30 protein-coding genes, 1 tRNA gene and 1 pseudogene are annotated in these 41,424 nt (G+C 61.4%); 12 read left to right on the plus strand and 20 right to left on the minus strand.

Annotated elements, in window-relative coordinates:
- Together ACNPAA_RS06780 and ACNPAA_RS06785 are read left to right on the plus strand one after the other, a co-directional pair.
- A partial coding sequence (locus ACNPAA_RS06780) for an IS66 family transposase (RefSeq protein ID WP_417891657.1) occupies positions 1–425 on the plus strand: 425 nt, incomplete at its 5' end.
- Positions 422–1,423: a type I secretion C-terminal target domain-containing protein gene (locus tag ACNPAA_RS06785; RefSeq protein WP_417891658.1), complete on the plus strand. Its 1,002-nt coding sequence runs from the start codon at positions 422–424 to the stop codon at positions 1,421–1,423. The genes ACNPAA_RS06780 and ACNPAA_RS06785, both read left to right, overlap by 4 nt.
- 317 nt (positions 1,424–1,740) lie before the next feature.
- Here the strand turns inward: ACNPAA_RS06785 and glpC are convergent, their stop codons facing one another.
- From glpC to ACNPAA_RS06810, 5 genes are all read right to left on the minus strand, one after another.
- Positions 1,741–2,943 (minus strand): anaerobic glycerol-3-phosphate dehydrogenase subunit GlpC, encoded by a 1,203-nt coding sequence (gene glpC / locus ACNPAA_RS06790; protein WP_161469888.1) that lies wholly within the window; start codon positions 2,941–2,943, stop codon positions 1,741–1,743.
- A gap of 51 nt (positions 2,944–2,994) precedes the next feature.
- Entirely contained in the window at positions 2,995–3,132 is a 138-nt protein-coding gene (locus tag ACNPAA_RS06795) for a hypothetical protein (RefSeq protein WP_171865753.1), read from the minus strand.
- A gap of 1 nt (position 3,133) precedes the next feature.
- Complete coding sequence (gene glpB, locus ACNPAA_RS06800; RefSeq protein WP_043155899.1) at positions 3,134–4,411, minus strand: glycerol-3-phosphate dehydrogenase subunit GlpB; 1,278 nt, start codon at positions 4,409–4,411, stop codon at positions 3,134–3,136.
- Positions 4,401–6,080: an anaerobic glycerol-3-phosphate dehydrogenase subunit A gene (glpA, locus tag ACNPAA_RS06805; RefSeq protein ID WP_043155898.1), complete on the minus strand. Its 1,680-nt coding sequence runs from the start codon at positions 6,078–6,080 to the stop codon at positions 4,401–4,403. Before glpA ends, glpB begins: the two co-directional genes overlap by 11 nt.
- Before the next feature lie 221 nt (positions 6,081–6,301).
- Entirely contained in the window at positions 6,302–6,757 is a 456-nt protein-coding gene (locus ACNPAA_RS06810; RefSeq protein ID WP_201871527.1) for a YchJ family protein, read from the minus strand.
- 128 nt (positions 6,758–6,885) lie between these two features.
- Between ACNPAA_RS06810 and ACNPAA_RS06815 the strand changes: the two genes are divergently transcribed.
- The 4 genes from ACNPAA_RS06815 to ACNPAA_RS06830 all read left to right on the plus strand — a co-directional run bounded on the left by ACNPAA_RS06815 (position 6,886) and on the right by ACNPAA_RS06830 (position 12,115).
- Positions 6,886–8,553, plus strand: coding sequence for a methyl-accepting chemotaxis protein (locus ACNPAA_RS06815; protein ID WP_010674921.1), 1,668 nt, complete (start codon positions 6,886–6,888; stop codon positions 8,551–8,553).
- A 104-nt stretch (positions 8,554–8,657) separates the two neighbouring features.
- Positions 8,658–9,869, plus strand: coding sequence for an ROK family transcriptional regulator (locus tag ACNPAA_RS06820; RefSeq protein ID WP_029314606.1), 1,212 nt, complete (start codon positions 8,658–8,660; stop codon positions 9,867–9,869).
- Positions 9,866–11,449 carry an ATP-binding protein gene (locus ACNPAA_RS06825; protein WP_417891659.1) on the plus strand — a complete coding sequence of 528 codons (1,584 nt, stop codon included), beginning with the start codon at positions 9,866–9,868 and terminating at the stop codon, positions 11,447–11,449. The genes ACNPAA_RS06820 and ACNPAA_RS06825 overlap by 4 nt, the downstream gene beginning before the upstream one ends.
- On the plus strand, positions 11,450–12,115 hold the full coding sequence (locus ACNPAA_RS06830; RefSeq protein WP_201871522.1) for a response regulator: 666 nt from the start codon (positions 11,450–11,452) through the stop codon (positions 12,113–12,115). It abuts the gene before it with no gap.
- A gap of 61 nt (positions 12,116–12,176) precedes the next feature.
- On the opposite strand, the gene ACNPAA_RS06835 is transcribed toward ACNPAA_RS06830, so the two are convergent.
- The 6 genes from ACNPAA_RS06835 to ACNPAA_RS06860 all read right to left on the minus strand — a co-directional run bounded on the left by ACNPAA_RS06835 (position 12,177) and on the right by ACNPAA_RS06860 (position 19,631).
- Positions 12,177–13,709, minus strand: coding sequence for a tripartite tricarboxylate transporter permease (locus ACNPAA_RS06835; protein ID WP_039041029.1), 1,533 nt, complete (start codon positions 13,707–13,709; stop codon positions 12,177–12,179).
- Between the two features lie 9 nt (positions 13,710–13,718).
- A complete protein-coding gene (locus ACNPAA_RS06840) occupies positions 13,719–14,180 on the minus strand; it encodes a tripartite tricarboxylate transporter TctB family protein (protein WP_417891660.1) in 462 nt (153 codons plus the stop codon).
- Positions 14,181–14,222: 42 nt separating this feature from the next.
- Positions 14,223–15,188, minus strand: a complete 966-nt coding sequence (locus ACNPAA_RS06845; RefSeq protein ID WP_417891661.1) for a tripartite tricarboxylate transporter substrate binding protein — start codon at positions 15,186–15,188, stop codon at positions 14,223–14,225.
- 205 nt (positions 15,189–15,393) lie between these two features.
- Positions 15,394–16,875 (minus strand): transglycosylase SLT domain-containing protein, encoded by a 1,482-nt coding sequence (locus tag ACNPAA_RS06850; RefSeq protein WP_417891666.1) that lies wholly within the window; start codon positions 16,873–16,875, stop codon positions 15,394–15,396.
- A 222-nt stretch (positions 16,876–17,097) separates the two neighbouring features.
- Positions 17,098–18,783: an aspartate:alanine antiporter gene (locus ACNPAA_RS06855; protein ID WP_029314601.1), complete on the minus strand. Its 1,686-nt coding sequence runs from the start codon at positions 18,781–18,783 to the stop codon at positions 17,098–17,100.
- Positions 18,784–19,555: 772 nt separating this feature from the next.
- Positions 19,556–19,631 (minus strand) — tRNA-Asn (locus tag ACNPAA_RS06860).
- Positions 19,632–19,763: 132 nt separating this feature from the next.
- Between ACNPAA_RS06860 and uvrB the strand changes: the two genes are divergently transcribed.
- The 3 genes from uvrB (at position 19,764) to ACNPAA_RS06875 (ending at position 22,845) form a co-directional block, all read left to right on the plus strand.
- The gene (uvrB, locus tag ACNPAA_RS06865) at positions 19,764–21,776 is read left to right on the plus strand and encodes an excinuclease ABC subunit UvrB (protein WP_201871514.1); all 2,013 of its coding nucleotides are present in this window, start codon (positions 19,764–19,766) and stop codon (positions 21,774–21,776) included.
- Positions 21,773–22,030, plus strand: coding sequence for a DUF1232 domain-containing protein (locus tag ACNPAA_RS06870; RefSeq protein ID WP_010674910.1), 258 nt, complete (start codon positions 21,773–21,775; stop codon positions 22,028–22,030). The genes uvrB and ACNPAA_RS06870 overlap by 4 nt, the downstream gene beginning before the upstream one ends.
- A 152-nt stretch (positions 22,031–22,182) precedes the next feature.
- On the plus strand, positions 22,183–22,845 hold the full coding sequence (locus tag ACNPAA_RS06875) for a DedA family protein (RefSeq protein ID WP_010674909.1): 663 nt from the start codon (positions 22,183–22,185) through the stop codon (positions 22,843–22,845).
- 246 nt (positions 22,846–23,091) lie between these two features.
- Here the strand turns inward: ACNPAA_RS06875 and dsbB are convergent, their stop codons facing one another.
- Together dsbB and nhaB are read right to left on the minus strand one after the other, a co-directional pair.
- On the minus strand, positions 23,092–23,613 hold the full coding sequence (dsbB, locus tag ACNPAA_RS06880; protein ID WP_010674908.1) for a disulfide bond formation protein DsbB: 522 nt from the start codon (positions 23,611–23,613) through the stop codon (positions 23,092–23,094).
- Between the two features lie 86 nt (positions 23,614–23,699).
- On the minus strand, positions 23,700–25,274 hold the full coding sequence (gene nhaB / locus ACNPAA_RS06885) for a Na(+)/H(+) antiporter NhaB (RefSeq protein WP_128342393.1): 1,575 nt from the start codon (positions 25,272–25,274) through the stop codon (positions 23,700–23,702).
- Positions 25,275–25,607: 333 nt separating this feature from the next.
- Between nhaB and fadR the strand changes: the two genes are divergently transcribed.
- On the plus strand, positions 25,608–26,321 hold the full coding sequence (gene fadR / locus ACNPAA_RS06890; RefSeq protein WP_010674906.1) for a fatty acid metabolism transcriptional regulator FadR: 714 nt from the start codon (positions 25,608–25,610) through the stop codon (positions 26,319–26,321).
- Positions 26,322–26,380: 59 nt separating this feature from the next.
- Here the strand turns inward: fadR and ACNPAA_RS06895 are convergent, their stop codons facing one another.
- The 4 genes and pseudogenes from ACNPAA_RS06895 to ACNPAA_RS06910 all read right to left on the minus strand — a co-directional run bounded on the left by ACNPAA_RS06895 (position 26,381) and on the right by ACNPAA_RS06910 (position 33,625).
- Positions 26,381–27,901, minus strand: a complete 1,521-nt coding sequence (locus ACNPAA_RS06895) for a SpoVR family protein (protein ID WP_042016549.1) — start codon at positions 27,899–27,901, stop codon at positions 26,381–26,383.
- A gap of 10 nt (positions 27,902–27,911) precedes the next feature.
- The gene (locus ACNPAA_RS06900; protein ID WP_010674904.1) at positions 27,912–29,183 is read right to left on the minus strand and encodes a YeaH/YhbH family protein; all 1,272 of its coding nucleotides are present in this window, start codon (positions 29,181–29,183) and stop codon (positions 27,912–27,914) included.
- A 24-nt stretch (positions 29,184–29,207) separates the two neighbouring features.
- On the minus strand, positions 29,208–31,130 hold the full coding sequence (locus ACNPAA_RS06905; protein WP_323897470.1) for a PrkA family serine protein kinase: 1,923 nt from the start codon (positions 31,128–31,130) through the stop codon (positions 29,208–29,210).
- Positions 31,131–31,702: 572 nt separating this feature from the next.
- Positions 31,703–33,625 (minus strand): annotated as a pseudogene (locus ACNPAA_RS06910) (RecQ family ATP-dependent DNA helicase).
- A 332-nt stretch (positions 33,626–33,957) separates the two neighbouring features.
- Between ACNPAA_RS06910 and sstT the strand changes: the two are divergent.
- A complete protein-coding gene (gene sstT, locus ACNPAA_RS06915; RefSeq protein WP_319855412.1) occupies positions 33,958–35,208 on the plus strand; it encodes a serine/threonine transporter SstT in 1,251 nt (416 codons plus the stop codon).
- A gap of 740 nt (positions 35,209–35,948) precedes the next feature.
- Here sstT and ACNPAA_RS06920 read toward each other — a convergent pair.
- From ACNPAA_RS06920 to pabB, 3 genes are all read right to left on the minus strand, one after another.
- Positions 35,949–37,247 carry a serine/threonine transporter gene (locus tag ACNPAA_RS06920; protein WP_417891662.1) on the minus strand — a complete coding sequence of 433 codons (1,299 nt, stop codon included), beginning with the start codon at positions 37,245–37,247 and terminating at the stop codon, positions 35,949–35,951.
- A 215-nt stretch (positions 37,248–37,462) separates the two neighbouring features.
- Positions 37,463–38,029: a CoA pyrophosphatase gene (locus ACNPAA_RS06925; protein WP_417891667.1), complete on the minus strand. Its 567-nt coding sequence runs from the start codon at positions 38,027–38,029 to the stop codon at positions 37,463–37,465.
- Positions 38,030–38,068: 39 nt separating this feature from the next.
- Positions 38,069–39,439, minus strand: a complete 1,371-nt coding sequence (pabB, locus tag ACNPAA_RS06930) for an aminodeoxychorismate synthase component I (protein ID WP_417891663.1) — start codon at positions 39,437–39,439, stop codon at positions 38,069–38,071.
- Between the two features lie 210 nt (positions 39,440–39,649).
- Here pabB and ACNPAA_RS06935 point away from each other — a divergent pair, with 210 nt between their 5' ends.
- Complete coding sequence (locus ACNPAA_RS06935) at positions 39,650–41,173, plus strand: fumarate hydratase (protein ID WP_201956507.1); 1,524 nt, start codon at positions 39,650–39,652, stop codon at positions 41,171–41,173.
- Positions 41,174–41,424: the final 251 nt, after the last annotated feature.

The following is a 41,424-nucleotide window of genomic DNA, read 5'->3' on the forward strand; positions in this document are numbered from 1 at the left end:
GTTGGGAAAGCGGTGCGTTGAGCAAGCAGAAATACCTGCGCAGGCTCGCGCGTTACCGGCAAAGCTGGCGAAGCCAGTTGGAGCGCGGCGCCCTGTTGTGCAGCAAACGCTACCGTGGACGATGCCAGTTGCTGCTGCGGGATGACGAGATGCTGTGGCGGTTTATGACTGACGACGAAATAGCGCTGACCAACAACGAGGCGGAGCGGGCGCTGCGTGGCTATGTGCTCTGGCGCAAGGGTAGCTACGGCGTGTGGTCTCACCGGGGCGAGCTGTTTCGCCAGCGCATCCTGTCGTTGGTGGAGACCGGCAAGCGATTGGGCCGCTGCCCACAGGAGTGGTTGAGGGCCGTGGTCAGGGCGTGCATCGAGAAGACAGATTATCCCATCCCGGCAGAACTGATGCCGTCAACCCCGTCCTGGTGAATAGATACCTCAACGGTCTGTTGGCAGGCAACCTGCACTACGAGCCAGCCAGGGACTTCTGGGGTCAGGACAACCTGAGCATCACCACCTCGGATCAGGGCAATACCGGTGCCGGTGGCGTCCTGACCGACAGCGCCCAGATTGCCATCCAGGTGACGGCCGAGCCGGACGATCCCCAATTGGGGGTCGGCACCCACGATATCCTTGCGTTGCAAGGGGCCTGGGTGCCGCTCAACCTCAGCGCCAGCGTGGTCAATCCGGCCCCGGGTGAGCTGTCGGTGCGGATCCAGAACCTCGGCAGCGCCCAGGTGGTGGACGAGCACGGCCAGAGCGTCGGCCACGCGGATGGCAACGACTGGTTGCTGCCGATGGACCAGTCCGTGCCCATCTACCTCAAGGATCTGCCGGCGGGGGATCATGCCCTCACCCTGAGTGCCGAATCCAGCCTGGGTGGCGGCACCCTGAGCTCGGCCACGGAGACCATCACCATCCACAGCCAGAGCGGTCACGATCTGCTGGGCTCGGATCAGGGGGACTGGCTGTTCGGCTCCTCCGGCAATGATCGCCTCCTGGGCGGCATGGGAGATGATGTGCTGCGGGGCGGTCAGGGCAATGACATCCTGACCGGTGGCGCCGGCAGCGATCTCTTCGTGTGGGGCAGTGGTGACGAGGGGACGACGGCCTCTCCGGCGATAGACACCATCACCGACTTCCGTCCTCAGGAGGGGGACAGGATCGATCTGGCGGACCTGCTCAAGGGGGTGACCGACAGCAGCGTGGATGGCCTGCTGGGTCATCTCCAGGCATCGGTGACCAGCACCGGCAACGGCCTGAGTGACGTGAGCCTGTCGGTCTCCCCGGCGGGGGATGGCAATGTCACCCAGCAGATCACCCTGAAGGACGTGGATCTGAGTGGCTGGAACCTGAGCGGCTCCTCCTCTCACGACATCCTGCAATCCATGCTGGATCAGCACAGCCTGATCATCCAGCACCCCTGATGGGGTGAGATGATGCAAAGAGCCGGCGAATGCCGGCTCTTTTTTTGGCTGAATATGCTGGCTTGATATTTCCTGGTGGTGGTAATGGGAGATGGTTTTTAACAGAGTGGGTGTTGTTGCTGCTTTTTACTGTGTGGGTGGTTCAAACAACCAAAGGAATTCGCCGCCCGGGCCTCCCATCGGGCTGCCCGGGCGGCGTCAGGGCCTTGCCGCGCCGATCCCGGTCAATGCCGGGCCAGAGGGGGCGCAGGCATTGACCGGGGAGTGTCGCTTCCAAGCCGGTGCCCGGGATGATGGGCGGACCGGGGGGATGGCGGTCAGGCCAGCGCCCGTGCCAGCAGGTGCACCGGGTGTTCGCAGCGAAACGGCGTGCTCATCTCGATCTGCCACTTGCAGGTCTCGCAGTCGGTGATGACCAGATCGGGCTTGAGCCGGTTTATCTGATCAAACAGCCCCTGGCCGATGGCCTGGCTGGTGTCGTAGTTCTCGGACTTGAAGCCGTAGGTGCCGGCGATGCCGCAGCACTGGGAGTCCAGCACCGTCACCTTGACGCCGGGGATGGCCCGCAGCAGCTCGAGGGTGTAGATGACGCCCCCCATCTTCTCCAGGTGGCAGGGGGTGTGGTAGGCGATGTGCAGATTGAGGGGCTTCATGGCCGGTTTGTTGCCCCGATCGAACTCGTTCCACAGGAAGCGGGTCACCAGGGAGATGCGATCCCGCACCTTGTGGTTGTCCTGCTCCAGCAGGTGGGGATATTCGTCGCGCAGGGTGAAGCCGCAGGTGGAGGAGGTGGCCAAGAGCGGCATCTCGTTGCCGAGCAGGGTGTTCTCCAGCTGCTGGATATTGAAGGCCGCCTGCCGCCTGGCCTTGTCCATGAAGCCGTTGGCAATCAGCGGCACGCCGCAGCACTTCTCCCGCGCAAGCAGCTGGACACCGATGTTCATGGCGTTGAGCACCTGCACCAGCTCCTTGCCGAGCTGGGGGTGGTTGTAGTTCACATAACAGCCGTGGAAGTAGGCGATCTGGCGCGCAAAGCGGGCCTGAGTCGTTTTCTGCTTCTTGTACCAGCCGCGGAAGGTGCCTTGTGAGTATTTGGGCAAGTCCCGGTGGGAGGAGACTCCCAGCGCCTTGTCCAGCACCTGCTTCATCGGCTTGAGGCCGGTGGTGAAGTTGACCACCGGGGCCATCAGGGTGGACATGCTGCCCATCAGATCCGTGTGGGAGAGCACGAACTCGCGGATCCCCGGTTTGAAGCCGCTGTACTGGTGCTTGGCCTTGGCGATGATGTCGCCGATGCGCACCCCGCTCGGGCAGGCCACTTCGCAGCGCTTGCAGTTGGTGCAGTACTTGAGGGCGCTGTCAAAGAGCTCGGGACTCTTGATGCGCAGCCGCTCCCCATCCGGGCCCGCCTGCTTGGGGCCGGGGTAGGCCGGGTTGGCCTTGGCCACCGGGCAGTAGGCGGTACAGACGGTGCATTTGATGCACTGATCGAAAGTCTGGTTGGCATGATCCAGTAGCATGTCAGTTCTCCTCCCGTTGGGTGTGAAGGCACGGGATATGGGGCGAAATCATCATCGGGCTGAACTCAAAATGTGACCGGCGGCCTGCCAGCCGGTGGCGACCGCGACACCTGAGCCAGAGCCCTCCATGGATTGGGCATCGTCGTGGGCCAGCACGCCGTGTCGTTGGAGTGATAATATGTGATTCATCTCAGCCCTCCGCCAGAATATGGCCAGCGGCTTGCCAGCCGGTGGCAACGGCCACGCCGGAGCCGGAACCTTCTTTAATGGGGTCATAGTGCGCGAGCACGCTGCCGGCGCCGTAAAGGTTGGTGAGGGGCCTGCCGCCGCGCAGCACCCGCAGCCGCTCGTCGGTCTTGACCCCGAAGCCCATGAAGGGATGGTGGTCGAACAGGCGGCGGCCGGCCCAGGTGTCGCGCTCGGCAAGGCTCAGTACGTCGGCATCGAAGATGGGTTCACGAATGCCCCCGAGGCGCGACTCCAGCCCGCGGCTGAAGAAGCTGCCGGAGGCGAGCACGAAGTGGTCCGCCTCGAACAGCTGATCCTCCCCGTGCTGGCTGTGCACCCCGATCACCTTGTCGCCGTCATAGCGGGCGCCCAGCACCCGCTCGCTGGTGAGGAAGGTGCCGCCAAGGGTCATGAAGCGGCGCTTGAGGGCCTCCTGCATCCGCATGCCGATGAGGGACGGCGGCATGGTGGCCACCTCCTTGATGGTGCAGCCGGTGCGCCGTTCCAGCTCGCTCAGACGCGGGCCGACCAGCCCCAGCGACAGGCAGGCGGGCAGCACGATATGGCGACAGCCGGGCACGCCGCATCCCTGCACCATGCGGCTGATCTCGCGGGCCAGATCCGCCAGCAGGTCCTGCTGGCCAGGCCCCTGCTTGTCGAACAGGCGGGCGATGTCGGCGGAGCGAAACTCGTGGGGATTGCGGCTGAACTGGGCGAGCTGGGGCAGGCGAATTTCCCCGGTCAGGATGCGGCTGTGGGCAAAACGGGCGTGGGTCGCGAGATTCGCCGCCGCGAGCGCCGGGTGAAAATCGCGAAACCCTTCCAGGGTGGCGAGCAGGATGGCGTCCGGGGCGGGGGCATCGGTCATGCAGGCGCAAGTGTCTGGGGAGAGCCAGGTGGATTTCAGGGTGCCGATGGGGGTCAGCCGCTGGTGGTTGTGCTCCTGGCGCATCAAGGGTAGCCCCTCTTCTGCGCAGTGGCGTTGCAGGTCGGCCAGACTCCCCTCGATATTCTGCATCCCCACCTTGCTGTAAGGGTGATCCGGATGGGCCGCCATGAAGGCGGGCAGGGCGGCGCGGGGATCCCCGTCGCTCTCCAGCAGATCCACCGAGCCGGAGGAGAAGTGCAGGGCGCTTTGGCCGGAAGCCATCAGCAGGGTCTTCTGGCCGGCCTCGGCGAGGCGCAGGGCTGCCGAGAGGCCCGCCATGCCGCCGCCGATCACGATGCTGTCAAATTTCATGGCTGCGCTCCTTGGTGGAATTGGCGGTGCTGGCATCGAGCGGGAAGGGGGGCTCGCTCACCAGGTGGGGGGCCGTCCACTCGCCAAGGCCGAACAGCCCTTCGTAGATCCAGTAGGTAAATTCCGCTTCCCGCAGGGCATCGCCCCAGAGCACGGGCCGGGTGCCCTTGTAGCGCTCCTCCAGGAACTGGCGCAGCATGACGCAGGCCTGACGACCGTCCGCCTTGCCGTACTCCTGCATCAGGCCGGCGGCGCGGTAGGCGCACAGCTCCCCCTGACAGGGGCCCATACCCAGGCGGGTGCGGCGGCGCAAGTCCACCAGGTTGTCCACGTCGAGCTCCCGCAGGGCGTATTCAATCTCGCCCGCGGTCACCATCTCGCACTCGCAGATGAGGGCGTTGGCCTTGGGGTTGTCGCGGAAAAAGGCGATGACCCGCTCGCCGTGGCGGTACTGGGCCGAGCCTTCGGCGGGTACCGAGAGGCCGGGGGCGGAGACCTTCTCCGGATCCCGCGAGCCGGGCAGGCTCAGCTCGGCGGTGCGGCAGGGCTTGCTGTTGCCAAGCTTTTTGGCAAGCAAGTCGGTGGCCCATTCGGCCATCAGCCGGTAGGTCATCAGCTTGCCGCCGGTGATGGTGTTGAAACCCTGGAGGCCATCTCGCTCGGCGTGATCCAGCAGCACGATGCCACGGCTGATGTTGCGGCCGGACTCGTCGCCATCCACTGCCACCAGAGGGCGAACGCCGGCGTAGGCCCGCAGCAATCGGGTGCGGGCCATGATGGGGGCCAGTTTTATCCCCTCGCGCAGCAGCACCTCCACCTCTTCGGGCTCGACGCTGAGCTGGTCAATCTTGTGGTAATCGATACGACTCGACGTGGTGCCGATGAGGGAGATGGTATCGCCCGGCACCAGAATGTCCGCGTCCGCCGGTTTGCGGCAGCGGTTGAGCACCAGCTGGTTGAGGCGGTAATCCATGATGAGCAATGAGCCCTTGGCCGGGAACATGCGGATGCCGAGGTCGGCATACTCGCAGATCTGCTGGCCCCAGATGCCGGCGGCGTTGATCACCTCCTGGCACTCCACCTCGAACGCTTCGCCGGTGCGGGTGTTGATGGCCTTGACCCCGTGCACCCTATCCTGGGTGCGCAAAAGCCCCAGCACCTTGCTGTGGGTGAAGATGCGGGCGCCGTGCTCCTTGGCGTCCAGCACGTTGGCAGCGGCCAGGCGGAAGGGGTCGACCGTGCCGTCCGGCACCTGGATGGCACCGATCAGCGCCGGGTTGACGTTGGGTTCAAGGCGCAGCGCCTCGGCGGGATCCAGCTGGCGGGCGTCGATGCCTGCCAGGGCGCAGGCGTCCATGAAGGTATTTTGAAAATGGATGTCATCTTCCGGCAGGGTGATGAAGAGGCCGCCGGTGTCCTCGACGCAGTGGCTGGCGATCCGCTTGAGGATGCGGTTCTCCTGAATGCATTCGCGGGCGGACTCCTGATCCGTCACCGCGTAGCGGGCGCCGGAGTGGAGCAGGCCATGGTTGCGGCCCGTGGTGCCGGCGGCGATGTCGTCCCGCTCAAGCAGGATGCAGTCGATGCCGCGCAGTGCGCAATCGCGCATGATGCCGGCGCCGGTGGCGCCCCCCCCTATGATGACGACTTGTGTGGTGATTCTTTTCATTCTTGCCCGTCTCATCTCTTCCAGATGAGGCCAGTGTGGCGCCTTCACGACGTAAAATGTTTGATATGGGCCAAATTAATGTTCGTAAACGCTCACTGAGTGTGAGGCGATGAGCGAAATGTGATGAACCTCACGTCACCGTCGAGGCGGGCAGGGGAAAGCATGACGGGAGGGGAGAAGGCCAGCCCGGGGGCTGGCCAGAGGGCGGCGTGGGGGAAACCTCAGCCGCAGCACTTCTTGAACTTCTTGCCGCTGCCACAGGGGCAGGGGTCGTTTCGCCCCACCCGCAGCGGCGCCGGATCCTGCTCGCCGTCGGTGTAGACCCAGCGCCCCTGATGGCGCACGAAGCGGGAGCGCTCATGAAGGCAGTGACGTTCGTCCCCCTCCAGGAACCAGGCTTTGAATTCCACCATGCCGAGGGTGTCATCGGGGCCGCCCTGGCTGGCGAGGATCTCGAGGCCATCCCAGCGGGTGTCGGTCGATGAGAGGTCGGCCGCGGTCAACCCGTTCAGATAGTCCGGGTGCCAGCTGTGTACCAGATATTCTCCCAATCCCAGCACGAAGGCGCTGTAGCGGGATCGCATCAGCTGCTCCGGGGTGGCGGCGGGCTGACCTGCGTGGAGTACACCGCAGCACTTGGCAAGAAAAAGAGAGGAACCGCAAGGACATAGGCTCATGAGTCAGCTCATCTGGTCGATAATTAAAGGTGGCGGGATTGTAGCGAACGTACTTCCCTTTCGGCCAGCTTCCCATGCCGTTTAGGCAGACATCATGCAGCAATGAACACAGCACAAAGGGTGACACAATGACACTTAAGCAGAAGATCCTGTTACTGGGGGCCATCCCCGTGCTGCTGATGGCCCTGGTGGTCAATCTCAGCAACTACCTGGTGGCCAGGAGCGATCTGGAATCGGATCTGGTGGTGGCGCGGGAGAGGGCAATCAAGGAGCGCAAGGCGCTGCTCAGCAGTTATCTGATGCTGGCCAAGACGGCCATCGAGGGCAGCTACGGCAAGCCTGACAGCCCCGAAGTGCGCCAGCAGGTGAAGGAGATATTGCGGCCGCTGCGCTATGGCAGCGACGGCTACTTCTTCGTCTACGACTATCAGGGCAATACCGTGCTGCTGCCGACCCGGCCCGAGATGGAGGGGAAGAACCGCTGGCAGGACAAGGATACCAAGGGGGCCTTCCTCATTCAGGGGATCATCAAGTCGGCGCGGGAAGGAGATGGCTTCTCGGAGTACTGGACCAACAAGCCCTCTATCGGGCGGGATGCCCCCAAGCTCTCCTTCAACCTGGTGCTCGACAAATATCAGTGGGTCGTGGGCACGGGCTTCTACATCGACGACATCGACAATGAGCTGGCCACCCTGCGCAGCGAGCGGGAGGAGACCATGTATGGCTCCCTGAAAACCGGAGTGCTGTTCATCCTGGTGATCCTGGGGGTGACCCTGGCGGCCACCGTGGTGATCGGCAACCGGGTCACCCGCCCGCTGGCGGATGCGGTTGCCGCACTCAACGACATCGCCGACGGGGACGGGGATCTGACCCAGCGCCTCAAGGTGCAGAGCAAGGACGAGGTGGGGCAGCTGGCTGCCGCCTTCAACCGCTTCGTCGAGCGGATCCAGTCGGTGGTGAGCCAGGTGGGGGAGACCAGTCACCAGTTGCTGGGGGCCGTGGATCGGCTGCATAGCCTGAGCGAGCATGCGGACAGGCAGATGCAGGGCCACGGCAAGGAGACGGATCAGGTGGTGACCGCGGTGACCGAGATGAGCTCCACCGCCCAGGAGGTGGCGGCGAGCGCCTCCAACGCCGCCAGCGCCACCAGCGATGCGGCCCGCGAGTCCGATGCGGCCCGGGGGGTGGTGAACAGCGCCATCGGCAGCATCAACCGGCTGGTGGACGAAGTGCATGTGGCAGCCGGGGTCATCGAGCAGCTCGCCCATGAGACCGGCAAGATAGGCTCCGTGGTGGAGGTCATTCGCGGCATCGCCGATCAGACCAACCTGCTGGCCCTCAACGCCGCCATCGAGGCGGCCCGGGCGGGCGAGCAGGGGCGCGGCTTTGCGGTGGTGGCGGACGAGGTGCGATCCCTCGCGGGCCGTACCCAGCAGAGCACCAAGGAGATCAACGAGATGCTCCAGCGCCTGCAGGGCGGGGTGAAACAGGCGGTGGAGGTGATGCAGGCCAGCGAGGCACGCAGCCAGGAGACGGTGCAGGAGGCGAGCCACATCGCCAGCTCCCTGGACAGCATGGTGGCGGCGGTCGGCACCATCAACGACATGAACATCCAGATCGCCACGGCCGCCGAGGAGCAGCACGCGGTCTCCGAGGAGATCAACAAGAACCTGGTGGCCATCCAGCAGATCGTCAGCGAGCTGACCGAGGCGTCCGGGGAGTCCAGCACCACCACCCGCGCCCTGGCAGGCACGGGTGACAAATTGCGCCAACTCGTCTCCCGCTTCCGTTACTAATCACATTTTTGCCGTCTGGACAGGATTTCCAGACGGCAAATTTGGGGATCGGCGCAGAATGTGTGAAAATCGCGCCATTCGTTCCTTTCGTTAGCCCCAACCCTATGAATGAGATCGTGAAAGGCAGTATCGATTTGATCCGTCAGCTCAACTACGGCCTGGTCTATGCCAGCCTGGAGGAGCACAAGGAGCTGTCCCGTACCGATCTGTCCCGTCTGACCGGCCTGTCGCCGGCCAGCATCACCAAGATCACCCGCGAGCTGCTGGACGGCGGCCTGGTGGTCACCTGCGGCGAGAGCTCGGTGGGGCGTGGCCGTCGCCAGACCCTGCTGCGCATCAACGAGCGCCGCTTCCAGTTTCTCTCCATGCGTCTGGGGCGCGGCTATGTGGACATGGCCCTGTTTGACCTAGCTGGTCACTCCCTGGCGCGCCATCGCCATGTCTTCAACGAGGCGGAGCGTGCCGAGCTGCTGGCCAGCCTGGTGCGGGCCATCGAGGGCTTTTTGCCCAAGAAGGCGCTGCGTCTGGCCTGCATCGCCCTCTGCCTGCCCGGCCAGGTGGAGCGCCACTCCGGCATGGTCAAGCATTTTCCCTATTACGATCTGCGCAACTGGCCCCTCGGTCCCACCCTGCAGGAGGCCTTCTCGGTACCCGTGCTGGTGAGCGGCGACGTGCGCACCTGGATCCAGGCCGAGCGGGAGTGGGGGGCCGCCAGGAACTGCTCGGATGCGGTGCTGGTGTTCGTGCACAACGACATCGGGGTCGGCATGGTGGTCAATGGCCAGCTCATCGAGAGCGAGTCGGCTCTGCTCGGGGATCTCAGCCACCTGCAGCTCGAACCTTATGGCCAGCGCTGCTACTGCGGTGGCTTCGGTTGCGCCTGCACGCTCGTGACCAATCAGGCGCTGGAGGCGCAATATCGGGAGCTGCGCGAACGGATGCAGGAGTTCGATCTGCCCGAAAGCGTCACCATCCGCGAGCTGTGCGAGCTGGCGCTGGCGGGCAACAGCCTGTGTCAGGACATCCTGCACCAGGCGGCGGGCCGCCTCTCCCGGGTGCTGGCGAACCTCATCTGCTTGCTCAACCCGGGCAAGCTGCTGCTCGGGGGGGAGATCACCCGGGCCGATCGACTGCTCTTCCCCATGCTGCACCAGTCCCTGGCAAGCCAGTTGCCCGCCGAGTACCTGGTACGCCTGCAGATCGAATCCACCCACTTCTACGAAGATCCCACCAAACCCACCTCGGTGCAGGTGCACAAGGCCCTGCGCGATGGCAGTCTGCTGCTCGACTTGTTGCGAGGCGACAAGGAGGCATGAGGCTCGGGTTGCAAGGACGCTTCCTGCTCATTCTCTGTCTGGTCAGTCTGTTGCAACTGGTGTTGCTGAGCGGGGCCAGTTACTACTATGTCGCCGAGCAGCGCTACCGGGAGGTGGGGGATCAGGCCCTGGATGTGGCACGGCTGGTAGCGCGGGAGTCCGGCGTCATCGCCGGGGTGAAGCGGGCGGATACGGTCCGCCTCAATGCCCTGGTGGAGCGGATGCGGGCCGAGGTCGGTGCCAGCTACATCGTCATCGGCGATAAGGAGGCGCGCCGCCTGGTGCACCCCAATGCGGACAGGATAGGCAAACCCATGATGGGGGACGATCCCGGACGCGCCCTGCGGGGGGAGTTCTACATCTCCCGCGCTCAAGGGTCCCTCGGGGTCTCGGTGCGCGGCAAGGGGCCCATCCGGGATGAGATGGGCAGGGTCATCGGCGTGGTCTCGTTCGGTTATCTGGTGCGGGACATAGAGGCGGATTTGCAGGGCTTCCTGCGCTTTGGCCTCGCAATGACACTGCTCATAGTGCTGCTCAACAGTGTCGCCGCGGCCTGGCTGGCCAAACGCTACAAGCGGGCCCTGCTGGGGTTTGAGCCCGAGCAGATCGGCCGCCTCTATGCGGAGCTCGACTGCACCCTGCGCACGGTGCGCGAGGGAATACTCACCATAGACGAGCAAGGCAGGCTCACCTCCCTCAACCCCAACGGCATTCGGCTGCTGCGCCTCGATGAGCGGGCTGCGCAGGCCGCCATAGGCCAGCCCGTCACCCGCTTGCTGCCCGGCAGCCGCATGCTCTCCCTCATTCAGGATCCCCGGCCCCAGTATGACGAGGAGATAGTGCTCAACGGCCAGTCTCTCATCGTCAACCGGTTGCCCCTGGTGCAGGAGGGCAGGCTGATTGGCGCCGTGTCGAGCTTTCGGCGCAAGGACGAGTTGGCCGAGCTCAGTGCCCAGCTCTCCCAGGTGCAGGCCTACAGCGATCTGCTGCGGGTGCAGACCCACGAACACAACAACCAGCTCGGCACCATCGCCGGTCTCATTGAGCTGGGCGCCACCCGGGAGGCGCTCGCCTTCATCGGCCGGGAGGCGGCCACCGAGCAGGCCCTCTTGAGCTTTTTGATGGGGGCCATCGCCAAGCCCAAGGTGGCGGGCCTGCTGCTTGGCAAGTACCACAGAGCCCATGAGCTGGGACTGGTGCTGGAGGTGGACCCGGATTCCCGCCTGCACGACATTCCCGCCCGGGTCAGCGGCTCCCAGCTGGTGACGGTACTGGGCAACCTCATCGACAACGCCTTCGAGGCGACCCGCGGCCACGGTGCGCCCTATCAGCCCATCCGGGTTTCCCTGAGCGATCTGGGGCAGGATCTGGTGCTGGAGGTGGAGGACGGGGCTGGCGGCATCGACCCGCAGTTGGCGGACAGGTTGTTCGAACAGGGGGTCAGCAGCAAGCCCGAGCCAGGACACGGTATCGGGCTCTCCCTGGTGCGCAAGACCCTCGATGCCCTGCAGGGGGAGATCACCATCGAAGCCACGGCGCAGGGAAGTTGCGTCGTCTGTTACATTCCCAAGGAGGTATGAGTGATCAAGATCCTGATCGTCGAGGATGATCCGGCCATTGCCGAGATCCACCGTCGCTTCGTGCAGCGCCTCGCCGGTTTCGAGGTGCTGGGGGTGGCGCTCACCCTGTTCGATGCCAGAGAGCAGATAGAGATCCTCAAACCCGATCTGGTGTTGCTGGATGTCTGGCTGCCGGACGGGGAGGGCTTCTCCCTGCTGCGGGAGTTGCGCCAGCGCGGGGCCCACCTCGACGTCATCCTGCTCACCGCCGCCCGTGAGGCCACGGCACTGCAGGAGGCGATGCGCCTCGGGGTGGTGGATTTCATCTTGAAACCCGTGGTGTTCGAGCGACTGCGCGATACGCTCGACAAATATTGCCAGAGCCGCGCCGCGCTTGCGGCGCTGGCGGACATCGATCAGCAGGCGGTGGATGCGCTCCTTGGCTCCCCGTTGCAACAGGTGGCGGCGGGCGGCCTGCCCAAGGGGATAGACGCCCTCACCCTGCAAAGGGTGCTGGCGGCCCTCCATCAGGAGGGGGCCAGCGCCGAGGAGATAGGCAGCCGGGTCGGGGTGAGCCGCACCACGGCGCGCCGCTATCTGGAGTTTCTGGTGGGTCAGCAGCTGGCGAGCCCGGAGCTGGAGTACGGCACAGTGGGGCGGCCGGAGCGGCGCTACCGTCAGCGCTGAGTGGCCGGTTCCAACTCAAGAAAAAGAGCGCCTTTTGGCGCTCTTTTTGTGATGGCTGGGATCAGGTCGGGTCGGATTGCAGGGTCGCTACCGGCGTGCGACGGGCCTGCCACCACTGCCAGAGCGGCAGCAGCAGCATCACCAGGGTGACCAGGGTGAAGCCCAGGGTGATGGGGCGCTCCCACAGGAAACTCAGGGAGCCGTCGTTGATCACCAGGGCCCGGCGCAGGTTGTCCTCCAGCATGCCCCCCAGGATGAAGCCGAGCAGCATGGGGGCCATGGGGAAGTCAAGCAGGCGCAGCCCGATGGCCACCAGGGCCACCAGCACCATCACATAGATGTCCATGGTGTTGAAGGAGACCAGATAGACCCCGATCAGCGAGAACAGCAGCACCATGGGGATGAGCACGGGGCGCGGCACTTGCAGGATCTTGGCCAGGTAGGGAATGAGCGGCAGGTTGAGGATCAGCAGCACCACGTTGCCCAGATACATGGAGATGATCACCGACCAGAAGACGTCAGGGTGCTCCATGAACAGACGCGGGCCCGGCTGGATGCCGTAGGCGATGAGGGCCCCCAGCATCAGGGCCGTGGTGCCGGAGCCCGGGATCCCCAGAGTCAGCAGGGGCACGAAGGCCCCGCTGGAGGCGGCGTTGTTGGCCGCTTCCGGCGCGGCTATGCCGGTCAGACTGCCCTTGCCAAACTCGTCCCGTTTGCCCTTGCGGGCGAAGTTGCGCTCGGCCCCATAGGCCATGAAGGAGGCGATGGTGGCACCGGCCCCCGGCAGCACGCCGATGAGGAACCCCAGCACAGAGGAGCGGGCTATGGGGGGCGCTATCTCCTTTACCTCGTCCCGGCTCAGCTTGAGGGAGCCGAGCTGCTGCATCTTGCTCGCCTCCTCCTGGCTGGTGTCCTTGCCCGGGCGCAGCACCGTCATCAGGATCTCCGCGAGGGCAAAGGTGGCCATGGCCAGCAGCAGGAAGGAGAAACCATCACGCAGATCCGGCAACCCGAAGGTGAATCTGTCCACCCCGACGCTGCGGTCGATGCCGACGGTGGAGATCATGATGCCAAACAGCGCCATGATCAGCGCCTTGAGCACCTGCCCCTTGCCGGCGAAAGCCGCCACCGCGGAGAGCCCGAGCACCATGAGGGCGAAGTAGTCCGCCGACTGGAAGGCGAGGGAGACCTTGGCGAGCAGGGGCGCCGCCACCATCAGGAAGATGGCCGACAGGGTGCCGCCGACGAAGGAGGCGTAGGCGGCGATGGCCAGCGCCTTGCCCGCCTGCCCCTTGCAGGCCAGGGGATAGCCGTCGATGGCGGTGATCATGCTGGCGGAGCAGCCCGGGGTGTTGATCAGGATGGAGGCGGTGGAGCCGCCGAACATGGAGCCGTAATAGACCCCGGCCATCAGGATGATGCCGGAAGCCGGATCCAGCCCGTAGGTGATGGGGATCATCAGGGCGATGGCGGTGACCGGGCCCAGCCCCGGCAGCATGCCGATAAAGGTGCCGACGAAGCAGCCGACCACCACCATGAAGAGGTTGATGGGCATCATGGCGGTGCCGAGCCCTTGCAGGATTCCGTCTAACATGGGTTCTCCTTATCCCAGCAACTGGGTGAACAGCCGACCCGGCTCGAGATAGACATTGAGCCCCTTGGTCAGCAGGGCCCAGAACATGAGGGTGAAAGGTATGCTCACCTTGCAGGCGAAGGCGAGGCTTTGCTCGCCCATCAGCCGGATGCCGCCGATGAGGAACAAGATGGTGGCGACGAGGAAGCCGAGCCAGCCAAGGGCCAGGCCATAGGCCAGCATCAGTCCCAGCAGGGCGAACACCAGCCGCCAGTTGCCGGACTCCTTGCCCAGTCGCTCTCCTCCCGGGGAACAGATCAGGATCAGGGAGAGCAGGACCCCGACACCTGCCAGGGCATAGGGCAGGGTGCTGGCGGTAAAGGGTTCATATTCGTCCCCCGGGTAGCCGGGGATCTGGGTGGCGTGATAGCCGTAGGCGAGGGAGAGCAGCAAAAACAGCAGCCCCCCGAACCTTTCCTTGGTCAGTGGCATGATGACTCCGATGGGCGGGCCTGGCCCGCCACAGGCTGAGGGTTATTTGATGAAGCCGAGCTCGCGCATCAGGCCGCCGATCTGCTGCTCCTGGCTGTTGAGGAAGGCAGTGAACTCGGGACCGGCCTGATACTGGTTGATCCAGCTGTTGCGCGCGCGCACCGCTTCCCACTCCGGCTTGTCGTACATCTGCTTGAGCAGAGCGGCGAACTCGGCGGACTGCTCGGGGCTGACGTCGGGGGAGGCGAAGTAGCCGCGCCAGTTCGCAAACACGGTGGGGTTGCCCTGCTCGGAGAAGGTGGGCACCTGGCTGGCGTCCGGCATCCGCTCGGGGGCGGTGACGCCGAGGATCCGCATCTGGCCGGACTTGACCGCCTCCATCGCCTCGCCAAAGCCGGTGGAGAGCACCTGGGTTTCCCCCGCCAGCACCGCCGCCATGGCGCTGCCGCCGGCGTCATAGGCCACGTAGCGCAGCTTGCCGGCATCGGCCCCCGCATTCTTGAAGGTCATGGCGGCCACCAGGTGATCCAGACTGCCGCGGGCGGAGCCGCCGGCAATCTTCACCTTGGCGGGATTGGCTTCATAGGCGGCCAGCAACTGGGCCCAGTTCTGATAGGGGGAGTCCAGGGGGACCGCCAGCGCCTGATAGTCGGCGATGATGGCGGCGACCGGGGTGAGATCCCGGAAGGATTGCGGCAGCTCCTTGGAGAGGGACTTGACGATGATGGGGGTGGAGTTGACCAGCAGCGTCTTGTCGGACTGTGCCGAGGTCTCGATGAGGTGGGCGATGGCCTTGGCGCCGCCGCCGGCCGAGATGTTCTGGTAGGAAGCGGTGTTGATGAGGCCGGACTTGGTCAGAGCCTCGCCGGTGCCACGGGCCGTGTTGTCCCAGCCGCCGCCGGCGCCGCCCGGGATCAGAAAGTGGACTTCGTCTATCTTGGCCTGGGCGCCGAGGCTGGCCCCCAGCAGGCAGCAGAGCAGGGTGCGCTTGAAGGTTCCTTGCAACATGGTGTTCTCCTTGTGATTGTTGCGAGGAGGTTAATTAATCATGTCTGATTGGAAAACAATCTGGCCGTAATGGCTATTAAGGCTGTTCTGCCCATTCTGTTCATTCTGGTCATGGGGCAAGGAGGGGCAGACGTGGAAATAAGAAGCGGGGCTCGCCTCTGGTAAAGAGGGAGCCCCGCCTGCAATCGGCATGGGTTTGAGGTGCCTATGATTTCTCTGCTGCCGAGACCTTCTCGACCATCTTCTCCTGCTTCAGGGCCTCGCTGGCCTTCTCCCTCAGTTGCATCTGCTCCATCACCAGCTTGTAGGCGATGTAGTACTTGTAGATGTTGCCCACATAGGTGACCGTCTCGGGGCCGATTTTCTCCGCTGCCACGTACTCGACGTTGTGAAACCAGACGTTGGGATCCAGCCCCCGTTTTCTGGCCTCGGCGCGGAGCCGCGCCACTCGGGCGGGACCGGCATTGTAGGAGGCGAACGAGAAGAGGGCCTTGTCGAGTGCGGTCATGGGCTCGTCCGCATAGTAGTGATCGATCATCCAGCGCATGTATTTGACGCCGCCGTGAATATTGGGCTCGAGCTTGCGGATGTCGCCGACCTTCAGCCCCTTGCCGGTGGCGGGCATGATCTGCATGATGCCGATGGCGCCCACATGGCTGCGGGCCTGGTGGTTGAGGGCGGACTCCTGGTAGCCCTGGGCCGCCATCAGCAGCCAGTCCATGTCATAGCGTTCGCCATATTCACGGAACAGCTCGACCACCTGCAGGAATTTCTTGCGCTCCGCCTCGGCGGCGGCGCTTTTGACGAACTTGTTCTGCTTGAGATAACGGGCCAGGATCTCGTCCCCCGTCGCCTTGCCACGCAGCGCCTTGATCTGCTCGTTGAGCATGGCGAGCAACTGGGGGCTCTCCTCGCGCACTGCCCAGGCGATGACGCCCCCTTCCCGGAACACGGGGGTGTCGTGAATGGTGATCCCGGGGAAAATCTTTTGCCAGAAGCGGGCCTTGTGCTCGTCCATGACGATGAAGGGGAGCAGGCCTGCGTTCACCATCTCCACCAGGTCTTCATCTTCGAGCACCTCCGAGGCGGGTTGGAGGTCGATGAGGGGCTCTCCCGCCGACTTGCGAGCCTGGTTGTAGGCGAGCAGGCTCTCGTAGTAGCTGGAGGAGGGGCGTACGAAGACGCGCTGGCCCCCAAGATCGGCGGCGCTTTCCACCTTGGGGGAGAGGGGTCCGGAGACGAGCAGCTCCCGCACGTTTTCAAGCAGGGGATCGGTGAAGGCGATACCCTGTTGCCTGCGTTTGTCCGTGATGGTGAGGTTGGCGGCGGCGATGTCGCCTTTGCCTTCGATGAGGGAGCTCAGCAGGGCTTCTCGGGCCACGGGAATGAAGACGAAGTGCACCTTGAGGTGGCGTTTGATCGCCTTTTTCTTGCGCAACTGTTCGTTGAGGCGCTTTTCCACCTGCATGAAGGCATCGTAGGTGGCCCCCCGTTGCACGCCCTTGGTGATGAAAAATCCTGTCTTGTTGTAGGTGGTGAGCACCCTGATGGTGCGCTGTTCCAGCATGACGTCGAGATCTCCCAGCCTGGGTTTGGCAAGCTCGTCGTTTGCAAAGCTCAGGGCGCTTTTCTCCGTCCCTGCTTCGGGGGCCACCTGCTTGCCGGATTCGGCCCCCCAGGTTGGCATCAGGGAGCAGAACCACCAGATCACAATCATCCATGCGCGTTTCATCACTTACACCTCGCTCGTTTTATTGAGTGTAAGTGGCGCCTTGTAGAGGATTTAGCTTATTGAGTTTGATAGACCCGTCCCCATAGCACGATTTCCACTATTCCATCCAGGAGTGCCTGCCCATGAAAAAAGGAGCCCCGAGGCTCCTCTTTTTCTGCGTGTTGCGGGCCCGTTTGGCTAGAACCAGAAGCCGATGATGAAGGAGCCCGCCAGGGTCAGCATGACGTTGGCCACCGCATAGGTGCCGGCGTAGCCGAGCGCCGGGATGGAGCTGTTGGCCGCCTCGTTCACCACGTCCATGGCCGGGGCGCAGGTACGTGCCCCGGTGATGGCACCGAGCAGCAGGGCCGGGTTCATTTTCAGCACCCAGACGCCGAACAGGTAGCCTACCAGCACTGGCAAGGTGGTCACCAGCATGCCGGAGAAGAGCACCACCATCCCCACTTCGCTCAGGTGATCAAGGATGCCGCCCCCCGCCTTGAGGCCGGTACTCACCATGAAGACAGCGAGCCCGAGATCCTTGGCAAGGCGCAGGGCCCCCGGCGGCACATAGCCCACCGTGGGGTGGTTGGCCCGCAGGTAGCCCATCAGGATCCCCGCCAGCAGCAGGCCGACGGCATTGCCGAGGCCGAACTCTATCTGGCCGAACACCAGGGAGACGGAGCCGATGAGCAGCCCCAGCACGAAGAAGGTGGCAAAGGCCACCAGATCCGTGGTCTGGCTGTGGATGCTGATGAAGCCGATCTTGTTGGCCAGCAGCTTGACCCGCTGCTTCTCGCCGCTGATCTGCAGCACGTCACCCTTTTGCAGCATGATATTGCGATCGAACGGCATCTCGATCTGGGAGCGCACCACCCGGTTCAGGAAGCACCCCTTCTCGGTGAGGTTGAGCTCCACCAGGTGGCGACCCACCACGGCATCGTTCTTCACCACGATCTCTTCGGTGACGATCTGGAGGTCAAGCAGGTTGCGATCGAACACCTCTTTGCCGTTGCGGTAGTTGACGTCGAGCTTCTCGTGGCTCTCGGGGTAGCCCACCAGGGCGATCTCGTCCCCTTCCTGAATGACGGCATCACCGTCGGGGCTCGCCAGGATGCCGTTGCGGCGAATGCGCTCCACATAGCAGCCGGTGTGGGGATAGATGCCGGTCTCCCGCAGGGTACGCCCCCCGATCCAGGCGGCGAGCTCTGGGCCGACCCGATAGGCGCGGATGATGGGCAGATAGGTCTTGCGGCTCTCGCTGTCGGACAGCCCCCGCTCGCGCGCAATCTTCTGCGCTTCGGTATTGAGATCCAGCCTGGCCAGGGAGGGGAGGTAGCGCACCACCAGCATCAGCCCCACCAGCCCCACCAGGTAGGTCAGGGCGTAGCCGATGCCCATGTTGTCCAGCACCGACTGCATGTCGGTCTGGTGGGGCAGGTTGAGCAATCCGCTTCGCAGGGCGTCCTGCGCCCCCACCAGGGCCGGCGTGGAGGTGAGGGAACCTGCCAGAATGCCGGCGGCCATGCCGGGCCCCAGATTAAAGAACTTGGCGAGCCCCACGGTCAGCAGCAGGGCCGACAGCAGGATCACCAGGGTCAGGGTGATGTAGTGGATGCCGTCGCGAAGGAAGACGCTGAAAAAGTGCGGCCCCGCTTCAATTCCCACACAGAAGATGAACAGCATGAAGCCGACGTTTTCAGTGGAGGTGGAAAACTGGAATCCCATCTGGCCAAACAGCAGGGCGGTGAAGAGCACGCCTATGGTGTTGCCTATCTGGAAGTTGCCGATGCGTACCTTGCCCAGCAGCAGCCCGAAGGCCAGTACCACGAACAGCAGCAGGGAGTCGCTTTGATGTAGCAGTGTCACGAAATCTATGGTCATGCCCGGAAAAACCGAGGATAAAAGTGAGGCCGATATTGTGCCGGATCCTGTATCAAGAAAGAAGCGCCAAAGCGGATTAACAGCCAGTTAAGTGCTGGTCTCTTCGATGAAGATAGGGATGCGAGGGGGGGGCTGGGGAAAACACCTCTATTTTACGCTGCAAGGCCCGCTGTCAATGAGTGAAATATGCTGTTGAGCAGAGAGGGGATGACGCTCCTGTGGACAATTTATTACCTGCTGCATGGGGAGCAAACGGGCATGTTTTTCAGCATTTTCCACTGAGGAAATTGAAGGGTAACAAAAGAGACTCATGACTCATCCGGCGAGGGCTGACCCGCAGGACGCGGCATAGCGAAAAAAAATCCCCCACAGGCAGCACCGCGAGTCGATTCATCCCATTTAGGGGGGAAGGGAAAAACAGCAGAAAATGGGGAAGAGCGGGGGCAGCCATCGCAAACCGGGGACAATGGCTGCCAGCCCAGATGAACCGTGGCTTTGGTCAAGTTACCCACAGAAACTGTGGATAACCCTGTTTATGAAACTTGGCGATCAGGCTGAAAGCCGCGCCAATACTGGGCTGCAAGGACTGTTCAAAAAATACCTGCAATAAATTGTTTCTATAAAAATCAAATAGTTATACGCAGCAGAACAAAACGCTGCTGGTCAGTAACGGGAGATCAAAAGGGAGTCAGGCCGCAGGGGAGGGCTTGTGCATTAAAATTGGAAGAGGAAAGCACTAAAGTGGATAACTTGCACCGAGATGGTGAGGAATTGGCTCCCCCGACTGGACTTGAACCAGTGACATACGGATTAACAGTCCGCCGTTCTACCGACTGAACTACGGGGGAACATCAGGCAAGGAGGTGCATCATACAGAGGTCGTATTTCAGGGTCAATAGCCATCAGGGAGGGTGAGCGGATACCCAGCTCCTTCAACTCGGGGTACACTGCTCCCTTGCCGTTTTTTGCCGGGAGTCGTCATGAGCAAGTTATTCCAGTTGGCCAGCCAGTTTCAACCCGCCGGGGATCAGCCGAGGGCCATCGCCCAGCTGCTCGATGGCATCGAGTCGGGACTGGCCCACCAGACCCTGCTCGGGGTGACCGGTTCGGGCAAGACCTTTACCATGGCCAACGTCATCGCGACTCTTAATCGTCCCACCATGATCCTGGCCCCCAACAAGACCCTGGCGGCCCAGCTCTATGGGGAGATGAAGGAGTTCTTCCCCGACAACGCGGTGGAGTATTTCGTCTCTTATTACGATTACTACCAGCCCGAAGCCTATGTGCCGACCACGGACACCTTCATCGAGAAGGATGCCTCCATCAACGATCACATCGAGCAGATGCGGCTGTCAGCCACCAAGGCGCTGCTGGAGCGGCGCGACGTGGTGATCGTCGCCTCGGTATCGGCCATCTATGGTCTGGGGGATCCCCAGGCCTACCTCAGCATGATGCTGCACCTCAAAGTGGGGGACGTGATCAATCAGCGGGATATCCTGCGCCGCCTCGCCGAACTGCAGTACACCCGCAACGACATGGCCTTCCAGCGCGGCACCTTCCGGGTGCGGGGGGAGGTGATCGACATCTACCCCGCCGAATCGGACAAGCTGGCCCTGCGGGTGGAGCTGTTTGATGAAGAGGTAGAACGCCTCTCCCTGTTCGATCCCTTGACCGGCGCCATCGAGCAGACGGTGGTGCGTTACACCATCTACCCCAAGACCCACTACGCCACCCCGCGGGAGACCATTCTGGGTGCCATCGAGCACATCAAGGAGGAGCTCAAGGGGCGGCGCGAGCAGCTGATGAACCTCAACAAGCTGGTGGAGGAGCAGCGCATCAGCCAACGCACCCAGTTCGACATGGAGATGATGCAGGAGCTGGGTTACTGCTCCGGTATCGAGAACTACAGCCGCTACCTCTCCGGTCGCGCGCCGGGTGAGCCGCCGCCCACCCTGTTTGACTACCTGCCGGGGGACGGCCTGCTCATCATCGACGAATCCCACGTCACGGTGCCGCAGATCGGCGCCATGTTCAAAGGGGACAGATCCCGCAAGGAGACCCTGGTGGAGTACGGCTTCCGCCTTCCCTCGGCGCTGGACAACCGGCCCCTCAAGTTCGACGAGTTCGAGGCGCTAATGCCCCAGACGGTGTTCGTCTCGGCGACCCCGGGCCCCTACGAGCTGGAGAAGTCCGGCGGTGACGTGGTGCAGCAGGTGGTGCGTCCCACCGGCCTGCTCGATCCCGAGGTGGAAGTGCGACCGGTCACCACCCAGGTGGACGATCTGCTCTCCGAGATCCGCAAGCGGGTCGCCGTGGAGGAGCGGGTGCTGGTCACGACACTGACCAAGCGGATGGCGGAGGACTTGACCGAATACCTGGCGGATCACGAGGTACGGGTGCGCTATCTGCACTCGGATATTGATACCGTGGAGCGGGTGGAAATCATCCGCGACCTGCGCCTTGGCAAGTTCGATGTGCTGGTGGGCATCAACCTGCTGCGCGAAGGCCTCGACATGCCGGAAGTCTCCCTGGTGGCCATTCTGGATGCGGATAAAGAGGGCTTCCTGCGATCCACCCGCTCCCTCATCCAGACCATCGGCCGGGCGGCACGTAACCTCAACGGCAAGGTGATCCTCTACGGCGATACCATCACCAACTCCATGAAGGTCGCGATCGAAGAGACCGAGCGGCGCCGCGCCCTGCAACACGCCCACAACCTGGAACACGGCATCGTGCCGAAGGGGCTCAACAAGGCCATCGGCGATGTGATGGACATGGGGGGCAGCCGCACGGCGGGCAAGGCCGGCAAGGGGAGTCGCAAGGCTGCCGAACCGCAAGGGGAGTACCATGCCCGCTCTGCCAGCGAGATCAGCAAGGAGATCAAGCGGATGGAAGAGCAGATGTTCCAGCATGCGCGGGATCTGGAGTTCGAACAGGCGGCGGCGCTGCGGGATCAGATCCAGCGGCTGCGCGGCGAGCTGATCGAGTCATGAGCGCCAGACGCTGGCTCATCTGGCGGCGTTTGCGCCGCCTCTATCAGGGCTTTCGCCACCCAGGCACACCCTGGTGGGCGAAGGGGCTGGTGATCCTTATCCTGCTCTATGGCATCAGCCCGGTGGACGTTGTCCCCGATGTGGTGCCTCTCCTTGGCTGGCTCGACGACGCGACCCTGTTGCTGCTCCTCTTGTGGGGCTGGGAGAAATGCCTGCCCGGCGAGGTGCTGGCCGCTCTGGACAAGGCCGAGTGAGCAGAACCCTACGTTCAGGGAAAGGGAAAGGGAAAAAGAAGGGGGATTGAATGACTCCCTTCATGGAGTTCGAAAAAGGGGGCCATGGGGAGATTGTGAGCCAGGTCTCATTGGCGTAGACTCCACGCCGTTCACTTCATGGGTACCAAAAAATGGATCTGATCCTCTTTGCCATCGACTTTATTCTGCACGTTGACGTGCATCTGAAAGAGCTGTTCGAGAACTATGGCGTCTGGGTATACGCCATCCTGTTTCTCATCATCTTCTGTGAAACCGGGCTGGTGGTGACTCCCTTCCTGCCGGGGGACTCCCTGTTGTTTGCTGCAGGTGCCCTCACCGTGGGCAGCGTGTTGGACGTGCACACCCTAGCCGCCGTGCTGATCATCGCCGCGGTGCTCGGCAACGTGGTGAACTACACCATAGGCCACTTCTTCGGTGAGCAGCTGTTTCGCAACCCCGATTCCAAAATCTTTCGTCGGGACTATCTGGTCAAGACCCATGCCTTCTATGCCAAGCATGGCGGCAAGACCATCATCATCACCCGCTTCCTGCCCATAGTGCGGACCTTCGCCCCCTTCGTGGCGGGCATGGGGGCCATGACCTATCCCCGCTTCCTGGCGTTCAACCTGGTGGGGGGGCTCTTGTGGGTGCTCTCCTTCGTCTATGCCGGCCACTTCTTTGGCAATCTGCCGGTAGTGCGCCACAACTTTACCCTGCTCATCTTCGGCATCATCGCGGTCTCCTTGTTGCCCATGGTGATCGGCATGGTGAAGGCCAGGAGAAGTGCCAGCAAGGCTACCTCCGAAGGCGCGTGACATCGCCGTGCACGACATGAAAGAAGGGAGCCGATGGCTCCCTTGTTGTTGGTAGGCTGAGTGGCAGGTAGCCGCTGCGCCCTTTGACCCGCTTGTGGCCTGTTACGATGATGCGCACCCGCAGGCAGCCACTTCATTGGCAGAACAGGGAGAAGGAGATCCGGCCCTCTGGGCATGGGGCCGTGAGGTGATAAAAGAGGAGATAAAAAGGGAGCCACGGGCTCCCTTTTATGGTCGAGTGAACGACTAGTTGCAGCAGCGCCCTTTTATCAGGTTGCCAGCAGCCACGATGACGAACACCAGCAGGTAGGCGGCAAAGATGACCACGAGCCACTGCGGCATGGAGAAACCGAGGAACTGCCAGCTGATCTCGCTGCAGTCGCCGTCCGGGTAGAACATCCAGGGAACCCATTTATCCAGTGGTGCCCAGGCAGGGAAGTCAACAAACCCTTCGCATACGTTGAAGGGGGAGGGGTTCATCTGGTAATCCACGTGCTTGAGCGCCAGTTTCAGGCCCCAGAAGGCGCTGTAACCCCACAGGAGCATGGCACTCCAGCGCAGGTACCAGCGCTCTGGCGCGACCATGCCGAGGAGCCCGGCGGTGAGCACGCCGAGGAGGGCGATACGTTCATAGATGCACATCACGCAAGGGTGCAAACCCAGCACGTGCTGGAAGAAGAGGGCGCAGAGTTCCAGCGCGAAAGCGGAGGCTGCCAACAATCCCCAGGCCAGGCGATGACTGGCAATGCGGCGAAGATACTCGATCATCTGATTGATCTCTCAGAGAAAAATAGTGGCTGAATTAGAGCAGAGCCCCATCTGAAAAGAAAGGGGCCGAACAGCCCCTTTCATGATCAGTGTGTGGCCGGGGTGGGCAGTGGCACTGCCCCATGATCCAGCAACCACCCTGCCTGATAGAACCATTCGGTTGCAGGACCGAGGAGCAGTTCCACGGAGAAAAAGCCGACAAGCCCCAGCACCAGGGTATAGGGCAGCGCCATCCAGACCATGCGGCCATAAGAGAGGCGCAGCAGGGGAGCGAGGGCCGAGGTGAGCATGAACAGGAATGCGGCCTGGCCATTGGGGGTGGCGACCGACGGCAGGTTGGTGCCGGTGTTGATGGCCACGGCCAGCAGATCAAAATGCTCCCGGCTGATGGCGCCGTTGATCAGGGCGGTCTTCACCTCGTTGATGTAGACGGTGCCGACGAAGACGTTGTCACTGACCATGGAGAGCAGACCGTTTGCCAGGTAGAAGAGGGCAAGCTGATCCTCCGGCTTGGCCGCCAGTACCCACTGGATCACCGGCTTGAACAGCTGTTGATCGATGATGACAGCCACCACGCTGAAAAAGACGGTGAGCAGGGCGGTGAACGGCAAAGCCTCCTGGAATGCCTTGCCAAGCGCGTGTTCTTCAGTCACGCCGGTGAACGCCGTCGCGAGCACGATGACCGTCAGGCCGATTAGCCCAACTGCAGCCAGATGGAGGGCGAGACCCGTGATAAGCCAGGTGGCAATCAGCGCCTGGACGATCAGCTTGGCCTTGTCCTGCGGGGTACGTTGTGCGTCTTCGTCGCGCTCGTAGGATTCCATGATGTGACGCACGGGCTCGGGCAAGCGGGCGCCATAACCGAACCAGCGGAATTTTTCGACCAGGATGCAGGTCAGCAGGCCGCAGATGAAGACCGGAATGGTGACTGGCGCCATGCGAATGGCAAATTCACCGAAGTGCCACCCCGCCTGTTCACCGATGATGAGGTTCTGGGGTTCGCCGACCAGGGTGCAGACGCCCCCCAGGGCGGTACCGATGGCGGCGTGCATCATCAGGCTGCGCAGGAAGGCACGAAACTCGTTCAGATGCTGGCGGGAGAGCTCGTCAATCTCTTCGTCATCATGATGCAGATTGCCGGACTCATCCCGGGAGGCCACCTTGTGGTAGATGGCGTAGAAGCCGGTGGCGACGCTGATGACCACGGCGATCACGGTCAGGGCATCAAGGAACGCGGAGAGGAAGGCAGACACCAGGCAGAAGGCGAGAGAAAGCAACGTTTTGGAGTGGATGCGCACCAGCATCTTGGTAAAGACGTAGAGCAGCAACTGCTTCATGAAGTAGATGCCGGCCACCATGAAGACCAGCAGCAGAAGCACTTCGATATTGGCCACCAGCTCATGCTTTATCTGGCTGGCGGAGGTCATACCGATGAGCACGGCTTCGATGGCCAGGAGTCCGCCCGGTTGCAGCGGATAGCACTTGAGGGCCATGGCCAGGGTGAAAATGAACTCGACAACCAGCAGCCAGCCGGCCAGGAAGGGATCAACGTAGAAAATGATCGGGTTGATCAGCAGGAATAGAACGATGGCAATTTTGTACCATCGCGGAGCATTGCCCAAAAAGTTCTTTGTAAACGCGCGCCCTAGGCTGATTGGCATAATGATGGTTCTCTGTTCTGTTGTTGATATCTGCGTCTATGCAGTCGAGCCCGACCCGAGCCGAACATCCGGATATTCACCTGTATCAGATTGATTGCACATGATTTTAATCAAGGGAGCGATAACTATAAATAAGCTCGCTGAACTTGCCCAGCGAGCAAACGCTTATATCCCCATCATTTGGTGTTGGTTGACTCCCCACTTGTTGCTGTATACATATTCTTAACAAAAAGATCGGAGTAATGTGAGCAGAGGACCGACCTTCTGCTTGCCAGCATGACCGGCTTTGCTATTATTCGGGGGCCTTTTTACGCACTACAACAGAGTCATTACATGGTCATTAAAGCGCAAAGCCCTGCCGGGTTTGCCGAGGAATACATCATCGAGTCCATCTGGAACAATCGCTTTCCTCCTGGATCCATTCTGCCGGCGGAGCGCGAGCTGTCCGAATTGATCGGCGTGACTCGCACTACCTTGCGTGAAGTGTTGCAGCGCCTTGCCCGTGATGGCTGGCTCACCATCCAGCATGGCAAACCGACCAAGGTCAACAATTTCTGGGAAACCTCCGGTCTCAACATCCTGGAGACCTTGGCGCGTCTCGATCAGGACAAGGTGCCGGATCTGGTGGCACAGCTGCTCTCCGCCCGGACCAACATCTGCACCATCTTCATCCGTGGCGCCATTCGCAACAACCCGGAACAGGCCGCCGAGATACTGCGGGGGGCCGATGATGTGGAGAACACGGCCGAGGCCTATGCGGACTTCGACTACCGTTTGCATCACCAGCTTTCATTTGCCTCGGGCAACCCCATCTATGCCTTGATCCTCAACGGTTTCAAGGGCTTGTACAGCCGGGTTGGCCGCTACTACTTCTCGGACAAGCAGGCGCGCGAAACCGCAGATGCCTACTACAAGACGCTGCGCAAGCTGGCCGAAACCAAGGATCACGAAGCCGTGTTCATGACGGTACGCCAGTACGGCATCGAGTCTGGCAAGCTTTGGACCCGTCTGCGTCAGGACATGCCAAGCAACCTGTGTGACAACTGATTGCCCTGACCCAAGAAAAACGCGCCTGATGGCGCGTTTTTTTATGCCCGGCACTGACGTCAGGTCATGCTCTTGCGGTCCGGACAACGGCCGATGATATCTGCGGATAGCTCGCCATTGTCCTGCTCCAGCACCACATCGAAGCCCCACAGCTGATGCAGATGCTTGAGCACCTCGTGGCGTGACTCGCCAAGGGGGATGCGATTGTGGGGAACATAGCGCAGGGTCAGGGAGCGATCGCCTTTCACTGCCACGTTGTAGACCTGAATGTTGGGCTCCAGGTTGCTCAGGTTGTATTGAGCGGACAGGGTGCTACGCACCAGCCGGTAGCCCTCTTCATTGTGAATGGCGGACACCTTGAGGTAGTTCTTCAGATCGTCATCATCGATGGCAAAGAGCTTCATGTCGCGCATCACCTTGGGACTGAGGAACTGGCTGATGAAGCTTTCGTCCTTGAAGTTCTGCATGGCGAAATGCAATGTCTCGACCCAGTTGGTGCCAGCGTAATCGGGGAACCAGTATCTGTCCTCCTCGGTCGGGTGTTCGCAGATGCGACGCAGGTCCGTGAACATGGCAAAGCCAAGGGCGTAGGGGTTGATCCCCGAGTAATACCGGCTGTTGTAGGGGGGCTGATAGACCACGTTGGTGTGGCTGTGCAGCACCTCCAGCATGAAGCGATCGCTGATTTTTCCCTCGTCATAGAGGTGGTTGAGAATGGTGTAGTGCCAGAAGGTGGCCCAGCCCTCGTTCATCACCTGCGTCTGCTTCTGCGGGTAGAAGTACTGACTGATCTTGCGCACGATACGCACCACCTCGCGCTGCCAGGGCTCGAGCAGGGGGGCATTCTTTTCGATGAAATAGAGGATGTTCTCCTGAGGCTCGGCAGGATAGCGCCTGTCTTCCACCCCGGCAATCTTGTGCTGCTTGGGCAGGGTACGCCACAGCTCATTGACCTGGGTTTGCAGATAATCTTCCCGCGCCTTCTGGCGTCGCTTCTCCTCGGCCAGAGAAATCTTCTGGGGCCGCTTGTAACGATCCACCCCGAAGTTCATCAGGGCATGGCAGGAGTCGAGCAGTTTCTCCACCGCATCGATGCCGTGTTTTTCCTCGCACTCGGTGATGTAGTTCTTGGCAAACAACAGGTAGTCGATGATGGAGGAGGCATCGGTCCAGGCCTTGAACAGATAGTTGTTCTTGAAGAAGGAGTTGTGACCATAGCAGGCGTGGGCCATGACCAGCGCCTGCATCGGCATGGTGTTCTCTTCCATCAGATAGGCGATGCAGGGGTCCGAGTTGATGACGATCTCGTAGGCCAGTCCCATTTGGCCGCGCTTGTAGTTGCGTTCGGTGTGGATGAAGCGCTTGCCGAACGACCAGTGCTGATAACCGATGGGCATGCCGACACTGGAGTAGGCATCCATCATCTGCTCTGCGGTGATCACCTCGATCTGGTTGGGGTAGGTGTCCAGCTTGTAAAAACGGGCGACCCGGGCGATCTCCTGATGATAGGTCTCCAGAAGATCGAAGTTCCAGTCAGGCCCGTCATCCAGTGGCGCTATCTTTCTTGCGGTTTCTACCATATGTGAACCCTCAAGCCGCTTGCTTCTTGAACAATTCCCGGAACACCGGATAGATGTCCTCGACCTTGCGAATGTGCTCCATGGCGAAGTGGGCGTATTGCTCTGCCACCGCCTCATATTCGTGCCACAGGGTCTGGTGGGCGCGGGTAGTGATCTCGATGTAGGAGTAGTAACGCACCCGCGGCATGATGTCGCGCATCAGGATCTCCCTGCACTGGGGTGAGTCATCGGCCCAGTTGTCCCCATCGGACGCCTGCGCCGCATAGATGTTCCACTGGTTGGCGGGATAGCGTTCGTTGATGATGTCGTTCATCATCTTGAGCGCACTGGAGACGATGGTGCCGCCGGTCTCCTGGGAGTAGAAGAACTCGTGCTCGTCCACCTCCTTGGCCTGGGTATGGTGGCGAATGTAGACCACCTCGACATTCTTGTAAGTCCGGCTCAGGAACAGATAGAGCAGGATATAGAAACGCTTGGCCATCTCCTTGGTAGCCTGATCCATGGAACCGGAGACGTCCATCAGGCAGAACATCACCGCCTGGCTCGAGGGGACGGGCCGTTTGACGAAGTTGTTGAATTTGAGGTCGAAGGTGTCGATAAAGGGGACCGCATCGATCCGCCGTTTCAGCTCCCTGATCTCTTTTTCAAGTTGCGCCATTTCGGCGAAATGGTCGTTGGGCTCGCAAGCCAGCTGGGCCAGGCGCTCCTCCAGTTCACGCAACTGACGTTTCTTGCCTGCCTGCAGCGCCATGCGCCGCGCCAGCGAATTTTGCAGGGAGCGCACCACGTTGATGTTGGCAGGCACCCCGTTGGAGGTGTAGCCGGCCCGGTAGGTCTTCATCTCCATCAGCTGGTTGAGCTGGGTCTTTTGCAGCCGCGGCAGTTCCAGATCCTCGAACAGCAAGTCCAGGTACTCGTCCTTGGAGATCTGGAAGACGAAATCATCGACGCCCTCTCCTTGATCCGAGGCCTGGCCCTCGCCACTCCCCTGGCCGCCGCCACCCCCTTTGGGCCGGTCAATCTTGTCACCAGATACGAACTGGTCGTTGCCCGGATGCACCATCTCCCGTTTGCCGCCATGACCCTGATGAAAATGGGGTTCCCCGATGTCCTTGGTCGGGATGCTGATGCTCTCCCCCTTGTCCACGTCCTGAATGCTGCGCTTGGAGACAGCATCCGAGACCGCTTGTTTTATCTGCTTCTTGTAGCGGCGGATGAAGCGCTGCCGATTGACAGCGCTTTTGTTTTTGCCGTTGAGCCTGCGGTCGATAAAATGCGCCATAACTCCCCCTTGAACACGGCAGGGTCAGGATGACTTGCGTACCCTGAGATACCACTCGGAGAGCAGCCGCACCTGTTTGCGTGTGTAGCCTTTCTCCATCATCCGTTCGACAAAGTTATCGTGCTTCTTCTGCTCCTCAGCCGAGGTTTTGCTGTTGAAGGAGATAACCGGCAGCAGCTCTTCCGTGTTGGAGAACATCTTCTTCTCGATCACGGTGCGCAGCTTCTCGTAACTGGTCCAGTTGGGGTTACGGCCTGCATTGTTGGCCCGGGCACGCAGCACGAAGTTGACGATTTCGTTGCGGAAATCTTTCGGGTTGCTGATCCCGGCAGGTTTTTCAATTTTCTCCAGCTCGCTGTTGAGAGACGCTCTGTCAAACAGCTGGCCGGTTTCGGGGTCACGATACTCCTGATCCTGGATCCAGAAGTCGGCGTAGGTGACGTAGCGATCGAAGATGTTCTGACCGTACTCTGAATACGACTCGAGGTAGGCGGTCTGGATCTCCTTGCCGATGAACTCGACGTAGCGCGGAGTCAGGTAACCCTTGATGAACTCCAGATAGCGATCGTGCAACTCTTGCGGGAACTGCTCGCGCTCTATCTGCTGCTCCAGCACGTAGAAGAGGTGCACCGGGTTGGCGGCTACTTCCGCGTGGTCGAAGTTGAAGACGCGGGAGAGGATCTTGAACGCGAAGCGGGTGGAGAGGCCGTTCATGCCCTCGTCGACACCGGCATAGTCGCGGTACTCCTGATAGCTTTTCGCCTTGGGGTCCGTGTCTTTGAGACTCTCGCCGTCATAGACCCGCATCTTGGAGTAGAGGCTGGAGTTTTCCGGCTCCTTGAGTCGCGACAGCACCGAGAACTGGCCCAGCAATTCCAGAGTACCCGGTGCGCATTTGGCATCGGTCAGCTCGCTGTTGAACAGCAGTTTTTCATAGATCTTCACCTCTTCCGAGACGCGCAGGCAGTAGGGCACCTTGACGATGTAAACACGGTCGAGGAAGGCTTCGTTGTTCTTGTTGTTGCGGAACTGCTGCCACTCGGATTCGTTGGAGTGGGCCAGCAGGATGCCGTCGAAGGGGAGGGCGGAGAGTCCCTCGGTACCGTTGTAGTTTCCCTCTTGCGTCGCCGTCAGCAGCGGGTGCAGCACCTTGATGGGGGCCTTGAACATCTCGACGAACTCCATCATCCCCTGGTTTGCCTTGCACAGCGCACCGGAGTAGGAGTAAGCATCGGCATCATCCTGGGCGAAGTGTTCTAGCATGCGGATATCGACCTTGCCGACCAAGGAGGAGATGTCCTGGTTGTTGTCGTCCCCCGGTTCGGTCTTGGCGATGGCGATCTGATCGAGGATGGAGGGGTTCACCTTTTCCACCTTGAACTTGGTGATGTCGCCACCAAACTCGTGAAGGCGCTTGGCGACCCAGGGAGACATGATGGGACGCAGATAACGGCGAGGGATGCCGTACTCCTTCTCGAGGATTTCGCCATCTTCGTCGATGTCAAACAGGCAGAAGGGGTGATCGTTCACCGGTGAGCCCTTGATGCGATAGATGGGCACTTTTTGCATCAGGGATTTGAGTTTCTCTGCTAGCGAGGATTTACCGCCGCCAACCGGTCCGAGCAGATAGAGGATCTGTTTCTTCTCTTCCAGGCCCTGAGCGGAATGTTTGAGATAGGAGACAATCTGTTCGATGGCCTCTTCCATGCCATAGAAGTCTTTGAAAGCGGGATAACGCGCGACGACGCGGTTGGAAAAGAGACGGCTGAGACGTGGATTGGTCGAGGTGTCGATCATTTCCGGCTCGCCGATGGCGGTCAGCAGACGTTCGGCGGCAGAGGCGTAGCAGGATTTGTCCTGTTTGCACATATCCAGAAACTCCTGGATGCTGTACTCCTCCTCTCTGGCCTTCTCATACCGCTGTTGATAGTGCTCGAAGATGCCCATAACTTAGCCCTCGTTATAGTCGCTTGCCCTGAAAAAGAGTGGATCACTACTTTTGTTCTGTTTACCTTTTAAGCCTAGTCAACAGCCCCCAGTAATCCATCGCCATCATTGGTTTAAGTTTGTGCGGGAGCTTCCCGATCCTCGTGCGGGAAGAAGCAGTAAGTGACATACCTATGTTACTGACTGTTAAATTATTTTTGCCACGACAGTGATGCAAATGTCAAAGACATAAAAAATAAATCTTTGTGTGCCAGAGGGAGAAAATGGTGACGCTCTGTTTTGTCAGGGGGCGGTGCCAGCAAGGGCAAGGGCGGCAGGGAATAGAGGGTGAAAAAGCATGTCGCTTACGTCAACGTAATGTTATTTGTTTGGTGCTTTTGCTCTAATTTTTACATTGACGCTACATTCTGGCTGCTCTAGATTGGCCCTGTGTCGAGCAGTCATCGCTTTAGCAAGAGAGTGGGTGATTGTGCAGATACTAAGCTCTGTTTAAGCACGTTTCCGTTGGCTTGACCCTCGCATCCGCGAGGGTCTTATTTTTTCAGCGCCTGAACGGCGCCAAACCTGCAAGCTCAGGATCCGGCGGGATAGAGGGCTGACACCGCCGCCAGCACCTCGGCGAAGGGATGGTCCGCCAACTGGCCAAAACCGGCCAGATCCCTGGCCTTGAGACGGGTCGTCAGCGGGGTGGCGATGCCACACAGGAAACGGGTCAGGATCCTGGGATGGCGCTGATGGCACAGGGCGATCAGCGGGTCGCACCAGGCGCGCAAACCATGCTCGTTGGGCAAGCCCGGTGATGGCAACGGCGGCAACACGGCGATCTCTCCCCGGCAGACGGAACAGTGCCCACACCGCTCGGGGGCCGCGTCGTCGGCAAAATAGCGGGCAAGCTCATGGCTGAGGCAGGTGGTCGAGGTGAAAAAGGCCAGCAGCGCCTGAAGGCGGGCCAGTTCGCTCTGCTCTTTCTTTTCAAACAATCCATGCAGCTCTTCGGCCAGGGTCGCGGTATCGATTTGCTGGCTCAGCACCCGATAGACCTCGGTCATCTGCTTGCTTTCAAGCTCGATCCAACCCTGCTGCTGCAGGTAGTCCAGCGCCGTCGCGGCGCGCTGGCGTTCCCCCTGGTATCCCTGCCACAGCGCTTCGAAGTCCATGGTGCACCAGGTGCGCGCCTGGGGTGCGCAGGCAAAGACCTGCTCCAGGAACAGGCGGCGTTCGGAATTGAAACGAGCGAGGATCGCCTGTTTTTCCAGTACGAACCTGAAACGGTACTCGGCAAAGTAGCTGTAGGCCGGTGCAATGACCCCTGCCATCTCCAGATAGACCAGCAGGGTCTTGAGGGGCAGTTGGCGAATGTTGGTCTCGTTGGAGAGGCGCAGCAGGCTGAATTCCCACTCGGCGCCGCTCTGGCGCACGATATCGAGCAAGTACGCGATGGCGTCCCTGTCCGGCGTATCCCCATAGACGAAGTTTTCCAGTACCGGCAACTGGGCGCGGCTCGCCAGCACGGTGCAGCGGGAGGGAAGCCCGTCACGTCCGGCGCGGCCTATCTCCTGGCTGTAGTTCTCGATGGACTTGGGGAGGTCGTAGTGAATGACCCGGCGAATGTCGGCCTTGTCGATGCCCATGCCAAAGGCGATGGTGGCCACGATGCAGTCGAGTCTGCCAGCCATGAAGTCGCGCTGGATCTGGCTGCGCAGGGCGGGATCGAGCCCCGCATGGTAGGCGCATGCCCGGATGCTGCTGGCCTGTAACTGCGCGGCGCACTGCTCTGCGCTGTGTTGCAGAGTCACGTAGACGATGGTGGGGGCGGCCGGATCCCGGTGCAGCTCCTCGCGCAGCCAGGTATCGCGGGCACTGCCTGCCAGCGGGAGGACGGCCAGATCTAGATTGGGTCTGTAGAAACCGGTGACCACCAGATCGTTCCGGTCGATGGCAAATTTTGCCTGCATGTCCGCCATGACGGCCGGGGTGGCGGTGGCGGTCAGCAACAGCACCTAGGGAATGGCCAGTTCACGGCGATGATCCGGCAGCTTGAGGTAGTCGGGGCGAAAGTTGTGGCCCCACTCCGAGATGCAGTGGGCCTCGTCCACTACCAGCAGTGACAGGGGGATGTGGGCGATGAAGCGGCGAAAGCGCTCATTTTTGAGGCGCTCCACCGAGATCATCAGGATCTTGAGCTGGCCATCGCTGGCCTGCTGCATCACGCGCCGGCTCTCTTCCGCTGTCTGGCTGGAATCCAGAGTGGCGGCGGCGATCCCCTTGCTGCGCAAAAAGGCGAGCTGATCGTGCATCAGGGCCAGCAGGGGAGAGATGACCAGGGTCAGGTGGGGCAGTGCGAGGGCGGGCAATTGATAACAGAGGGATTTCCCCGCGCCAGTCGGGAAGATGGCTGCGGCGCTCTTGCCGGCCAGCAGACGACTGATCACTGCTTCCTGCCCGGGCCGCAAGCGATCAAAGCCGAAGTGTCGGGTCAATAAAGAGGTGATCATGGCAAGGCTCCCTGAAAAAGGGCGTCATCATATCACTTCTGGCCCAGTGGTGGCCGATGATCGGACTGGTTTGGTGACATTTTGACCGTGGTTGATATTGTGTTATCACATTGTTGTAGATTTTTTGTGAGGTAACCCTGATATTTTTCAGTGATTATGTGGAAAAAAACCATGGCAGATGGGATATTCCTGTCCGCAACCCCACGCGAACGGGACAGATCCACCAGAAGAGCTGCCCACGGCGTCACCGTCAACGGACCGGTGCCAATGCGCGGGGCTGGTTGCCAACAGGACTAATGATTCACGCACCATGAGTGCACAGGGACTACTTGATGACACAACAACACCCCCTCATTCGACTGGTCAACAGCACCAGTCTGGTTAGCCAGATCCTGGTCGGTCTGGTATTCGGTATCCTTCTTGCGATGTTCATGCCCGAGTGGGCCAAGGCGGCGGGTCTGCTCGGCAGTCTGTTCGTCGGCGCCCTGAAGGCCGTGGCGCCGCTGCTGGTCTTCGTGCTGGTGATGTCGGCGATCATCGGCCACAAGCACGGCCAGAAGACCAACATGAAACCGATCCTGCTGCTCTATGTGCTGGGTACCTTCCTGGCGGCTGCCGTGGCAGTGGTGGCGAGCTTCCTCTTCCCCTCCAACCTGCATCTGGTGGCAGGCGCTACCGAGATCACGCCGCCGGGGGGCATCACGGAAGTGTTGCAGACCCTGCTGTTCAACGTGGTGACCAACCCGGTGAAAGCACTGCTGGAAGCCAACTATATCGGCATCCTGGCCTGGGCCATCGGCCTTGGTATCGCCATGCGTCACGCTAATGAGAGCACCAAATCACTGATTTCCGATGTGTCTCACGGGGTTTCCGCCATCGTCAAGGCCGTGATCCGTTGCGCTCCGCTCGGCATCCTGGGTCTGGTTGCCTCCACCCTGGCTGAAACCGGCTTCGATGCGCTGTTTGGCTATGCCCAGCTGCTGGTGGTACTGATCGGCTGCATGCTGTTCATCGCCTTCGTGGTCAATCCGCTCATCGTCTTTTGGAAGATCAAGCGCAACCCCTATCCCCTGGTGCTGACCTGCCTGAAAGAGAGCGGTGTGACCGCCTTCTTCACCCGCAGCTCCGCCGCCAACATTCCGGTCAACATGGCCCTGGCCGAGAGGCTGCGCCTGCCGGAAGACACCTATGCGGTCTCGATCCCGCTGGGTGCCACCATCAACATGGCTGGCGCCGCCATCACCATTACCGTGCTCTCCATGGCGGCGGTGCATACCCTGGGGATGGAAGTGGACATGGCGACCGCCATTCTGCTCTCCGTCGTCGCCACCGTCAGTGCCTGTGGCGCCTCCGGCGTGGCGGGCGGCTCCCTGCTGCTGATCCCGCTGGCGTGCAGCCTGTTCGGTATCAGCAACGACATCGCCATGCAGGTGGTGGCCGTTGGCTTCATCATCGGGGTGTTGCAGGATTCCGCCGAAACGGCCCTCAACAGCTCCACCGACGTGCTGTTCACCGCGGCTGCCTGCATGGCCGAGGATGAGAGCCTGCTGGATGCTGCCCCGGTCCCCAGCCGCGAAGCTTGATCCCCTCAGACTTTCCGCTCTGCACAGGCGCCCTCTTCGGAGGGCGCTTTTTATTTGCGCGCGCGTCAGGCGCCCGGCACCTTCTCGCCGTGTCATGGCATTGACAGTGCTCGGATCCCCCTGTGTGATTTCCCGGGAGGGGCCCGTTGGCCGCCTTCGTGTTCTCGCCACCGCCAACACGCCATTCCCTGTACCAACGTGCCAGGCGCTGCATTCGGCCGGGCATATCGGGCTGCTTATGCTGTCAGCATGGCGGCTTGTGGCATCCCCTCTGGTGACCGAAGGGGTCATCTGTTCTTCGGTCGCTGCACGAGAATCCCGGTCAAGGCCCTCTCGGCGGTTTGCCTGCGCCCTGTGGCCGGAATTTTCCTTGAATGCCTTGAAGAAAGGCTCCATTGGGTGGGGATGTCGGCTCTCTGGGCTAAACCCCGAAGAGCGGGCGTTCCTGGTAAGGGCAAGGGCTCTGGTGTTCTGCCTGGCAAGGCCGATGGCGTGCAGCAGATGACGGGATAACGCAGCACGTCTTGGTCGTGTGTCATGGGCGAAGGAATATGAGCGGCAAGCTGTCACCAAGGGGAAAGAGAGTGGGTGAAAGGGCTGTCTCTGATTTGAGGGCAGGGGGCTCTGATCATCTGAGCCCAGTACCTGATGATCATAACGAACACAGCCCGGCAGAGGAGATCTGCCGGGCTGTGGGAGGCGCCGGGCCAGATGCTGGCCCGGCGGTATCGTAGGAAGGCTTAGCCGACCAGTTGATAAAGGATGGCGGAGATGGCGATAAGGCCCATGGTCGCCACGAAGACGTTGCTGATCTGGCCCTGGTATTTCGCCATGGCCGGAACGCGCTTGATGGCGTACATGGGCATGAGGAACAGGATGGTGGCGATGATGGGGCCACCCAGGGATTCGATCATCCCGAGGATGGAGGGGTTGATCACGGCCACGCCCCACAGGGTCAGGATGAAGAAGGCGATGATGAACAGCTCCACCTTCTTGTGGTTCGGTGCCTTGCCGGAGCTGCGCATGTTCTGGACGATCATCCCTTTCATACCTTCACGGGCACCCAGATAGTGGCCGAAGAAGGAGGAGACGATGGCCACGAAGGCAACCAGCGGACCGAAGTAGGAGATGATGGGGCTCGCATGCTGGTTGGCCAGGTAGGAGAGCACGGCGATGTTCTGGGACTTGGCTTCTGCCAGCTGGGCCGGCGTCAGGCTCATCACGCAGGAGAAGACGAAGAACATCACGAAGCCCAGCAGAATGATGGCGGTGCGCTTGAGGATGGCGTCGGACTTGGCGACTGCATGCTCACCGTGATCACGGCGCTGGGCCAGAGCGAAGCTGGAGATGGCCGGGCTGTGGTTGAAGGAGAAGACCAGCACCGGGATGGTCAGCCACAGGGTGGTGGCGAAGTCCTTGGTGCTCGGCATTTCATTCAGGGCCGCACCGGTCCAGTCCGGGATCAGGTACAGGGAGATGCCCGCCAGAATAGCGATGAGCGGATAGACCAGGAACTCGGTCACTTTCAGCATCAGCTTCTCGCCAGCCAGCATCACGGACATCATGGCCATGATGAGCACGATGGAGAGGATCCAGCGCGGGGGCGGCGTCATCTGCAACTGGTTGACCAGGAAGCTTTCCACCGTGTTGGTGATGCCCACGCCGTAGATCAGCACGATGGGGTAGATGGCAAAGAAGTAGAGCAGGGTGATCAATTTACCGGCACCCACGCCGAAGTGCTCTTCCACCACCTGGGTGATGTCGGCATTGGGCTGCTTGGAGGAGAGCACGAAGCGCGCCAGACCACGGTGGGCCAGGTAGGTCATGGGGCCGACCAGCAGCGCCATCACTACCAGCGGCCAGAAGCCACCCATGCCGGCGTTGATGGGCAGGAACAGGATACCTGCACCGACGGCGGTACCGAACAGGCTGATCACCCAGGTGGTGTCTTGTTTACTCCAACCGCGAGATTGGACCGAGCTGATTCCTTGCTCCTGTGCGGCTGCAACATCCTGTGCGCCAGTGACAGTATTGGACATGTGTCTCACCCCGAATGTGTGGTTTTAATTAGTCGGCGCAAGAATACTTTCTTTTTAATCAAAAATGTTGATCAAATTCACCTTTGTGCGGCTGAAACCCGTACTTTCTTGTAGAAATGTGATCAAAAGAATAAAAAATCAAAATTTATTTATCAAATGCAGTGTTATTTGAATGTTAACTGGATAATTTCCCACCTCATCATGTTGTTGAAATGTTATGTCGAGATGTGCTGGGCAAGCTGGCGGATCATGCTGGCAGTGGCCCCCCAGATGAAAGATTGCTCCCAAGGGATCCAATAGATGGTGTGACGTCCGTCCGCCCTTGGCAGGCTCAGGGCTATGTGCTGCCCCGGATCCAGCACGTGGGCGAGAGGGACTTCGAAGGCCTGGGCCACCTCGTCCTGGCTCAGGGTCAGCCCGTAGCCTGGGTCGAGCATGGCGAGGACCGGCAGCACATCGTAGCGCGAGACGGTATTGAGAGGGGTGAGGCTGCCGATGATCCGGATCTGGGAGGGGGGAATGCCAAGCTCCTCCTCGGTTTCCCTGAGCGCGGTGTGAATGAGATCCCGGTCTTCCGGGTCCTGGCGCCCGCCGGGAAAGCTGATCTGCCCCGGGTGGTGGCGCAGGGCGGCGCTGCGGCGCGTCAGCAGCAGGTGCAGCCCCTCGGGGCGCTCCACCAGGGGGATCAACACGGCGGCAGGTTTGAGCCCGGCCAGTGCCAGGCGATGGGCGGGGGCGGGGCGTTGCAACAGGAAGCGGGTCAGCAACTCGCTGCTCGTCATCTCCATAGGTCTCCATATTGCGGCCCGGAGGGCCTGGGTTCACAGGGTATCCAGCAGCGGCAGGATGCGGGCCACCTTGTCGTAGGTTTCCTGATATTCGGCGTCGGGATCGGAGTCGGCGATGATGCCGCCCCCCGCCCAGCAGTGCAGCTGACCGGCTTCGGCGATCAGGGTACGGATGCAGATGCTGGTATCCATCCTTCCGTGCTGACTCAGATAACCGATGCTGCCGCAGTAGGCATTGCGCCGCACCGGCTCCAGCTCCTCGATGATCTCCATCGCCCGGATCTTGGGAGCCCCTGTGATGGAGCCGCCGGGGAAGCAGGCCCGCAGCAGATCCACTTCTTGCCAGCGCGCATCCAGTTCTCCGTGAATGGTGGAAACCAGATGATGCACCGCCGGGAAGGATTCCACGGCAAAGAGATGCGGGACCGTGACCGACCCCGGCCGGCTCACCCGGCCGATGTCGTTGCGCAGCAGATCGACGATCATCAGGTTCTCCGATCTGTCCTTGTCGGCGCTGGCGAGCGCCTCGGCCACCCTGGCATCCTGGGCGGGATCCGGGTGGCGAGGCCGGGTGCCCTTGATGGGCTTGGTCTCGATATGGCGCTTGTCGAGCAGCAGGAAACGCTCCGGGGAGAGGCTCAGAATGGCGCTTTGCGGCAGGCGGACAAAGGCGGAGAACGGCGCCTTGTTGGCGGCGCTCAGGGCGAGATAGGCGGACCATTCATCCCCCTGATAAGGGGCGCTGAAGCGCTGGGTCAGGTTGATCTGGTAACAATCCCCCGCCGCCAGATAGGCCTGGATACGGGCAAACTTGTCTCCGTATTCGGCCCGCGTCATGTTGCTCTGCCAGGGGCCGGTCAGGCGAAGGGGGAGGGGGGTTCGTTCGCGCTGCGCCATCAGCCAGTCGAGCCTGCGGGCGAGGCCGGCTTCATCACCCCAGTGGGCCAGTTGCCAGTGTCCCGTCGCGACATTTCGCAGCAGCGCCCAGTCGTAGATCCCGACCGCCATGTCGGGCACGTGGATGTCCTGTTGTGCCACTGCGGGCAGACGCTCGAATCGTCGGCCCAGATCGTAGCCAAAGAGTCCCAGGGCTCCCCCGATAAACGGCAATCCCGAGTCATCCTCAACGCGCTCCCCAAGCAGGGCTTGCTGGGTCTTGGCGAGCAGGGCGAGGGGATCGCCGTCATGATGGTGCTGGTGGTTATCCCGGGTGAGGCAGGTGCTGGTACCCCGGGTTTCCAGGGTGGCAAGCGGATCGGCGCTGATGATGTCAAAACCGTTGTCAGCCCCCAGGGGGCCGGCGGATTCCAGCAGGATGGCCCAGGGTTGGTGTTGCAGGCAGGCAAACCAGGTGTGGAGCGAGGCCTGCGGGTCGAAATGGTGGATATGCAGTCTTGGTTTCATTTTTTGTTACATAGGCAACAGTTTGCGCCCGGCTCCCTAGCCGGTTCGGGTGGTCAAGCGTATCATGGCCGCCGGCATTTTTAAGAAAAACACCGTTATAAAAACACGCCGCAGTCTGCCGGCTCCAGGTGCATTTGCCACCTGCCGAAGGCCCGGCTCATATGGAAGCCCTTGCTCGCGCAAGCGATAACAAGGACCAGTGAGGATGATATGAGCATCATTAGAAAACAGGACTTTATCGATTCCATTGCTGACGCCCTGCAGTACATCTCCTTCTACCACCCCCTCGATTTCGTGCAGGCCGCCAAGGCCGCCTATGACCGCGAGATCAACCCGGCCGCCAAGGATGCCCTGGCCCAGATCCTGATCAACTCCCGCATGTCTGCCGAAGGTCATCGCCCGCTCTGTCAGGACACCGGTATCGTCACCTGCTTCGTCAAGATCGGCATGCAGGTACAGTGGGACAGCGACATGACGGTCCAGGAGATGGTGGATGAGGGCACCCGCCGCGCCTACACCAATCCGGACAACCCGCTGCGCGCCTCCGTGCTGGCGGATCCGGCCGGCAGCCGCAAGAACACCAAAGACAATGCCCCCGCAGTCGTGCACATCGACATGATCCCCGGCGACAAGGTGGAAGTGAGTATCGCGGCCAAGGGCGGCGGCTCCGAAAACAAATCGAAGATGGTGATGCTCAACCCCTCCGACGACATCGTGGAGTGGGTGCTCAAGACGGTGCCGACCATGGGGGCTGGCTGGTGCCCGCCCGGCATGCTCGGCATCGGCATCGGCGGCACCGCCGAGAAGGCGGCGGTGCTCGCCAAGGAAGCCCTGATGGAGCACATCGACATCCAGGAGCTGATTGCCCGTGGTCCCGAGACCACCGAAGAGAAGCTGAGGGTCGAGCTCTATGACAAGGTCAACAAGCTCGGGATCGGTGCCCAGGGGCTGGGCGGCCTGACCACGGTGCTGGATGTGAAGGTGAAATCCGCACCGACTCACGCCGCCTCCAAGCCCGTGGTGATGATCCCCAACTGCGCCGCCACCCGTCACGTGCATTTCGAACTCGATGGCTCCGGCCCGGCGGAGCTGGCCCCCCCCAGGCTGGAAGACTGGCCGGAGATCACCCGTGAGTCCGGTGGCAATGTGCGCCGGGTCAACGTGGATGGCATCACCAAGGCAGAGCTTGCCAGCTGGAAGAGCGGCGATACCGTGCTGCTCTCCGGCAAGATCCTGACCGGCCGCGACGCCGCCCACAAGCGTATCGCCGACATGCTGAAAAAGGGTGAAGGACTGCCCGAAGGGGTCGATTTCACCAACCGCTTCATCTATTACGTGGGCCCGGTCGATGCGGTGCGTGACGAGGTGGTCGGCCCGGCTGGCCCCACCACGTCCACCCGGATGGACAAATTCACCGACATGATGCTGGGAGAAACCGGCCTCATCGGCATGATCGGCAAGTCCGAGCGCGGCCCCAAGACGGTCGAGAGCATCAAGCAGCACCAGGCTGTCTACCTGATGGCGGTGGGCGGCGCCGCCTATCTGGTGGCGAAAGCCATCAAGAAGGCGCGCGTGGTGGCCTTTGCCGATCTGGGGATGGAGGCCATCTACGAGTTCGAGGTGGAAGACATGCCGGTCACCGTGGCGGTCGACTCCCAGGGCAACAACATCCACGAGACCGGCCCGGCCTACTGGTCCGCCAAAATTGCCGAGCTGGAGACCAAGCTGGCTTGATCAATCGGACTTCGATGCAAACGGAGGACGATTAGCCCCGTACAGCAGCATGTTGAAAGGCGACCCTCGGGTCGCCTTTTTTACGGGCCCCATTTGACGGTCTGGGCCTGAGCAAATTTACTGCTGCTGTGCTGCTGTGCTGCTGTGCTGCTGTGCTGCTGTGCTGCTGTGCTGCTGTGCTGCTGTGCTGCTGTGCTGCTGTGCTGCTGTGCTGCTGTGCTGCTGTGCTGCTGTGCTGCTGTGCTGCTGTG

The sequence above is a fragment of the Aeromonas sp. PS2Canimalfood6 genome, from assembly GCF_048276795.1.
Taxonomy (GTDB): Bacteria; Pseudomonadota; Gammaproteobacteria; order Enterobacterales; family Aeromonadaceae; genus Aeromonas; species Aeromonas caviae.

Bases quoted from the DNA above. Each gene is read 5' to 3' on its own strand.
- glpC (WP_161469888.1), bottom strand. From the start codon at position 2,943: ATGCTACTGGATCATGCCAACCAGACTTTCGATCAGTGCATCAAATGC.
- ACNPAA_RS06795 (WP_171865753.1), bottom strand. From the start codon at position 3,132: ATGAATCACATATTATCACTCCAACGACACGGCGTGCTGGCCCACGAC.
- glpB (WP_043155899.1), bottom strand. From the start codon at position 4,411: ATGAAATTTGACAGCATCGTGATCGGCGGCGGCATGGCGGGCCTCTCG.
- glpA (WP_043155898.1), bottom strand. From the start codon at position 6,080: ATGAAAAGAATCACCACACAAGTCGTCATCATAGGGGGGGGCGCCACC.
- ACNPAA_RS06810 (WP_201871527.1), bottom strand. From the start codon at position 6,757: ATGAGCCTATGTCCTTGCGGTTCCTCTCTTTTTCTTGCCAAGTGCTGC.
- ACNPAA_RS06815 (WP_010674921.1), top strand. From the start codon at position 6,886: ATGACACTTAAGCAGAAGATCCTGTTACTGGGGGCCATCCCCGTGCTG.
- ACNPAA_RS06820 (WP_029314606.1), top strand. From the start codon at position 8,658: ATGAATGAGATCGTGAAAGGCAGTATCGATTTGATCCGTCAGCTCAAC.
- ACNPAA_RS06825 (WP_417891659.1), top strand. From the start codon at position 9,866: ATGAGGCTCGGGTTGCAAGGACGCTTCCTGCTCATTCTCTGTCTGGTC.
- ACNPAA_RS06835 (WP_039041029.1), bottom strand. From the start codon at position 13,709: ATGTTAGACGGAATCCTGCAAGGGCTCGGCACCGCCATGATGCCCATC.
- ACNPAA_RS06840 (WP_417891660.1), bottom strand. From the start codon at position 14,180: ATGCCACTGACCAAGGAAAGGTTCGGGGGGCTGCTGTTTTTGCTGCTC.
- ACNPAA_RS06845 (WP_417891661.1), bottom strand. From the start codon at position 15,188: ATGTTGCAAGGAACCTTCAAGCGCACCCTGCTCTGCTGCCTGCTGGGG.
- ACNPAA_RS06850 (WP_417891666.1), bottom strand. From the start codon at position 16,875: ATGCCAACCTGGGGGGCCGAATCCGGCAAGCAGGTGGCCCCCGAAGCA.
- ACNPAA_RS06855 (WP_029314601.1), bottom strand. From the start codon at position 18,783: ATGACCATAGATTTCGTGACACTGCTACATCAAAGCGACTCCCTGCTG.
- uvrB (WP_201871514.1), top strand. From the start codon at position 19,764: ATGAGCAAGTTATTCCAGTTGGCCAGCCAGTTTCAACCCGCCGGGGAT.
- ACNPAA_RS06870 (WP_010674910.1), top strand. From the start codon at position 21,773: ATGAGCGCCAGACGCTGGCTCATCTGGCGGCGTTTGCGCCGCCTCTAT.
- ACNPAA_RS06875 (WP_010674909.1), top strand. From the start codon at position 22,183: ATGGATCTGATCCTCTTTGCCATCGACTTTATTCTGCACGTTGACGTG.
- dsbB (WP_010674908.1), bottom strand. From the start codon at position 23,613: ATGATCGAGTATCTTCGCCGCATTGCCAGTCATCGCCTGGCCTGGGGA.
- nhaB (WP_128342393.1), bottom strand. From the start codon at position 25,274: ATGCCAATCAGCCTAGGGCGCGCGTTTACAAAGAACTTTTTGGGCAAT.
- fadR (WP_010674906.1), top strand. From the start codon at position 25,608: ATGGTCATTAAAGCGCAAAGCCCTGCCGGGTTTGCCGAGGAATACATC.
- ACNPAA_RS06895 (WP_042016549.1), bottom strand. From the start codon at position 27,901: ATGGTAGAAACCGCAAGAAAGATAGCGCCACTGGATGACGGGCCTGAC.
- ACNPAA_RS06900 (WP_010674904.1), bottom strand. From the start codon at position 29,183: ATGGCGCATTTTATCGACCGCAGGCTCAACGGCAAAAACAAAAGCGCT.
- ACNPAA_RS06905 (WP_323897470.1), bottom strand. From the start codon at position 31,130: ATGGGCATCTTCGAGCACTATCAACAGCGGTATGAGAAGGCCAGAGAG.
- sstT (WP_319855412.1), top strand. From the start codon at position 33,958: ATGACACAACAACACCCCCTCATTCGACTGGTCAACAGCACCAGTCTG.
- ACNPAA_RS06920 (WP_417891662.1), bottom strand. From the start codon at position 37,247: ATGTCCAATACTGTCACTGGCGCACAGGATGTTGCAGCCGCACAGGAG.
- ACNPAA_RS06925 (WP_417891667.1), bottom strand. From the start codon at position 38,029: ATGACGAGCAGCGAGTTGCTGACCCGCTTCCTGTTGCAACGCCCCGCC.
- pabB (WP_417891663.1), bottom strand. From the start codon at position 39,439: ATGAAACCAAGACTGCATATCCACCATTTCGACCCGCAGGCCTCGCTC.
- ACNPAA_RS06935 (WP_201956507.1), top strand. From the start codon at position 39,650: ATGAGCATCATTAGAAAACAGGACTTTATCGATTCCATTGCTGACGCC.